The organism is Parasediminibacterium paludis (genome assembly GCF_042651445.1).
Lineage (GTDB): Bacteria > Bacteroidota > Bacteroidia > Chitinophagales > Chitinophagaceae > Parasediminibacterium > Parasediminibacterium paludis.
Window position 1 is genome coordinate 461,703 of sequence record NZ_JBHSDC010000003.1, and the last position, 57,671, is coordinate 519,373.

General features: G+C 35.2%; 44 protein-coding genes (2 of these 44 cut by a window edge). 39 read left to right on the forward strand and 5 right to left on the reverse strand.

All coding sequences use genetic code 11. The features are described from left to right. The 5 genes in view from ACFOW1_RS05640 to ACFOW1_RS05660 are tightly spaced (at most 29 nt apart) and all read left to right on the forward strand, a layout consistent with a single transcriptional unit that may run on beyond the window. Window positions 1-319, forward strand: the 3' end of a protein-coding gene (locus tag ACFOW1_RS05640; protein ID WP_379012781.1) for a phosphoesterase. 2,456 nt of this gene lie to the left of the window's left edge; 319 of the gene's 2,775 nt are visible here — the last part of the coding sequence; its start codon lies off the left edge, out of view; the stop codon is at window positions 317-319. A 10-nt stretch (window positions 320-329) separates the two neighbouring features. Further along, window positions 330-1,010 (forward strand): phosphonatase-like hydrolase, encoded by a 681-nt coding sequence (locus ACFOW1_RS05645; RefSeq protein ID WP_379012783.1) that lies wholly within the window; start codon window positions 330-332, stop codon window positions 1,008-1,010. A 29-nt stretch (window positions 1,011-1,039) separates the two neighbouring features. Continuing rightward, window positions 1,040-1,651: an HDIG domain-containing metalloprotein gene (locus ACFOW1_RS05650; RefSeq protein WP_379012785.1), complete on the forward strand. Its 612-nt coding sequence runs from the start codon at window positions 1,040-1,042 to the stop codon at window positions 1,649-1,651. Between the two features lie 3 nt (window positions 1,652-1,654). Then, window positions 1,655-2,977: a DUF5690 family protein gene (locus ACFOW1_RS05655; RefSeq protein WP_379012787.1), complete on the forward strand. Its 1,323-nt coding sequence runs from the start codon at window positions 1,655-1,657 to the stop codon at window positions 2,975-2,977. Further along, on the forward strand, window positions 2,967-4,100 hold the full coding sequence (locus ACFOW1_RS05660) for a TIGR03364 family FAD-dependent oxidoreductase (protein ID WP_379012788.1): 1,134 nt from the start codon (window positions 2,967-2,969) through the stop codon (window positions 4,098-4,100). Before ACFOW1_RS05655 ends, ACFOW1_RS05660 begins: the two co-directional genes overlap by 11 nt. Before the next feature lie 182 nt (window positions 4,101-4,282). Here the strand turns inward: ACFOW1_RS05660 and ACFOW1_RS05665 are convergent, their stop codons facing one another. Then, window positions 4,283-6,556, reverse strand: a complete 2,274-nt coding sequence (locus ACFOW1_RS05665; RefSeq protein WP_379012789.1) for a polysaccharide lyase 6 family protein — start codon at window positions 6,554-6,556, stop codon at window positions 4,283-4,285. Next, window positions 6,553-7,599: a LacI family DNA-binding transcriptional regulator gene (locus ACFOW1_RS05670; RefSeq protein ID WP_379012790.1), complete on the reverse strand. Its 1,047-nt coding sequence runs from the start codon at window positions 7,597-7,599 to the stop codon at window positions 6,553-6,555. Before ACFOW1_RS05670 ends, ACFOW1_RS05665 begins: the two co-directional genes overlap by 4 nt. A gap of 225 nt (window positions 7,600-7,824) precedes the next feature. Between ACFOW1_RS05670 and ACFOW1_RS05675 the strand changes: the two genes are divergently transcribed. From ACFOW1_RS05675 to ACFOW1_RS05755, 17 genes are all read left to right on the forward strand, one after another. Next, on the forward strand, window positions 7,825-10,020 hold the full coding sequence (locus tag ACFOW1_RS05675) for an alginate lyase family protein (protein ID WP_379012792.1): 2,196 nt from the start codon (window positions 7,825-7,827) through the stop codon (window positions 10,018-10,020). Window positions 10,021-10,045: 25 nt separating this feature from the next. Next, entirely contained in the window at window positions 10,046-10,393 is a 348-nt protein-coding gene (locus tag ACFOW1_RS05680; protein WP_379012793.1) for a cupin domain-containing protein, read from the forward strand. Window positions 10,394-10,456: 63 nt separating this feature from the next. Beyond that, window positions 10,457-13,708 carry a SusC/RagA family TonB-linked outer membrane protein gene (locus ACFOW1_RS05685; protein WP_379012795.1) on the forward strand — a complete coding sequence of 1,084 codons (3,252 nt, stop codon included), beginning with the start codon at window positions 10,457-10,459 and terminating at the stop codon, window positions 13,706-13,708. A gap of 18 nt (window positions 13,709-13,726) precedes the next feature. After that, window positions 13,727-15,283 carry a RagB/SusD family nutrient uptake outer membrane protein gene (locus ACFOW1_RS05690; protein ID WP_379012797.1) on the forward strand — a complete coding sequence of 519 codons (1,557 nt, stop codon included), beginning with the start codon at window positions 13,727-13,729 and terminating at the stop codon, window positions 15,281-15,283. A 9-nt stretch (window positions 15,284-15,292) separates the two neighbouring features. Beyond that, complete coding sequence (locus ACFOW1_RS05695) at window positions 15,293-16,456, forward strand: alginate lyase family protein (protein ID WP_379012799.1); 1,164 nt, start codon at window positions 15,293-15,295, stop codon at window positions 16,454-16,456. 48 nt (window positions 16,457-16,504) lie between these two features. Continuing rightward, on the forward strand, window positions 16,505-16,951 hold the full coding sequence (locus ACFOW1_RS05700; RefSeq protein ID WP_379012800.1) for a RidA family protein: 447 nt from the start codon (window positions 16,505-16,507) through the stop codon (window positions 16,949-16,951). A gap of 23 nt (window positions 16,952-16,974) precedes the next feature. Then, the gene (locus ACFOW1_RS05705) at window positions 16,975-18,195 is read left to right on the forward strand and encodes an alginate lyase family protein (protein ID WP_379012801.1); all 1,221 of its coding nucleotides are present in this window, start codon (window positions 16,975-16,977) and stop codon (window positions 18,193-18,195) included. Window positions 18,196-18,213: 18 nt separating this feature from the next. After that, the gene (kduI, locus tag ACFOW1_RS05710; protein ID WP_379012803.1) at window positions 18,214-19,044 is read left to right on the forward strand and encodes a 5-dehydro-4-deoxy-D-glucuronate isomerase; all 831 of its coding nucleotides are present in this window, start codon (window positions 18,214-18,216) and stop codon (window positions 19,042-19,044) included. Window positions 19,045-19,176: 132 nt separating this feature from the next. After that, complete coding sequence (locus ACFOW1_RS05715) at window positions 19,177-21,147, forward strand: glycoside hydrolase family 88 protein (RefSeq protein WP_379012805.1); 1,971 nt, start codon at window positions 19,177-19,179, stop codon at window positions 21,145-21,147. Window positions 21,148-21,182: 35 nt separating this feature from the next. Further along, window positions 21,183-22,073 (forward strand): alpha/beta hydrolase fold domain-containing protein, encoded by an 891-nt coding sequence (locus ACFOW1_RS05720; protein ID WP_379012807.1) that lies wholly within the window; start codon window positions 21,183-21,185, stop codon window positions 22,071-22,073. Then, the gene (locus ACFOW1_RS05725; protein ID WP_379012808.1) at window positions 22,073-23,464 is read left to right on the forward strand and encodes a T9SS type A sorting domain-containing protein; all 1,392 of its coding nucleotides are present in this window, start codon (window positions 22,073-22,075) and stop codon (window positions 23,462-23,464) included. Before ACFOW1_RS05720 ends, ACFOW1_RS05725 begins: the two co-directional genes overlap by 1 nt. A gap of 2 nt (window positions 23,465-23,466) precedes the next feature. Then, a complete protein-coding gene (locus ACFOW1_RS05730; protein ID WP_379012810.1) occupies window positions 23,467-24,441 on the forward strand; it encodes a hypothetical protein in 975 nt (324 codons plus the stop codon). 48 nt (window positions 24,442-24,489) lie between these two features. Continuing rightward, the gene (locus tag ACFOW1_RS05735) at window positions 24,490-25,788 is read left to right on the forward strand and encodes an MFS transporter (protein ID WP_379012811.1); all 1,299 of its coding nucleotides are present in this window, start codon (window positions 24,490-24,492) and stop codon (window positions 25,786-25,788) included. A 1-nt stretch (window position 25,789) separates the two neighbouring features. Then, the gene (locus ACFOW1_RS05740; protein ID WP_379012813.1) at window positions 25,790-26,542 is read left to right on the forward strand and encodes an SDR family NAD(P)-dependent oxidoreductase; all 753 of its coding nucleotides are present in this window, start codon (window positions 25,790-25,792) and stop codon (window positions 26,540-26,542) included. A 95-nt stretch (window positions 26,543-26,637) separates the two neighbouring features. Next, window positions 26,638-28,086 (forward strand): polysaccharide lyase 6 family protein, encoded by a 1,449-nt coding sequence (locus tag ACFOW1_RS05745; RefSeq protein ID WP_379012815.1) that lies wholly within the window; start codon window positions 26,638-26,640, stop codon window positions 28,084-28,086. A 41-nt stretch (window positions 28,087-28,127) separates the two neighbouring features. After that, window positions 28,128-30,890 (forward strand): beta strand repeat-containing protein, encoded by a 2,763-nt coding sequence (locus tag ACFOW1_RS05750; protein ID WP_379012816.1) that lies wholly within the window; start codon window positions 28,128-28,130, stop codon window positions 30,888-30,890. Window positions 30,891-31,273: 383 nt separating this feature from the next. Then, window positions 31,274-32,698 (forward strand): metallophosphoesterase, encoded by a 1,425-nt coding sequence (locus ACFOW1_RS05755; protein ID WP_379012818.1) that lies wholly within the window; start codon window positions 31,274-31,276, stop codon window positions 32,696-32,698. Between the two features lie 154 nt (window positions 32,699-32,852). Here ACFOW1_RS05755 and ACFOW1_RS05760 read toward each other — a convergent pair whose 3' ends face one another. The 3 genes from ACFOW1_RS05760 to ACFOW1_RS05770 all read right to left on the reverse strand — a co-directional run bounded on the left by ACFOW1_RS05760 (window position 32,853) and on the right by ACFOW1_RS05770 (window position 36,314). Beyond that, a complete protein-coding gene (locus ACFOW1_RS05760) occupies window positions 32,853-33,173 on the reverse strand; it encodes a hypothetical protein (protein ID WP_379012820.1) in 321 nt (106 codons plus the stop codon). Window positions 33,174-33,343: 170 nt separating this feature from the next. Further along, a complete protein-coding gene (locus tag ACFOW1_RS05765; RefSeq protein ID WP_379012822.1) occupies window positions 33,344-35,803 on the reverse strand; it encodes a TonB-dependent receptor domain-containing protein in 2,460 nt (819 codons plus the stop codon). A 103-nt stretch (window positions 35,804-35,906) separates the two neighbouring features. After that, the gene (locus ACFOW1_RS05770) at window positions 35,907-36,314 is read right to left on the reverse strand and encodes a hypothetical protein (RefSeq protein ID WP_379012823.1); all 408 of its coding nucleotides are present in this window, start codon (window positions 36,312-36,314) and stop codon (window positions 35,907-35,909) included. Window positions 36,315-36,997: 683 nt separating this feature from the next. Here ACFOW1_RS05770 and ACFOW1_RS05775 point away from each other — a divergent pair. The 17 genes from ACFOW1_RS05775 to ACFOW1_RS05855 form a co-directional block, all read left to right on the forward strand. After that, the gene (locus tag ACFOW1_RS05775) at window positions 36,998-38,167 is read left to right on the forward strand and encodes a hypothetical protein (protein WP_379012825.1); all 1,170 of its coding nucleotides are present in this window, start codon (window positions 36,998-37,000) and stop codon (window positions 38,165-38,167) included. A gap of 310 nt (window positions 38,168-38,477) precedes the next feature. Further along, window positions 38,478-39,860 carry a chloride channel protein gene (locus ACFOW1_RS05780; protein ID WP_379012827.1) on the forward strand — a complete coding sequence of 461 codons (1,383 nt, stop codon included), beginning with the start codon at window positions 38,478-38,480 and terminating at the stop codon, window positions 39,858-39,860. A 194-nt stretch (window positions 39,861-40,054) separates the two neighbouring features. Next, window positions 40,055-40,675 (forward strand): TetR/AcrR family transcriptional regulator, encoded by a 621-nt coding sequence (locus ACFOW1_RS05785; RefSeq protein WP_379012829.1) that lies wholly within the window; start codon window positions 40,055-40,057, stop codon window positions 40,673-40,675. A gap of 75 nt (window positions 40,676-40,750) precedes the next feature. Next, window positions 40,751-42,340 carry an FAD-dependent monooxygenase gene (locus ACFOW1_RS05790; RefSeq protein WP_379012830.1) on the forward strand — a complete coding sequence of 530 codons (1,590 nt, stop codon included), beginning with the start codon at window positions 40,751-40,753 and terminating at the stop codon, window positions 42,338-42,340. A 243-nt stretch (window positions 42,341-42,583) separates the two neighbouring features. After that, complete coding sequence (locus ACFOW1_RS05795; RefSeq protein ID WP_379012832.1) at window positions 42,584-43,237, forward strand: DUF2461 domain-containing protein; 654 nt, start codon at window positions 42,584-42,586, stop codon at window positions 43,235-43,237. A gap of 15 nt (window positions 43,238-43,252) precedes the next feature. Continuing rightward, complete coding sequence (locus ACFOW1_RS05800) at window positions 43,253-43,831, forward strand: YdeI/OmpD-associated family protein (protein ID WP_379012834.1); 579 nt, start codon at window positions 43,253-43,255, stop codon at window positions 43,829-43,831. Window positions 43,832-44,696: 865 nt separating this feature from the next. Further along, window positions 44,697-46,757, forward strand: a complete 2,061-nt coding sequence (locus ACFOW1_RS05805) for a S9 family peptidase (protein WP_379012836.1) — start codon at window positions 44,697-44,699, stop codon at window positions 46,755-46,757. A gap of 295 nt (window positions 46,758-47,052) precedes the next feature. Further along, entirely contained in the window at window positions 47,053-47,637 is a 585-nt protein-coding gene (locus ACFOW1_RS05810; RefSeq protein ID WP_379012837.1) for a Crp/Fnr family transcriptional regulator, read from the forward strand. 123 nt (window positions 47,638-47,760) lie between these two features. Then, the gene (locus tag ACFOW1_RS05815; RefSeq protein ID WP_379012838.1) at window positions 47,761-48,603 is read left to right on the forward strand and encodes a class I SAM-dependent methyltransferase; all 843 of its coding nucleotides are present in this window, start codon (window positions 47,761-47,763) and stop codon (window positions 48,601-48,603) included. A 6-nt stretch (window positions 48,604-48,609) separates the two neighbouring features. Beyond that, window positions 48,610-49,281, forward strand: coding sequence for a hypothetical protein (locus ACFOW1_RS05820; protein WP_379012840.1), 672 nt, complete (start codon window positions 48,610-48,612; stop codon window positions 49,279-49,281). Window positions 49,282-49,286: 5 nt separating this feature from the next. Further along, window positions 49,287-50,627, forward strand: coding sequence for a TolC family protein (locus tag ACFOW1_RS05825; protein ID WP_379012841.1), 1,341 nt, complete (start codon window positions 49,287-49,289; stop codon window positions 50,625-50,627). Between the two features lie 7 nt (window positions 50,628-50,634). Then, entirely contained in the window at window positions 50,635-51,681 is a 1,047-nt protein-coding gene (locus ACFOW1_RS05830; protein ID WP_379012842.1) for an efflux RND transporter periplasmic adaptor subunit, read from the forward strand. 5 nt (window positions 51,682-51,686) lie between these two features. After that, a complete protein-coding gene (locus ACFOW1_RS05835) occupies window positions 51,687-54,743 on the forward strand; it encodes an efflux RND transporter permease subunit (RefSeq protein WP_379012843.1) in 3,057 nt (1,018 codons plus the stop codon). A 22-nt stretch (window positions 54,744-54,765) separates the two neighbouring features. Further along, complete coding sequence (locus ACFOW1_RS05840; RefSeq protein ID WP_379012845.1) at window positions 54,766-55,188, forward strand: DUF2147 domain-containing protein; 423 nt, start codon at window positions 54,766-54,768, stop codon at window positions 55,186-55,188. 22 nt (window positions 55,189-55,210) lie between these two features. Beyond that, entirely contained in the window at window positions 55,211-55,990 is a 780-nt protein-coding gene (locus ACFOW1_RS05845; protein WP_379012846.1) for an SDR family NAD(P)-dependent oxidoreductase, read from the forward strand. Between the two features lie 707 nt (window positions 55,991-56,697). Then, window positions 56,698-57,291, forward strand: coding sequence for a hypothetical protein (locus tag ACFOW1_RS05850; RefSeq protein ID WP_379012848.1), 594 nt, complete (start codon window positions 56,698-56,700; stop codon window positions 57,289-57,291). Window positions 57,292-57,540: 249 nt separating this feature from the next. Next, on the forward strand, window positions 57,541-57,671 hold the beginning of the coding sequence (locus tag ACFOW1_RS05855; protein WP_379012849.1) for a hypothetical protein. The gene runs 190 nt beyond the window's last position; the window shows 131 of its 321 coding nt (coding positions 1-131); the start codon lies at window positions 57,541-57,543; its stop codon lies off the right edge, out of view.

Below are 57,671 nucleotides of genomic sequence, written 5' to 3' on the forward strand. Positions count from 1 at the left end.
TTTAATGATGGCAGGTCCTTACGTAAAACGCGGTTATGTAAGTCATACACATGCTAATTTTGGTTCGATACTTAAAACCATTTACAATATTTTGGACGTGCCATATGTAAACCAATACGATGTAACTGCTTCTTTATTGCAAGACTTTTTTACCAATAAACCAGATTTTACGCCTTATACGTTAGAACAGCACGACCCAAGAGTTTTTGATGTAGACCTAGCCATGAAGAAATATCACCAACAAATTGATTGGCGTAAAATAATGCAAGGACCTTCGATGGATAAAGTAGAAGATATAAAAAAAGAGTTTAACAAGTAAAATAGCGCACATGATACAAATGGTTGTATTTGATATGGCTGGTACCACGGTTGATGAAGACAATGTGGTATACAAAACATTGCACACCGCCATTAACGAAGCTGGTGTAGATGTTACGTTTGAAGACGTTTTGCTGCATGGCGCAGGTAAAGAAAAATATAAGGCAATAAAAGATATATTGCTATCTTATGGGGTGGTAAGTGTTGAAACCACCGATGATGCTTTCAATTATTTTTTATCGCATCTAGCCAATGCTTATAATACCTTACCAATAAAACCTCAATTTGGTGCAGAAAAACTATTTGCTACCTTACACCAAATGGGGATAAAAGTAGTATTGAATACAGGCTATAATAGAGCAACTGCTGAACTTATTTTACAAAAGCTTGGTTGGCAAATAGGTAAAGACATCGATAGTTTAGTTACCGCTTCAGATGTGCCTAACAACAGGCCGATGCCTGATATGATCAAGCTTGCGATGCAGCAGTTTGGTATAACTGATGCAAAAGAAGTGGTAAAAGTAGGCGACTCCACTATCGATATCGAAGAGGGGCAAAACGCAGGTTGTGGTTTAGCGATTGGCATTACTACAGGCGCTCACAACGTAGCGCAATTACAATCTGCTAAGCCTGATTTTATCATCAATGATTTAATGGCTTTATTGCCATTACTACAATCTGCCAACAACTAATTATTAATACATGCCTTTAAAATTTGTTTATGATGACTTATATGGAACAGCAACAGCACATTCATACAGTTGCTGATGAGATTATTGCACTTTACGAACAATTTGGTAGTGAAGATTATATTGGTGAACCCGTATCGCAAATAGAACACATGTGCCAATGTGCAGAACTGGCCGAGGCGAGTGGCGCCGATAAAGATACCATTTTAGCTGCTTTTTTTCATGATATCGGACATTTATGTGAGTTTGCGCAGCCTGAGGATGGCTTACAACATATGGATAAATTTGGTATTGTAGATCATGAAAAACTAGGTGGTGACTATTTGCGCAGCAAAGGCTTTTCAGAGAATATTGCTAAAATGGTAGCAAGCCATGTAGAAGCCAAGCGTTACCTTACTTTTAAATATCCCGAATATTACAACTTATTATCTGAAGCTAGTAAAAATACGCTGTTGCATCAAGGGGGAATTATGACTGAAAGCGAAGCAATAGCATTTGAAAGCGATCCCTTGTGTGATAAATATGTCGCCTTACGTAGATGGGATGAGCAAGCCAAAGTTGCACATAAGCCATTGCCTGCCTTAGACAAATACAAGCATATGATGATGATGCATTTGCTAGGTACTGCCATTACTAATCAATAATGTTTGACAAAGCATATGCAAGTATCAATATCAAATAGCCAGCCTAATAGTGTGCAACAATGGCTTGCCAAAACGCCATGGGGTGCCGTTTGTTGTATGTCGTTTAGTGCGTTTATTATTTATTCTTGCATGTATGGTTTTAGAAAGCCTTACACAGTAGCTACTTATAACAATCTGTATTTTTTAGGCATATCATACAAAGTGTGTTTAGTGGTGGCACAAGTGATTGGTTATATGCTCAGTAAGTTTATAGGTATTCGGTTTATTTCTACTATGCAGCCTATTAAAAGAGCGTATTTTATTATATTATTTATCGGGTTAGCGTGGCTATCGTTACTTGGCTTTGCCGTTGTTCCAGCGCCATACAATATCTTTTGTATGTTTTTAAACGGTCTGCCGTTGGGTATGGTTTTCGGGTTGGTATTTGGTTTTTTAGAAGGTAGAAAAACAACTGAAATTATGGGGGCTTTTTTAGCCACTAGTTTCATCTTTGCGTCTGGTTTAGCCAAATCGATAGGCAAATGGTTGTTATTGAAATGGCATATTAGCGAATGGTTGATGCCGTTTGTAGCAGGGGGTTTTCTTATATTACCACTGTTGGTTGCAGTGTGGTTTATTCAGCAATCACCGCCACCTTCTGCTGATGATATTGCCCATAGAACGCAGCGCCATCCAATGACAAAGACTGAAAGAATGGCTTTTGTAAAAACCTTTGGATTGGCCATCACGCCTGTTGTAATTGCTTATGGTGTATTTACGATTGTACGAGATTTTTGTGAAGATTTTGCCAACGAATTATGGATTGAAACAGGCTACAAAGACAATGCGAGCATTTTTGCCAATATGAGTACTAATGTATCGCTCATTGTACTAGCTATTGTTGGTGGGTTTTTCCTGATAAAAAACAATTACAAAGCGTTTGTTGCCGCACATTATATTGTCATTTTCGGTGTGTTATTGTCAGCGGCTGCAACATTGTTATATACTGCTAATTATATCTCGCCAATAACTTGGATGTTGCTAGCTACAACTGGTATGTACTTGGCATATTTACCTTTTAACTGCTTGTATTTTGAGCGTATGCTATCTACCTATCAGATGCGCGCAAATGTAGGTTTTGTGATGTATATCGCCGATGCATTTGGCTATTTGGGTACGGTGCTGGTATTGCTTATAAAAGAGTTTATTACCATTAAATACAATTGGGTAAGCTTCTTTTCAGGTTTGTTTTACACAGCTAGTATTATTGGTACTTTATTAATTGCGGTTAGTCTAATTATTCACCACCAATTATTTAAAATCATAACATCACGACATGACAAATAATCAGCCATCAGCCATTGTAGTAGGTGCAGGCATTGTAGGTTTGGCAACTGCAAGAGCGCTTAGTTTAAAAGGGTTTAAGGTGACAATTATAGAAAGAACAGAACAAGCGGTTGGTGCATCTATTAGAAATTTTGGGATGCTTTGGCCTATAGGGCAACCTGATGGCCTCTTGTACAATAGGGCTTTGCGTAGCAAAGCTATTTGGAAAGATATTGCCGATAGTGTTGGTTTATGGTACGATGAAGTGGGGAGTTTACACGTAGCACATCATCAAGATGAATGGCAGGTATTGCAAGAGTTATATGAAGATTTTAAACAAAATGGGCGACCTGTAATACTATTAGACAAAAACAAGATTTTAGAAACATATAGTGGTGTTAATGGTCATGGCTTGATTGGCGGTTTGTACAGTGGTACAGAAATGATTGTTGACCCCCGTGTAGCAATTGCTACAGTAGCCAAATATTTAGAGGAATATTTAGATGTGCAATTTGTATGGGGTAAAGCGGTTACCAATGTGATAAGTGGGAAAGTTTGGATGGGCAACGAAACGCTAGAAGCTGATGTAGTTTGCATTTGTAGCGGGGCAGATTTTGAAACCCTTTATCCACAGCAGTTTCAGCAATTGGCTATTACAAAATGCAAACTGCAGATGATGCGTTTTGCCACCAATACACCAAATAATAGAATGGGTGTGTCGTTGTGCGGTGGCTTATCGCTCATTCATTATAATAGTTTTAAAGTAGCAGCGTCGTTACCACAATTAAAGGCAAGATATGAGGCCGAGATGAGCGATTATTTAAGATGGGGCATCCATGTAATGGTATCACAAAATGATCGGGGTGAATTAACTGTAGGTGATAGCCATGAGTATGGACTCACGTTCGATCCTTTTGATAAAACGTTTATCAACGGGATGGTAATGCATTATTTGAATGAATTTGCGGTAACAGATGATTGGCAACTTATCCAGTCATGGCATGGCATTTACCCAAAAATGACCAATGGTGATACCAATGTTTTTCTTCAGCCCGATAAGGATGTTTATATCATCAATGGTTTAGGCGGTGCCGGTATGACACTTAGTTTTGGCTTTGCAGAGGAATGTGTGAATACCATTTAGATAATTGTAAAATTTACTTCCGTTTCTGTTAATTTAAATAGGAAAATGTTTTTATATTTTAGGCATAACATTGGCAGCATATCGTTTGCTACCAATGTTAATATTACCAAGTTCCAAATGTTATGTTAGTTGCTTCAGTTGTGTATAGCACAAAACAACTGGTACTAACCAAATTCTGAAAGTTACTTAACATTCACAACAAACTTGTTCGTTTCAACACTACCGCTATTCATTAGTTGGTTATTATTTTGTTCATGAAGGGCTCTTACTTTATCAGTATAACTGATGATGGTTTTGTCTTTGTTAGCATTGACAAAGCTATTATTGGTAAAATACGATTGTTGTACACCTGTAAGTTTGATTAATTCGCCATTATTGTTGCAATTGATAATTTTGTTATTGTTGAATGTCAATTTGGGTCCCATTGTACTTTCATCACTACCACCACGATAAAGCGTTAACATACTGCCATTGTTGTTAGTGAATTGGCAATAACTTACATGCATTGTTTCCACGCTATAATATCCTTTGTTATCAGTCTCATTATTAAGGGTAAATAGATTACAACTATTATTGTTAAAATGGCAATTTTGGAAATTAATATTATCTGCTACTACATATTTTGATGCATTAAATATATGGTTGCAACCGTTGTTACTACCAAAATTGCTAAATGTGCAATCGTTTACTCCAAATGTATAATGATTGCTACTACCTGTTGTATCGGTTAAAAATAAGCTATTGGCTTTTACAGCTTTACCATCTATCTTAAGGCTAAATAAAGAAACAACACTTCCTGCTTTAACAATAAAGATAGCTGGCATTTGCGCAGCAGAACTAAATTTAATAAGATGTTTGTGTTGTGAATAAATATAAAATGCACGCGATGTTTCTATGGGTGATGTAAAGTGGTAGTTGTTACCTGTTAGCACAATTGAAATCATTTCTTTATTTACTTTCATGGCTTTGTAAATATCAGCAGTATTAGCACAATTGATAGTTGTGTCATTATGGGGTGGGTAAGCTGTCCATTTACCCATATCCTCTGCTTTATAGCCCTTGCCATTATACGCATCTTTTTGTGTGGCAGTAAAGGCTACCCATCTTGTAAAACCTACGGTTGTTGGTAACCCATAAGCAAGCCTATCTACTGCCATTTGTTTAATGCTATCTAGCTGTGGATTACTTTTTACAGCTATTGAAAAAGGTGTACTTTTTAATACCTCAATACTCACTTCTTGCTTTGTAAAACCTTTTGTTAATAATTGTTTTACTGCTTTATCAGCAATATTATTGTAAAAGTAAATACTGTCGATATTATCAAATACTTCGTACAAAGTGGTATCTTTTTTATTTAAAAATATATTGTTAAAGAAGTACACATTTTTGGGCGATACGGTTCTTTCACTATCGCTGCCTTCACATAAGCTAAATGGGGTACAATTGATAAATGTATTGTTTGCTACAACGGCATCACGTACTGGTAAATATCTAAAAGCGGGCGAGTTGAAAACACCATTCATAATGGCTAGTGGTGAACGAAAATTAACGCCTCTGCATTTGTAAAATAAATTGTTGATAACCCAGTTGCCTTCATTAATGATGCGTACGCCACCTGTACCTTCTTTGCCATTACCCAAGAAAATATTGCCTTCCACAGTGTTGTTGTTGCCATGTCTTAGCGATAAACTCCCTTGGCACTCTTGAAATACATTATTGCGTATAATATTGCCGCATGACTTGATAGAAATAATTTCGGCTTCCCCATCGCAGTAAGCAAATACATTGTCTTTAATTACTGTATTGCTATAAAATGTGCAATGCTGCGAAACGCCAACACGTATTATTTCCCCAGCATTCGATGCCAATGGTATTCTACCTGCAAAATTGTTACTGTCAATACTATGACTGTTTTGCCTGCTTCTATCATCGTCTAATATCACAGCCATCAGTACACCTAGGTTTTTCTTATCGCTAAATGTACAATGGTCTATACGATTATGTTGCCCATATAAAGCCACCCAATAGTTTTCGTCCAAGCGTTTAGGGTTGTTAAAATCTCTTATCACACAATTGGTTACTCTACAATAATTAGCTACGGTTTTGCCAGCCCTCAACTGCCATACATCGCCTTCTGCTGCTTGACCATTAACAAATTCCAGTCCCGAAACAATAATATAATTACCTCCAATATGTAAGTTGCTTTTACCAGTAATCATTACTTTACCTGCTACTTCTGCCTTTATTACAATTGGTTGTATAGCCGAGCCATTACAAGTAAGTAGTAAGTCGCAATCTTTCCATTCGCCATTTTGTAATATTATGGTATCACCAGCAATAGCGCTTTTATTTGCTTCTGCTATTTGTGAATTGGTACTTACTTTAATGGTTTTTGCAAATGTTAATTGGCAAATTACAATGCTTATTGCTACGAGTAAAAAATATTGCTTTATCATACTGTTAAAGTGCTTGATGGTGATTTGTATAATAGTCTTTGAGAAGATTCTCTTACAAAGAGTTTTGGTTTTAATACAATTTCTGTTTCGCTTAAGTCTGTATTGCCGTGCATCATTTCAATAAATAACTTAGCTGTTACTTTACCCATTTCAAAAGCGGGTTGTTCAACACTAGATATCATCGGCGTTACTAGACTTGTAACAGGCTCGTTGTTAAAGCCTACCAAGCCAATGTCGTGTGGCATGCGTAGCTTTTTTTCTTTTATGGCAAGCATTGCACCAATAGCCATTCTATCGCTAATTGTACAGATAGCGTCAGGCCTTTTCTTCATAGCCAATAATTCTTTAGTGGCTACATAAGCATAGTCTTGGTTAAAGTCGCATTGCATGATTAAGTCTTTATCTACTTTAATGTTATTTTCTTTCAAGGCGCGGATATAGCCATCCATTCGTTTATTACTAATATCAAGATTCTTTTGTCCAGCAAGAATAGCAATACGTTTATATCCCTGATCTATTAGATGTTGCGCTGCCAAATAGCCACCAAGTTCATTGTCCAACCTTACTTTTGGTGCGTTTAACTCGGTAATAATTCGATCAAAAACAACAATGGGTTTTTTCTGACTTTGTATTTTTTTAAAATGGTCAACCATATTTGTTTCGCTAGAAACCGATATAATAAAACCATCAACTAAACTGTCCATTAGTCGTCTAGTATTTAAAATTTCCCGACCATAACTTTCATTACTTTGGCATACCATAACTGTATAACCAGCTTCAAGCGCTACTTCATCTATACCTTTAACCATTGCGGCAACCACATAGTCAAGGTTGGGTACAATGACACCAATAGTATGGGTGTGTTTGTTAAGCAGACTTAGCGCCAACTGATTGGGCTGATAATTTAATTCTTCGGCTAATGCCAATACTGCTTTTCGTGTTTCCGGATTCACATCATTGGCATTGCGTAAGGCTCTAGATACTGTAGATGTAGATACCTGCAAGGCTCTTGCGATATCTTTAATTGTGGCTTGTTTTTCCATATAGCATGCTAAAAGTAGTCCCTCTTTGTGATATTGTTTCAAAAAATCCCGGCAGCGTTACCGGGAACGGTGTCGGTTGTATATTTTTGAAATTATTCAAATCTTTTAATTAAAAAGATAGATTTCATATTGATTGAGTATTATAAATTTAGAAATTTTTCTACAAGGTAAAAGTTTCCACACTAATTAATGCTACTAATATTACGTCTTTAAATCAGGATTTTCTTGAAACGATACACGATACTTGCACTAGTTTTTTTTTACACTTCGCTTTTTGCGCAGCATCCTATTGCGTACCTTACTAAAGCAGATGTTGGCGTTGTTAAAACTGGACTAACAAGAGAAGGCTTATTAAAAGCTTCTTTCAGAGATGTAAAACAAAGTGTAGACAAATGGATTGGTAAAGATATAGACGTGCCAATTCCTAAAGATCCTGCAGGCGGTTATACGCATGAACAGCATAAAGCTAATTATATTTTAATGTTTAATAGCAGCTTAATGTATCAGCTCTCAGGTGATACCAAATATGCTTTGCTAGTAAAGAAACTGTTTCTAAAATATGCAGCCTTAAACCCCACCTTGCAAAATCATCCACAAGCTACCAGTAGTTCGCCTGGTCGCATTTTTTGGCAAGCACTTAACGATGCTAATTGGCTTGTGTATACTGGTTTGGCATTTGATTGTATTCATGATTATTTAACGCCTGCCGAGCGACAATTGATAGCGGATGGTGCTTTTAAACCCGAGGTCGATTTTTTTACAATTAATCTAAAAGATTGGTTTAATTTAATTCACAACCATGCTGTGTGGGCTTGTGCAGGTGTAGGCATTGTCGGCATTGCTACAGATAACGCCCATTATTTAGATATGGCACTGCATGGCACTGCGCTTGATGATAAAACAGGTTTCTTAGCCAATATTGATGGTTTGTTTTCGCCAGATGGGTATTACACCGAAGGTCCTTATTATGTGCGTTATGCCATATTGCCATTTTATTTATTTGCCAATGCCTTAAACAATCAGCAGCCAACTTTAAAAGTCTTTCAAAGAAGAAATAATGTATTACAAAAGGCTTTGGTAAATGGCTTGCAACAAACCAATTTAAATGGTGGTTTTTATAGCTACAACGATGCGCTTAAAGAAAAATCGTTCATTAGTAATGAAATTGTAGAAGCATTAAGCATTGCATGGAAAGTGTATGGCGCCGATAGTAGTTTGCTGCCTGTGGCAAAGCAACAAAATCGTGTAACGCTTAGTAAAGGAGGTGCAGATGTGGCTTTGGCACTGGCTATGTCTAAAAATATTGCTGCTTTTTATCCTTATAAACCTATCAGTTTTACAGACGGGGCAAAAGGTAACGAAGGGGGTGTAAGCATTTTACGAACTGGTGGTAGTGAACAATTAACGTCCTTAATTTTCAAATACTCAGCACATGGTTTATCGCATGGGCATTATGATAAATTAAATATTATTTTATATGATGGTGGCAATGAAATTTTACAAGATTATGGTGCGGCCAGGTTTATAGGTATAGAGCAAAAATATGGTGGTAGATATTTGCCAGAGAGTAAAAATTATGCTGCACAAACCATCGCACACAATACAGTAGTGGTAGATGAAACAAGCCATTACAATGGTAAAGAAGACCTGAGTCAAAAATATCATCCAGAGAAATTATTTAGTAATAGCAGCAATGGAAAAGTACAAGTAATAAGTGCGATAGATGACAAAGCTTATGGCGATGTAACCTTACATAGAACTGTGTGGATGTTGCAATTGCCTGATGCTTCAAAACCCTTAACAGTTGACTTTTTTAGATTATTATCAAGTAAACAACATCAGTACGATTTGCCTTTTCAATATTTGGGTACAGTTATTAATACATCGTTCAAATACCAAGCATTTACCAATAGTCAAACAACGCTTGGGGCTAAGAGTGGCTACCAATTTTTATGGAAGGAGGCAAGTGCTAAAGCGAGTAATGCCTTAACACAGTTTACATTTTTAAATAATAAAACGTACTATACTATTTCATCGTACACAGACGATAGTACCAATTTATTTTTTACCAGACTAGGTGCTAATGATCCAAACTTTAACTTAAGAAGAGATCCTGCCTATGTCATTAGAAAAAAAGGCGCAAATCAAACTTTTGTAAATGTCGTGGAGATTCATGGGAGTTACGATACCAACAATGAAGTATCTGTGAATGCTTATTCCAAAGTAGAAAATATTACAATATTGCGTGATGATGAAGCTTATTTAATTGCTCAAATAAGTATTAACAAGAAACTATTAGTAGTAGCCCAATCTAATAAAAATGTAGCTGCCAATACTAAACATACCGTAAAAATAAATGGTACTGATGCGCATTGGGTTGGGCCTTATACCGTCATTTATGACCATCAAATCTTACAATGATTAATAAAAGAAAACAAGATAAATTATGAAAACGCAAGCAACAATGAATGTATTTATTGAGAATGATGATATAGAATGGGAGGTGGTAGATAAAGGCGTGAAACGCAAAATTATGGCTTATGATGAGCAATTGATGATCGTGAAAGTAGATTTTGAAACAGGCGCTATTGGTACGCTTCACAATCATCACCACACACAAATAACGCATATCGAAAGTGGTGTATTTGAGGTAGAAATTGATGGTAATAAAAAAGTATTGAAAGCAAATGATGCCTTTTTTGTTCCTACCAATTTAATACATGGTGTTGTATGTTTAGAAGCCGGTGTATTAATTGATGTATTTAGCCCAATGAGAGAAGATTTTATAAAATAAGACTTACAGTTTATTGCTGTATAGTGCCATTATATATTTTAACATTTAACGAAAACTGCCATTATGAAACAATTACGATGCTTGCTGCTGTTGCTGCCCTTGATTTTAATTACAGGTTTGTTATCAGCACAAAAAAAAGTGATTACCGGTAAGGTAATTGATGCAAAAACAGGCGAACCACTAGGTGGCGCCAGTGTACTATTAGAAAAATCGAAAAGTGGTATTTCTACCAAAGCCGACGGTACTTTTACCATTGCTTTAACCACAGAAAAAAATACGTTGGTTTTTTCTTTTATTGGGTATACTACACAAGTTGTTGCCATTGGTGACAAAACGAATATTGACGTTGCCTTGCAACCAGTGGTTGCTACAGAAGCTGAAGTTGTAGTAATTGGCTACGGTACACAAAAGCGCACAAGCGTTACTGGTGCTGTTTCAAAATATCAAAATGAAAAACTAGACCAATCGCCTGTTTCTCGATTAGACCAAGCATTACAAGGAAAAATTGCTGGTGTACAAATACAAAATATTGCCTCTGAAGCTGGATCAGATCCTAAGGTGCAAGTACGTGGTATTAGTTCTATCAATGCCGGACAAAGCCCATTGGTTGTAGTTGATGGTCAGCCAGTACCTGACGGATTGTCGTTTGTAAACATGAGCGATGTACTGTCTATAGAAGTATTAAAAGACGCAGCTTCTGCAGCTATATATGGTTCTAGAGGTGCAAGCGGAGTAATACTAATTACTACTAAAAGTGGTAAAGCTGAAAAAGCAAGTTATAATTTAAAAATATCATCTGGGTATAAAAGTGCCTATAGTTTGTATCCAATTATAACGACTACTGATTATACCAATATGCTTTATAAAGAAGCCGCATTGCGCTATGCTGATTCAGCTGCCTATACACAGGGTTTTACTAGTGCCCAATTATCTACATTCAGTAAAAATAAAGGCAACTTAATTACAACGGCCGAAAAAGGAGCTTACATTCTAGAAAATCAGTTTTTTGGCGGATCATCTGTTGATTGGCAAAGAGCAGCAATACGCACTGCAAATGTTAAAAATGCCGATTTAAGTGTTTCTGGCGGAAGTAAAGATGTGAAATATTATATAGCAGGGTCGTTTCAAGATGATCCAGGAAATATGATTCATAGTGAATATAAACGTTATAATGTAAGAAGTAAAATTAATGTCAATTTGAGTGATAAGGTAAAACTGACGTTTAACTTAAATCCTTCTTATATCTATCGCGAAAAGCCCGCAACTACCTTTACAGATTTTACACGTATTGCATCTTATTTGCCTACTACAATTGATGCAAAAACTGCAGCTTTTGTAAATATGTTGCCGACCAATAATTACAGTGCAGGTGATTTTGGTCAACCTCGTATGTTTAACGACTTGGCTTACAATGGCATAATGCCCGATGGCAGTACTTTTATCAATGCATTGGGCACACCTTTAGCTTTGAGTTCTAGTGCTAATACCTCTCCTTACGCGCAATTACAATTAGAAAAAATTACTACAAATGATTATAGATTACAAACTTCGGCCGATTTAACCTATCAGATTACTAAGAGTTTAAGCTTTAAAACACAGTTAAGTGCTTATGTAAAATCATCAGTAGGGTTAGATTTTACAAAGACAAACGCTAAAGCAATTGGTAATCCAAATTCTGGGGTTTATACTAATAGTTTGTATGTTGATTTATTAAATGAGAACACATTTACTTTCAGTAAACAAATTAATAATCATTCTATCAATGTAATAGCTGGTTTTACGGCAAATAAAATTAAAAGTGATTACCAGCAAATTACTGCCTCCAATTTTATTAGTGATAATATTACAACTATTAATACAGCTGGTGTTATTTCACAGGATAATACGCAAACTTATAGCACCACAGTCCCCGTTGGTCTATTGTCTTACCTAGGTCGTGTTAATTATGGGTTTAAAGATAAATATTTATTATCTGCAAGCTTTAGAGCCGATGGTAGTAGCAAATTTGCACCTGATCGTAAATGGGGGTATTTCCCATCAGTGTCGGCTGGTTGGGTAGTTACTAAAGAGAAATTTTTACAAGATGTTAAATGGATTAGTAGTTTAAAATTAAGAGCTAGTTATGGTGCTGTAGGTAATAATAATATTACCGACTTTTTATACTTAGATAAATTATATGCCGCCAATTATCCTACAGGTAGCGGTACAGGTATCACTACACAAGGTTTTGTACCATCAGCATCTATACTGTCAAACCCTTATATCACTTGGGAAACCACGTATTCTTTTAACACTGGTTTAGATGTGAGTTTATTTAAAAATAAGTTGACACTCGGTATTGATGTGTATCAATCTAAAACCGATAAACTATTATTACAGCAAGAAGCAATGGGTATTACAGGAGTTTCTCAAGTAATTAACAATATTGGTAAGCTTCAAAACAATGGTATAGAACTAGAAATTTCATCCAACAACATACGTAATAAAAATTTCACTTGGACTACAGCTGGTAATATTTCGCATACCCAAAACAAACTTTTACAATTAGGTAACGAAACCCAATTGTTAAATACGGGAGAGAGACAAGATGTATATATGAACAAAGTGGGTGGCCCCTTGATTCAATATTACAATTATAAAACAGATGGGCTATGGAACTCTACCGCCGATATATTAGCTGCGCAAGCCAAAGGGTTAACTTCTGCCTTACCTAGCTATTTCTCTCAAGGGGCTTTGAAGTTTAAAGATGTTAATGGCGACAATGTTATTGATGCTAATGATAGAACTGTATTAGGTAACCCCTATCCTGACTTTACTTGGGGCATCATTAACAATTTTACATTTAAAGGTTTTGATATTGGTATTACTTTCCAAGGTGTCCAAGGCGGTAAATTGTTAAATGGTGATGCTTATTACAATGAGGCTAGAAAAATTAATAAAAACTATACTACCAATAGATGGATTAGCCCTAATAACCCTGGCGATGGTAAAACACCATATTATACCAATGGTTATAGTAGTGCTTGGACACAAAGTGATTATATCATCCAAGATGCTTCATACTATGCTTTGCGAGAGGTGTTGGTAGGTTATTCTATTCCAACTAAAATTATTAATAGATTCAAATTAGGCTCGCTTCGTTTATATATGTCTGGCCAAAACCTATTTTTTCATGCATCTAGTAGCTATAAAGGTTTAAATATTGAAGCAAGAAATAATACGCTACAATATGCTTCTCCTTTAATAGATGGCTATCAAAGAGGCGCATTTCCTTTAAACAGAACCATCATCTTCGGTTTAGATATTAAATTTTAAACGCATTAATTGTATAATATGAAACACATAAATTATTTAATACTACTCCTTTTTATAGGATTATATTCTTGTAATAAAGTAATTGATTTGGTGCCGCAATCAAACCTTACAACTGGTAACTTTTATAGCAACGCTAGTGAAATAAATACAGGTTTACTAGGTGCCTACAATGGATTGCAAAGTCCTATGTATTATGAATGGATGTTAACTGAATTGAGAACTGATAATGCAGATATGGGTGCTCCTACTAGCTCTAATACATTAAATGCTGATCTTACCGCTTTAGATGAATTTATTCCTACTACTGGACAGGATGCAATTTTTCAATATTGGATCAAAACTTATGATAATATAAGAAATGCCAATGTTATTTTACAGAATCTAGGAGTTAATTATGATAGTACAGCTGGTGCTATCTCACTTGGTACAATTGGTATTTCTATATCCGATTCTTTACGCAAACAATATGCTGGTGAAGCCATGGTACTAAGGGCAAATGCTTATTTCAATCTTGTTCGTTTGTATGGCGGTGTGTTTTTAACAACAACACCGTTGGCTGCTGAAGACGCTAAAAAGCTCAACCGAACATCTGTGGCAAGTATTTATAAGTTAATTCAAGCAGATTTATCTACAGCAAGTAGCTATTTATCGTCTGCTAAATACAGCGCCTCATCTGCATCAGTAGGAAGAGTAAACGCTTGGACTGCAAAAGGATTATTAGCCAAAGTGTATTTAACAAGGGGTGATAAAGCATCGGCCATTACTCTGTTGCAAGATGTTATTGCCAATAGTGGTTACGCATTACAAAGTACTTATGCCAGTGTTTTTTCTATTGCTAATGAAGTAAACAGCGAAATATTATTCACAGTGCGTTACAAAGCAGGCAACCTTGGATTAGGCTCAAGTTTTGGTAACGATTTCGCACCGCTTGGTTCTAATAGTGGTGTTATTACGGCAGGTGTTGCTTTTACTGGTAAAGGGTATAATTATCCTACCAATGATATGGATTCTGCTTTTGGCATTATGACACCTGATCCGAGAAAGGCAACGAATATGGGGTCATTTGGTACTAGTAAAATATTGTATGTAAAAAAATATTTAAATCCTGTACTTACGCTCAACGACGGCGAAAGCGATTGGCCAATTTTGCGGTATGCAGATATTCTTTTAATGTTGGCTGAAGCACAAGGCAGTACAACATCAAGTTTGGCTTTAATTAACCAAATTAGAGCAAGGGCTGGCGTAGCAGCTTTACCAGCTACGGTGCTTAATTCTGTAGCTACTTTTGAGCAAGCTTTATCTAATGAAAGAAGGTTAGAATTTGCGTTTGAAAACCATCGTTTTTTCGACTTAGTGCGGTATAACACAACACTTACAACCATTACAGCTGAGCAAACCATTAAGAATCATTTTGCAAAAGAATTTAATAGTCATTATTCTTTATATCCAGCACCACAAGCGACATTGGCCCAGCTACAGTCTTACGTAACTACGCAAAAACTACTGTTACCAATACCGCAACATGAAATTGATACCAATACACAATTAGTAATTGCACAAAACCCAGGCTATTAATCATAAGCTATGCTAAAACCATTTTTAACAGCGCTGTTTTTATTTGCCAGTTTTATTGCCAAGTGTACTAATGGTAAATATGATTCTTTGAAGATCGTTTTAGCGAAGACGATACTTACAAAAGCGAATGCGTATTTAAAAGAAAAACCCATCACTATTACCGCCGACCATGCAACAAGGTCGGAAGGTAATGTACATGATTTTTATTCAGAAGGCGATTATTGGTGGCCTAATCCTAATGATTTAAATAGCGCATATATCCAAAAAGATGGCCTTACGAATCCCAACAATTTTATAGCGCATAGAAAAGCTATGATACGATTTAGCGATATCGTTGGTACACTTGCTTCGGCTTATATTATTACCAAAAATGAACGCTATGTAACACAAGCTTTCAAGCATTTAAACGCTTGGTTTGTTGATACGACAACACTAATGAATCCATCGCTTTTGTATGCACAAGCCATAAAAGGAAAAGCCACAGGAAGAAGTATTGGTGTTATTGACATGATTCAAATGATGGAAGTTGCACAAGGTGTAAGGGTTATGGAACGCGCAAAATCGGTTCATAAAAAAGATGTCCAAATAATAAAAAACTGGTTTTCACAATATTTGAAATGGGTAACCACACATGCGTACGGGGTGGAAGAAAGAGCAGCAAAAAATAATCATGGAACTTGTTGGGTGATGCAAGTTGCGGTTTTTGCCAAACTTGTAGGTAATGATTCGTTATTAAATGATTGCAGTAATCGATTTAAAGATGAGTTATTACCTAATCAAATGGCGGTTGATGGTAGTTTTCCATTAGAGTTGAAACGAACAAAACCTTATGGGTATTCTCTGTTTAACGTAGATGCTATGGCAACTATTTGCCAAGTATTATCAACGCCTCAAAACGATTTATGGTGCTACAAACTAAGTAATGGTAAATGCATGCAAGATGCAATCAACTTCATGTACCAATACGTTGCTAATAAAGAAGCTTGGCCATATCCAAAAGATGTTATGTATTGGGGAGAGTGGCCAATTGCGCAACCATTTTTGGTATTTGGTGCTTACCATTTTAACAATAATCAATGGTTTAAAGTATGGCAAGGTTTAAATCATTTTCCGGATAATGAAGAAGTAATAAGAAATGTGCCTATTAGAAATCCATTGTTATGGGTGCAGTAAAATAAAAAAATTTGATTTTCTCTTTTTTAAAGATATAAGGCTAACAAAATGAAAAAGTTTGCTATCGTACTGATTGGATGGACAATCATGAGTTCCTGTAACCATAAAGTGGTTATGGCGGTTAGTAAAACATTTATTCATCCTGGGTCAGGCTATTCTAAAGCCGTGGTAGTAATATCAAATGATGTTAAAACAATTTATATAGCAGGGCTAACTGGTGATGGTAACGATTTAGAAGCGCAAACAAAGGCAACATTTGCTAATATAAAAATAGAGCTAGAAGCTGCTGGTGCAGGCTTAAAAGACATTGTAAAAATGAATACTTATATCGTTAATTATCAGTCTGATGACATAGAAATTTTTAGAAAAATACGTAAAGAAATACTAGGTGAATCAAACATGCCAGCTAGTACGGTTGTAGGTGTGCAGGCTTTAGCTGCTAAAGGTAAACTGATAGAAATAGATGCCATCGCGGTTATAAATATTAATAAATAATTAGTAAACAAATAAAAGGGAAAATGATAATAAAAATACTAAAGTTGGGTGCTATTGTTTTAGCTAGTTGCGTTGCTATAACTACAACCCTTGCACAGGATAAGCAGGTTAAACTTTCTAACACAGATATCATAAAGCTCGATTTTAAATCATTGGCTAAAAAGAAAGCACAATTAAAAGTAAATGATGCTGCCTTACTGCCTGCTTATGATGCACTAATAAAAATTGCGGATGAATTGTTGCAATACAAGCCTGTAAGTGTAATGGATAAAACAGACTTACCGCCTAGTGGTAATAAGCACGATTACATGAGCATTGGCCCTTATTGGTGGCCAAACCCAAATACACCAAACGGGCTACCTTATATTAGAAAAGATGGTGAGGTAAACCCTGAAGTGCGTAATTACCCAGATAAAGAAAATATGCCTAAACTATGTGAGGCTGTTTATAATTTGTCATTAGCCTATTATTTTTCTGATAACGAAAAATATGCACAACATGCTACCAAATTATTGGAAGTATGGTTTTTAGATACAGCTACACAAATGCATCCAAATTTAAATTATGGACAAGCAATTAAAGGCGTTATTGAAGGCAGGGCAGAAGGTGTTATCGATACTAGGCAATTCATTTTTGCATTAGACGGTGTGACGCTTTTAAAAGGTTCTAAAGCTTGGACGAATGAAAAAGATGTAGCACTGAAGCAATGGTTTTCGCTGTTTTTAAATTGGTTAAATTCCAGCAAAATAGGCAAAGATGAAATGGATGCAAAGAACAATCATGGTGTATGGTTTGATGCACAAACACTAGCCATTGCTTTGTACGTGGGTAATAACGCTGAGGCTAATGAAATAGTAACTAGAGCAGCAAAAAGACTAGATATACAAGCCAATAAAGATGGGCTTTTCCCTTACGAACTAGAGCGGACTACATCGCTGCATTACTCGGTTTTTATCATGAATGCTTTTAATGTTATTGCAAAATTATCAGAACAAACCAACACTAATTTTTGGGCTATAGAAACGCCATCTGGTAAATCATTTAAAAAATGTGTTGAAACCATAGTGCCATTTATTACCAAACAAAAGATATGGACCTATCCAGAAATAAGGCCTTTTCAAGTAACAGATGCCTACCCTTTATTGCTACATGCTGGTAACAAATATGAACATCCAGAGTACCTAGATTTTATTAAAACAACCGCTAAAGGCAATTACAATAAACTACTATTAAATCTTTTCTAAACAATAAAAAATAATTTTATGCAAGTACGATTTCAAAATAGTCCAAAAGAAACTAGCTCTATGAATACGCAGCAACTGCGTGACAATTTTTTGGTGCAAAACTTAATGCAACCTGGTAAAATTGAGTTGGTGTATTCTCATTTTGATAGGGTAATTGTTGGGGGTGTAGTACCTACTAGCGCCACTATTAATTTGCCAAATGAAGAGGAGTTAAAAGCTAATTTTTTTCTAGAAAGAAGGGAAATTGGTATTATCAATATTGGCGGTAAAGGCACTGTAACTGCTGATGGGGTTGCCTTTCCCATTGAAAAGCTTGAATGTGTGTACTTAGGTAAAGGTACTCAAGATGTCACTTTTACCAGTACCAATTCAGATGAACCTGCCATGTTTTACTTACTGTCTGTACCTGCACACCAAAGTTATCCAAACAGAAGCATGACCAAGGCCGAAGCGGCACCTGTGCACTTAGGGGATATTACCACGTCTAATAAACGTACCATTTACAAATACATTCACAACGATGGTATACAAAGCTGCCAATTGGTAATGGGTTTAACCGCTTTAGAACCAGGTAGTGTATGGAATTCTGTACCACCACACACACATACTCGTAGAATGGAAGTTTACTTCTATTTTGATGTACACCCAGACCATAGAGTCATGCATTTTATGGGCGAACCTCAAGAAACAAGACACTTGATAATGGCCACCAATGAAGCTGTGATATCTGCACCATGGAGTATGCATTTTGGTGTAGGTACTGCAAGTTATGGTTTTATATGGGCAATGGCAGGTGAAAACAAAGCATTTACAGATATGGATCCGCAGCCAATAGCAACATTGAAGTAATCATTTTACTAAAAACACTTTGGCTTGCCTATATTTCTTAAAAGGCAAATATACATAATGAAAATAAATCTTATGACAAGATGCTTGTTGTTTATGACGAGACTTAAAAAGGTAAAATGCATACTTATTTGTATGATTGTTCCTTTTTTATTATGTCAAATAACCAACGCACAAAAAAGATACCAAGAGATTTTATTTTCAAAAATCGATACTACGAGCAATATACTATATGGCTCAGCTATAAACATAAAGGGACAAAATGAAAGCTTACATCTCGATATATTTAAACCGCCTCTTGGGGATAAGGAACGCTACAGACCTTTAGTAATTTTTATACATGGTGATGATTTTGTAAGCAAAATAAAATCTACAGACTTTGGTACTTCACTATGCACTGCCTTTGCAAAAAGGGGGTATGTATCTGCAACTATTGATTATAGGTTAGGTATTGAGCTGCCAAAATGCAACAGGGCATATTTTGAAGCTATGTATCGAGCCCAACAAGATGCAAAAGCTGCTATAAGATTTTTCAAAAAAAATGCTGAGGAATTTGGTATTGATGCTACTCAAATTTATGTAGTAGGTGTTTCTTCAGGAGCTATTACGGCACTTGCTGTGGCGTATATGAATAATAAAGAAATACCTACAGAAATAGACACAAAAAAATGGGGCGATTTAGATGGAAATAGCGGTAATGCAGGTGTTTCATCAAGTGTAGAAGGTGTTATTAATTGTTGGGGGGGCTTACCAAGTAAGCATTGGATACAAAAGGGTGATGTACCACTTTTAAATATTGATGGTACAGCTAATCAAACCCTCTTAAACGATAGTGTTGTTGAAGAATATGGGTTTAAGGATGGGCCGAAAATCTTACATGAGTATTGTAAACAAATAAAGGTAAGCTCGTCACTTCAAACATTTTTAAAAGATGAACATAGGTTAAGCTACAATAATATAAGAGCAGATAGTTGTATTCAATTAATGATAGATTGGTTGTATCAACAAATGTTTACCAATAACAATAAACCACAACAAGCACTATTTAAAAACTTACATACAGTCAACATTTTTGAACCCAATATTATATTGTCTACTATGGAGAAAGTAGCCAATTGGCAAATCGGGCAATGGGATACTAAAGGCTATAAATATCCCAAATGGCATTGGGCTAATGCAGCGGGCTATACAGGGTTTACCGAATTGGCAGCAATAAGCAAAGACACATTGTATCATAGCCGATTAATGAAAATATGTAGCGATATTAATTGGAATACAGGACCCAACCGCTTTTTTGCTGATGATTATTGTATTGCGCAAACCTTTGTAAGCTTATACATGCAAAAGCATGATGAATCTATGATTGCTAAATTTCGCTTGCAAGCCGATAGCATATTAGCACAAGCTCATACCGAATCGCTTGAGTGGAAAGACAGTATCAACTATAGAGAGTGGGCTTGGTGCGATGCCTTATTTATGGGGCCTGGCTCATTGGCCTATTTAACGACAGCCACAAATGAGAAAAAATATTTGGATTTAGCAGTAAAGTTGTGGCATAAATCACATGCTTATTTGTACGATAGCTCAGAGCACTTGTACTTCAGAGATCAACGCTACTTTACACAAAAAGAAAAAAATGGGGCTAAAGTCTTTTGGTCAAGAGGTAATGGCTGGGTATTGGCTGGGCTTGTAAGGCTGTTAAACAATATGCCAAATAATAATATAGACAAAGCTGGATTTATTAAAATATATCTACAAATGGCAGCAAAAATTGCTTCCATACAACAATCTGACGGTAGCTGGCACACTTCTTTACTAGATCCAAGTAGTTATTCTAAACCTGAAATCAGTGGTACAGGATTTTACACTTATGCGCTATTATGGGGGTTAAACAAAGGTATTTTAGATAAAAAAACTTATTGGCCTGTAGTTGCTAAAAGCTGGAAAATGATGGTTAGCCACATAGGAGAGAATGGTAAAATTGGCTATATCCAGCCAATTGGTTCTTCGCCAGAAACCATAGATGAAAATAGCTCGGAAATTTATGGAATTGGTGCTTTTTTACTCGCTGGTTCTCAAATGTATACTTACATGTCTAAGAAGTGAAACATCAATATTTAACACTGAATTAAAAAATACTTATGAGAAATATCATGGCTGCGGTTGTTGCGCTTTTATTTACCGCCACTTTACTTGCACAAACTGATACAAGTACAGCAAAAAGAGTAGTGTACCCGAAAGGGTATGAAGAGAAGATAGATGCTGTATATAGCGAAATCGGCGACTGGAAAGGTAGGGAAGATATCTATTACAACCCAACATCAGCCAAGCCTACACCTATCATTTTTAATATTCATGGTGGCGGCTGGAACCACGGTGTAAAAGAAGGGCAAAGCGGTTTTGCGGCCTTTTTTAAAATGGGTTTTGCGGTAGCAAATATTGAATATCGCTTAACGGGGCAAGCCAAAGCGCCTGCCGCAATTGAAGACGTCAGAGCTGCTATTTTGTATGTTGTACAGCATGCAAAATCACTACACATTGATCCCAACAAAATAGTAGTAATGGGTGGTAGTGCTGGTGGTCACCTAGCATTAATGGCTGGCTTATTACAAAACGATACTCAATTTGATGGTGTATATAAACGAGTAAATGGTTACACAATTATTGCTATTATAGATAAGTATGGTATTACTGATGTTTGGGATTGGGCTTATGGACCAAATATTAGAAGTAAAAGCGCTACTAACTGGCTTGGCGACAAAGCAAAAGATGAGGCATTTGCTAAATCTGTATCTCCCATTTATTATGTAAAAAAAACTAGTCCACCCACCTTTATTGTGCATGGTGATGCCGATCCTACCGTGCCCTATCAACAATCTGTAGACTTAAAAAAGAAATACGATGAAGTAGGTTGTAAAAGTGAGTTTATGACGATAGCTGGCGGTAAGCATGGTGGCTTTGAAAAAGACAAGAATACTGAAATGACTAATGCTATAGTGGCTTTTATAAAAAATTTAGACGCTTTTAAATAATGAAAAAAAAATGTAAGTTATCGTTCGTAAGCATTCTGCTGACACTAATATTTGTCTGCAAGTTACAAGCACAAACAGTATTAGAAGCAGATGCATCAGGTAATGCCTATACCGTCATTAATAGTGTATTAGCGCCAGGAGGAACTGCTGTAGAAACGCCAGATCAAACAACTGGTGGCTCGGCTGCAGGCAGTCATCCAAGCTTTGGCAAGCATATCCAAATGGTTTATGATACTGAATTAGGTATATATGTTTTTCAGTTTTTGATTCATGTAAATAGTGTACTGGATAATGATGTGGCAACAGGCGATTTAGATAGGCAACGTGTAGAAATGAAAACTTATGCAGCTTCTCCCGCTAATTTAATAGGTACTATTGGCGAGAATATTACTTACAAATGGAGCTTCAGGCTACCAGTTGGTTTTCAGCCGTCTAGTAATTTTACACATATACATCAAATAAAAGCCGTTAATGGCGATGAAAGTACTCCCTTATTTACGCTTACCCCACGATACAGCACAAGTGGTAATACATTGCAATTAATTTATTCAAAAGATAGTGCGAGTAGTACTATCACCTGTAAATCTATACCACTTTCTAGTGTTTTAGGGGTTTGGGTAGAAGTAACAGAGCAGTTAACTGTTGGGGCAAACGGTACGTATTCTATTAGTATAAAACGTGTGAGTGATGCGGTTGAGTTATTAACTTATAGTAACTCAAATATTCAAACGATTAGACCAAGCAATAGCTTTATTAGACCCAAATGGGGTATTTATAGAAGCATTACAAGTGCGTCATTATTAAGAGACGATTCTTTACGTATAGCGAGTGTGTCTATCACTGAAAATCAACCACTCCCAGTAACCATCAAAAGCTTTGCGGCAAAGCCTTTTCGCACAAATAATGTTTTACTTAATTGGCAAGTAAGTAATGAAGTTAACCTTAATACATATATCGTTGAACGAAGTAATAATGGCAGTTCATTTTTAGAAATTACCTCAGTTAATGCTATCAATGTGGCAGGTTATAATTATACTGATGGTCATCCTTTACTTGGTAAAAATTATTATCGATTAAAGCTGTTAAATCAAGATGGATCGTTTAGTTATTCATCTGTAGAACTCGTTGATATTGCCAATCAATCTTCGATGCAATTATTTCCAAACCCTGCGAAAGACTTACTAGAAGTGCGGTTTACTAAACTGACTGCTGATATAGCCACTTTGCGCTTACTAAATTATACTGGTCAAGCAGTTAAAACGGTGATTGCTGGCAACGTTAACCAAGCTAATATTTCTTTATCCTTAGAAGGATTAGCTTCTGGCTTGTATTCGCTTCAATTGCTTAATAATGGACAACAAATTAGTACACAAAAAATAATGAAGCTATAACCATGATAAGCCAATTCATACTATCGTTGATGTTGTTATTTGTATCAGGCAATACTCGTAAAATAATTACGGCAATCTCTGATAATCAGTTGCAGCAGGCCTTACAGATAGCTAAACCAGATGATGAGATTGTGGTAAAAGCGGGTATTTATTTTGGTAATTTCACTATCCCTGCTACTGCAAATGGTACAGCTAGCCAACCAATTGCTTTACGTGGGGAAGGCAAAGTAGTGTTAAATGGGGGTACAATTGCAAAAGGTTATGTACTACATCTTACAGCCAATTATTGGGTAATAAAAAATATAGAACTTACTAATGGTTTAAAGGGTGTAATGTGCGATAATGCCAATTATAATCTCATAGATAGTATTTCTGTAAATAATATTGGCGAAGAAGGTATTCACTTCAGACATTTTTCTACACACAATATTTTACAAAATAGCACCACCACCAATACTGGTTTAAAAACACCCGATTATGGCGAAGGTGTGTATATCGGTACTGCCGTAAGTAATTGGCAAAAAATAACAGCGGGTAAAGAATATACAAGCGATTCTAATAAAGTCATCAATAATCATATAGGTTCGGGTATTACTGCCGAATGTATTGATATAAAAGAAGGTAGTACAGGTGGTTTTATTAGTGGTAACTATTTTAATGCAACAGGTATTACACGTGCTAATAGTGGCGATAGTTGGATAGATGTAAAAGGCAACGGTTTTGTAATAGATAATAATTATGGTTTTAAACCTGAAGGCTCCATGTTAAAGGATGGGTTTCAAGTGCATTGTGCGGTAGATGGCTGTGGTAATAACAATGTGTTTAAAAATAACCAGTGCGAAGTAAATGCTGATGGCTATGCTATCAATGTAACGTTAACAAGCAGCAAGGGTAAGGTTTCTGGTACAAAAGTATATAACAACAATACTGTAAAAGGCGCTACTAAAGGCCTTTGCAATATTGAGGTGCTTAACTAAGCGTGTAAATATTTTAAAAAATTTTTTCATTGTAATTATACTGAATCAGTGGTAAAAATTAAAGGCTTACGTTGGTGGATTATTACCTTGATTGGGCTTTCTACGGTTATTAATTATATCGATAGAAGCGCTATTAATATAATGTGGCCATACATCTATAAAGAGTTTGGTATTGCTGATATTGACAATAAAAATGCTTTGGCTTATATCACCACTTTTTTTATGATAGCCTATGCTTTGGGGCAAACCTTAACTGGCAAAATGATGGATGCAATAGGTACTCGTTTGGGTATGGCTGTGTCTATTGTTGGATGGAGTGTTTCTATTTCAATGCATGCTTTTGCAAGAGGCTTGTCGTCGTTTGGCATTTTTAGATTTTTACTAGGCTTAAGCGAAGCGGGCAACTGGCCTGGTGCTACCAAAAGCAATGCAGAATGGTTTCCTGCAAAAGAGCGTGGTATTGCTCAGGGTATTTTTGGTGCAGGGGCCTCTTTGGGTTCCGTTGTGGCAGCGCCTTTTATAGCAGGCTTGTACATCGCTTTTGGCTGGCGGGCTACTTTTGTAGGTATAGCCGCATTGGGTATTTTATGGTTAATACCTTGGTTGTTCATTAATAAAGCTACACCCGATAAACACCCATGGATAACAGAAGCTGAGCAAGTCTATATTTTGAATGATGTTACGCTTAATCCTACAACACAACAATCGCAAGCTTATACTTGGAAGCAACTATTACGCTTTAAAAATACTTGGGGAATTTTATCGTCTCGCTTTTTTATAGATCCTGTTTGGTGGTTGTTTGTAACTTGGTTACCTACATTTTTAAAAGAGCAATTTCATTTTGATATTAAGCAAGTTGGTGCTTTTGCTTGGGTACCTTATATGTTTGCAGCTATTGGTGGTTTATTAGGTGGTTATTTCGCTTCGCAAAAAATTAAGCATGGTACCGCTGCTGCTACTGCTCGTAAGCAAGCCTTCACAATTGGCTGTGTTATTATGCTTGCATCGCTTGCTACCACTGCTTTTTATCTTGAATCGCTAAAAGAACATATCAATTTAGCAATAGGTCTTATTAGCGCGACACTGTTTGGGTTTCAATTTTTAATAGGTAATGTACAAACCTTGGCATCAGATTATTTCAGCGGTAAAAATGTAGGCACTGTGTCAGGTATGGGCGGTACAGCAGCTGTTGTAGGAACTTTATTTACCACATTATCAGTACCAGTAATTACCAAAACAGGTTATGTGTCTTTTTTCATTCTAGGGAGTGTACTAGTGCCATTGGCATGGCTAAGCATCATGTTTATTACTTCAAAAAAACAAACAATCACTTTATCAAATTTATAATATGAAGCTGAATAATAAAGTAGTAATAGTTACTGGAGGCGCAAGAGATATTGGAAGAGCTGTGTCTTTAAAACTGGCAAATGAAGGCGCTAAAGTTGTTGTGAATTATTTAAGTAGTACATCGTTAGCCAATGAAACAATTGCTTTAATAAAAGCTGCTGGTGGCCAAGCAATTGCTGTAAAAGCAGATGTTACCAAAGCGACTGATGTGGCATATTTAGTAGCAGAAACACAAAAAGCTTTTGGTACAAATATTCATGTATTGGTAAATGTTACTGGTGGTCTTGTAGCAAGGAAATTATTAGCGGATATGGATGAAGACTTTTGGGATTTTGTGATGCAAGTAAATGTAAAGTCAGCTTTTTTAACTACTAAATATGTAGTGCCATACATGCCTGCTGGCGGTGCTATTGTTAACTTTTCATCGCAGGCGAGCCGCGACGGAGGGGGTTTTGGCGCTTCTGCTTATGCAACGGGTAAAGGTGCCGTGGCCACATTTACAAGAGCAATGGCGAAAGAACTCGGGCCTCAAGGTATTCGTGTGAATGCGGTTGATCCAGGTATGATTGCCACTACTTTTCACGACACTTTTACTAAGCCAGAAGTGAGAACGGCCGTGGCTAATAGCACACCATTACGTAGGCAAGGCGATGCTAAAGAAGTAGCTGACTTGGTGGCTTATTTGGTAAGCGATGACAGCAGTTTTATTACAGGTACTAATATCGATATCAATGGTGGTACCTATTTTTCTTAATGCAATATTGATGTTAAAAGCATTTGGCAAAAGCCAATATGTATAGGCGATGAACATTTGCACTGTTTCAATTTTTTCAGCAAATACAATTCAAAATGAAATATTTTATTATCCTTCTTCTATTACCAATCACAATTATTACAAAAGCTGCACAATTTACCGTTAGCAGTCCTAATGAATTAAAAAATGTACTTGTAAAAGCAGTTGCAGGTGATGTGATCATCTGGAAAAATGGTATCTATAAAGATGTGGTAGTAAGCTTTCGTACTACTCTAAATGGCACTACTAATCAACCTATTATTTTAAAGGCTGAAACGGCTGGTAAAGCAGTTTTTACGGGTAGTTCTCAATTAGTAGTCAATGGTAATTACTTGCAAGTAGAAGGCTTTTTATTTGAAGGCACTTCTACCTTAGCAAAGGGTGATGTACTAATATTTGCTACTGATGCCAATCATTGTAGGATAACTAATTGTGCGGTTATTAATTATACACCTACAGATGTAATGGTGAATAATAACTGGGTTAATTTACAAGGTACTTATAACGAACTTGACCATTGCTATTTTACAGGTAAAACCAATCAAGGGCCATACTTAGTAGTACGTTACAAAAAAGAGGTTGGCTATGTAGATGGAAGTGACAATGCACCTTCTAGTTATCATCATATTCACCACAACTATTTTGGTTACAGAACATTACCAACCGATAATGGTGGTGAGGATATGCGTATTGGCGATAGTTTTACCTCATATACACATGGTTTTAATATTATTGAATACAACTATTTTGAATACCATCGTTTAGAAGCTGAGGTAATTAGCAATAAAAGCTGGAACAATATTTATCGCTTCAACACATTTGTAAACAACGATGGCCAAATGGTTTTGCGACATGGGCAACAATGCTTTGTATACGGCAATTATTTTGACGGTAGAACAGGTAGAGGTACAAGTGGTGGTATTAGAATTATTAATGCTAATCAAACAGTCTTCAACAATTATATTACCAATGTAGAAGCTAGTAAAAAAGATGTATCCAAGTCGGGTATTGTTATTATGTGCGGATTATTAGGGTCGCCATTAAATGGTTATTACCCCGCAGATAATGCTTTGGTAGCTTATAATACCATTGTCAATGCCGCTATGCCAGCTATGAAATTAGGTTATGGCAATAAAACCAAAGGCTTACCATTGGTACCGCCTAATCATCTCACAGTTGCATCTAACGTGATAATAGATGCAACGTCAAATGGCAGAGATATAGCAGAACAGTTAGAGCCTGTTACTTATGCAGCTTGCAGCGAAAATGCTTACACCAATGGTGCTACAATTTTAAAAGGATTTGAATCTATTAAACGTAAATCAATTAAGGAAACTTCTGGCTTTTTGTACTTGGTACAAATACCCAATACGGCTATCATTGATAGTATAAACAAACGATTAGCTATACATAATATTCAATTATCTGCAGAAGATATCATGCATTTTAATCCCACATGGAAACTTACCAAAAATGATGTTGGCGTTACATGGATGCATCAATAAAACACAGCACATTGCTTTTTAAAATAAAAAAACAGACCATTATGAAAAAGTTCATTTTTACATGTCTTCTTTTAGGATTCATCCACTTGGGTTACTCACAGGGTACCTATTATTGGGTTGGCGGCGCTACTGGTACATCTAGTTTTAGCTTTGCAAGTAATTGGAATACAGCGCTAGATGGTAGTGGTACGCAGCGGGTTACAGCCAATAATGCCGACGTACTAATATTTGATGGTACTAACATTGGGGGTAGTACGCCTACTGCAGGTACGGTAACACCAATAGGTATTGCAACGCATACCATTTCACAATTAATTTTGCAAAATGGCGCCAACGTTGTGATTCAAAGGGGAACTTCAAGTGGTACAGGTACTATTACCATTACAGGAGACGGTGGTCCTTCTGATGATTTGCAAATTGATGCAACAAGCTCTTTAAAAATTACTTCTATTGCAGCTGCGTATAATGAATATATTAAATTGTCTAAAACTCAGCAAGCAACTGGTACAATTTACGGTACTGTTACTATTACTGATGCTGGGTTAGGTGCTGCAAAATTAATAGACAGCTCCGCTGTTGGTTCTTTAGTGTTTGCAGCTGGTTCCAAATGTTTTATCAACAATACTACTACCGCTGGTTATCCTTTTGGAAATAGCGCCACTACTGTTAGTACCTCTAGCTATTTGGCAAGTGGTATTTTATTTAAGGCTGGTTCAACTTTATTTTATAATGGAGGTTTTTCACCATTTACACAAACAACCACAACAGCACCTGCAATGACGTTCGAAGCTGGTAGTAATTTTGTTATTAATGCACCATTAGGTACATACACTAATATTTTTAATAAGCATTATTTTTCAAATGTTGCTATTGCTTCTGGAATAACTGCTAATGCAGATGCTGCTTGGTATAATGTAGATACACTTACTGTAAATACTGGCACAACATTTAATTTAAGTGCAACAGGTGGCTATCCAATTTCGGGTAATATTGTCAATAATGGCACTATTGGGTGTGCCTCCAATTATAAAAGCGCACAATTTGTAATGATCAGTAATACAGTACCGCAATCTGTAGGTGGTACAGGTACATTTAATGGTATGTCTGGCTTTAGTGTTGGTACTGATGCTAATGTAACATTGAACGCGGATTTGAAAATAGGATCAGACACTATTATTTATCCAACATCTTATATTTCTGGAAAATTAAATTTACAAGGTAAAACATTGAATAGTACAGGGCTTTTATCTGCAGGTAATATTGCCGTAAAAGCTGCTGCTACGGTAACTACAAGTGGTACTCTTTCTGGTAACGTAGTAACCTTAGATGTCACCAAGTATTCTAAAACAGTAAATACTGCAAATGTAGCACTTGGAAGTTTGGTAACTGGTACCAATATACTTCCAAATACCTATATTATATCTCTGCTTAGTGACTCATCGTTTATAACTTTATCAAAGTTGCCAAGTGGGGCTTGTACGTCATTCACTATTAGTAATGGTACTGCCGTAATCACAACCTCAAATACAAACGGTATCGATGGTTCTTTTGCTACAAGCGGAACTAAATCGTTTGATGCTGGTGTAAACTATGTGTTTAATGCAGCAACAACATCACCATTTGCTGCGAGCAATAATAATGCACTTGGTAATGTTACATTTAATGCTGCTATCACGACCAATAAATCGCAAAATATTGGTGGTATTTTAACACTGGTAAATGGTAACCTGACTATTAACAATACCGATACACTTAGACTGCTAAGTACAGCAAGTATCAGTGGCGCAAGTCAGAGCCAATATATTGTTACTAAAGTAAGTGGTGCAACCGTTGGTACTTTACAAACAGATGGTTTTTCTGCATCAAAAATTTTCCCTGTAGGCTCTCCAAATAATTATTTGCCCGTAACAATAACCCCTTCTGCTACCGATACGTTTAATGTGAGTGTGTTTGAAGGGCTTACTAGCAATGGTTTGCCAAATGGTATTGCACTTAATGCGTCTCAAAAAGCAAGTGCTATTGATGCCGTGTGGGTTATTAATCCAAAAACGAATATTGGTCAAACTGCTGCTATTAATCTAAGCTGGACAAATGCTTTAACTGGCTCACGATTTTTCACTTTTACAAATGCACAAATTGGTGTGGGTAGAAACGACGGTACCAATTGGCTTTCGAATATTGCTGCAACAGCCAACAATATTCAACGAAACGTAACAGCTTCTTATACTGCTTATGGTAGCTTTGGTATAGGTGAAGCCAATAACTTGTTACCTGTGCAATTAATTAGTTTTACAGCCACGGCTATCAATAGTGGTGCAAAATTATCATGGTCGGCTGCCAATGAAATTGCTATCGCCAATTATGTTGTAGAGAAAAGTGTTAATGGTACCTCTTTTGAAACGATAGGTTCTGTTAATGCATTAAACAACGCAAGTACCACCATGCAATATAGTTTTTTTGATGATAAATATGCCGCTGCTACAAGTTATTATAGACTTAAAATAGTAAGTGCAAATGGCTCAATTAGTTATTCTAACACCATTATACTTAAAAGTACGATTGATATAAAATTGGCTGCTTATCCTAATCCATTCGTAAACGCATTAACTGTAACTGGATTAAAAGGTGGCGAAACCATAGACGTATATGATAATGCTGGTAAACTTATCTTAACAAAAGTGGTTGCCCTATCAGTAAATGCAGCAAGTATTAATACTGCATCACTAAACAGTGGTTTTTATACAGTTAAAATAGTCAATCAAAATATGATGACTACTGCACTTCAAGTATTTAAAAATAAGTAGTTAGTAAGTATTTTTTTAATATACCCCTACTGTTCCCAGCAACCCTGCTGGGAACTTTTTTATTACCTAAAGCCATGTTTATAATTACATAACACATTTTTCGACGGGCCGGCTATTTATAAATAATATTTGATGGTTGATTGATACCAGCGCTATCATTATGAATTGTGTAATGCTGTTTAAAAACTGAAGTTTTTGTTACAGAATTATTATTTGATAGCTACCAAATTGTCATCTAATTCTTACCATTTTGTTAATGGTAGTTTCTTCTGATTACTAAGAACATATTTGCTCCTTGATTCAATTGTGTATTGATAGCTGCTTTGTGTGGTGTTTATGCTTGCGAACGCCACTTTTTAAATTTATTCAAAAAAATGAACAGTATGAACAATAAAACAGTCGCTTTATTACTGCTACTAATCTGTAGCCGTGTAATAGGACAAACGAGTAATGATGCCTTCGTGGTAACCCCTTATTTGCAAATAGGTACCAATCCTACAGCTCAAAGCCTAGTTTTACTTTGGCAGGCAAACAATGCTACTGCTAATTGGTCGGTAGAACTTCAAACTAATGGCCAATGGGTAACCACGGCAGCGCCAACGGCTACATCCATTGCTGTAGCCAATGCGCCAGCGCATGTCGTTTACAGAGCGGCGTTAACAGGTTTAGTAAGTGGTAGCACATTTAAGTATCGGGTATTAAAAAATGGTAAGGAAGTATTTATTTCTCAGGCGCAAGCGCCTAAAGCTCCAAATCAAGCCCAGCGTTTTGTTGTATTTGGCGACATTGGTGCAGGTACAAAAGCAGCAAAAGAAATAGCCAATGGTGTGTACAACGCCAAAGCAGATATTATTTTAGTACCAGGCGATATTGTTTATGATAATGGTACCATTGCAGATTATAAAACTAAGTTTTGGCCAATATATAATGCCATCAACAGAGATTCTGTTGGTGTGCCATTAATGCGTTCTATTCCATTTGTAGGGGCGGTTGGCAATCATGACGCAGATAGCCGCGATTTGGATAAACAGCCTGATGCTTTAGCATATTATCACTATTGGGATCAACCTTTAAATGGGCCAATCAGTAAAGAGGGTAGTGCTATCACACCTTTGTTGAAAGGTAGCGATGCTAATAAAAAAGCCTTTTATGAAGGTGCGAGTAATAGATACCCCACAATGGCTAATTTCTCTTTTAATTATGGTAATGCTCACTGGACTGTATTAGATGCCGATACCTATGTAGATTGGACAGATACTGTATTAGTAAATTGGGTAAAACAAGATTTAGCTAATTCAAAAGAGATGCCTTGGCATTTTGTACTATATCACCATCCGGGTTTTAATTCTTCGTTAGAGCATTTTGAACAACAGCAAATGCGTTTGCTAGCTCCTGTTTTTGAACAAGGTAAAGTAGATGTGGTGTTTAATGGTCATGTACATAATTACCAACGCAGTTACCCAATGTTTTTTAAACCTATGAGAAATGGGGTGTTAATAGTAGGTGGTAAAGATAATAAAACGGTGCGCGGAAGAGTCGTAGTGGGTAAATGGACGCTGGATAAAACCTTTGATGGTAAAACCAATACACATCCAAAAGGTGTGATTTATATTGTTACAGGTGCAGGTGGGCAAGATTTGTACGACCCAGAACAAGAAAATGATAGTGATAGCTGGCAGAAATTTACCAATAAATTTATATCCACTAGACACACGTTTACTGTTGCAGATTTAAAAGGCAATACACTTACCATTCAGCAATTAGATGCCAACGGAAAGCCTGTAGACAGCTTTGTAATTACGAAATAGTTTTCTCCCCTAAACCTAACTAAATGCTAAAAAAGCTACACATCATTGTGTGGCTTTTTTGTTTGTTTATTAGGATTAATCGGGGGAATAAAAATGCTTTACAAGCTGTATAAAGTGCAAAGTATGTTGTACAAATTGCTGTAAAATGGTCTCGTTATTTGCCAAATAATTGCGACTTTTCAAAGGCTGCTGATTTTTTTTCGAAAGGAATGGTTGAGATGAGTACTTCATTGTGGTGCAAACTAAATTGGTACTTGCCTTCGGGTATATGGCTTAGGCGCAATTGTACCATTTGGCCTCTAAAATTGCCTTTACGAATAGCTTGTTGATGGTGGTCGACAATAGCATAACTAAATGTGCTCAATATATCTGCATGATTCACTTCAATCATCATAAAATCAAACACCTGTTGGGTGATAGTAACAGTAGGGCTTTTAGGCAACATGGCAATATTGGTTTTGGGGGTATTCGCCATGAGAATACTCAATTATTTTGAACTAATTGTTAATTTTTCGGTGAAAGCTATATTTAATGCCTTTTTTAGTTAAAAATAATATTGAGGTAACCCGCGAGGCTAGCATATAGCAAACACAGTAGTTTCAGCTATTATTTGATACTTGTCATTTGTACACTAACGACGCTTTTTTAGTTTTCAGAAGGTGGTGCATAGTTGAAGTTTTCAGGCTCTTTTACTTTACTAATTTTTACCTTGCCAAACTTATACGTAAACGTTATGCCGAAAGAACGGTAAGGTACATTTCTATAAATATTGGATGTAAAATCTTGTGTTAACTGCTGGCTTTTTTGATAGATATAATGGTTGAATGGATTTACTGCAATAAAACCAAAGCTAGCTTTGTTGTTGTTAAATTGTTTGCGAAACGCGAAGGTATAGGCATATACATCTGCCTGTTTACCTTGCCATTTCATGCCTAAATTATAATTACCAAATACTTCGGCTACTAAGGTTTTTGAATATTGATAACTTAAGTTAAGATTGACTCTAAATCCAAAAGCATCGGTAATATTAGGAACCGCATAAGGGTTATTTAAGTGCCTGTTAAACAACTGTATATTAGGACGTATAGTGGCTTTAGAACTGATAGGTAAGGAACCTGAAATATTAACCCCAGCTCGAACCTCTGCACTAATAGTAGTACGAGTAGTAAGCGTAACATCGTTGTAGGTAGAATCTCCCACTTTATAGGTGGCATAATAGGTGGTAAAAGGTTTAATATCTGGGCTATTACGTTGGTAGTAAGCCACCATATTGAGGTTGCCACCGTTTTCATAATTTTTATTGTAAGAGAGTTGTACTTGATTGCCTACTTCTGGCTGTAAATTAGGATTGCCAGTAGTGATGTTGTGTGGGTCTGCTAAATTAATAAATGGATTTAAATCTCTAAAATCAGGTCGCTCGATTCTGTATGAATAAGCAAGTTTAATACTTTGTTGATTCGGTAATTTATAACCAATCATTAAGGAAGGTGCAAGATTGGCATAATTGGGGATAGCAACATTATGGGCAGTTGAATAATCTGCTTTACTAATCGTGTATTCATATCTAGCGCCTGCTTTTACTTCTATATTATCCGACAGTGAAAAATTTGCTGAAGCATAGCCAGCGTAAATGGTACGTCGATAATTAGACGCATACGACTGCAAATTATCTTTAGAAAAAGTGCCAGTATTCGCATTTAATGTAAACACATCTGCATTGCTAATTATGGATTGAAAAGTTGTTCTAAAACCTGTTTCTAAAACCGTGCTTTTAGTAATCGGATGCGTATAATTCAGTTCAAGGTTAACCTCATTTTCTTTACCAGGATTGGTACTGTAAGCACCAGCAAATGCGCTACTAATACCAGTGTAAAATTGTTGTTGGTTATAGGCAGTGGTGTTTTTTCCAAAAGTGCCGTCGTAAGCAATTTCTAGTTCCTGCCCTTCTTTTTTAAATTGTTTTCTAAAAGCCATACTGTTTTCAAAGTCCGTAACACTTAAGCTATTGTCTGCGTTTCTATTACTTGCTGTATTAGACAATTCATTGCCGTTAGCATCGTATACAATACTATGCTGATTGGTAGTACCATGGTTCTTAAATCCAAAATGATTAAAACCCATCGCTGCAGTCATGCTTGTGGTTTTGTTGAAAGCCCAATCTATGCTTAAACCTGTTTTATACCCATTACGGTTTACATCGGTTGTACTTTCTTGCAATAAGCGTTGGGTATTGGTGCTTGTTAGTCTATCTAAACCGTTGGGCGAGCTAGCGGTAAGTTGCGCATTGCCACTGAAATAGGCATTGATACCAAAATTGCCTTTTTTATAACTTGTATTAAGACTAGCATTTTCTAATCTAGTGCCTGCCGCCATACTAAGATTACCATTAAAGCCTTCAATTTTACTTTTCTTAAGGATAATATTAATAATGCCGCCCGTACCTGAAGCGTCGTATTTGGCCGAAGGGCTTGTAATCACTTCAATACTTTGTATTTGACTATTGGGTATGCTTTGTAGCGCATCGGCTACACTATTACCAAAAATAGCTGAGGGCTTACCGTCAATTAAAAACTTCACACTCGGGTTGCCTAATAGTTCTACATTACCATCTATGTCTACAGTTACGCCAGGTATTTTCTTCAACGCGTCGGTAGCCACTCCACCTTGCGAGCTAATATCTTTTTCTACGTTGAAAACGGTTTTGTCGAGTTTGTTTTCAATCGCGAGTCGTTTTGATGTCACTGTTACCGCATTTAAGTCGGTTGATTTGCTGCGCAATTCAATAATAGCCAAGTTGAGTGCATTATTTTGTATAACTACTTGTTGAGTAGCATCTACATAGCCTAGAGATTGTATTAATAGGGTATAAGTGCCATTGGATATTTTTGCTAATACAAATTCCCCTTTTTTATTGGTAATAGTACCGTTTATTACTTTTTTATTGCTGTTTAAAAGTGATATGGTAACATATTCCAATGCCTGTTTTGTGGCGGCGTCAAGTATTTTACTTGAAAGTTGGTACGTAGTGGTATTTGCAGGCTGTTGCTGGCAAAAAGAGGTAGTAATAATTGATAATAATAGGATTGGTAATAGCAATAATCTCACTGTAAAATCGGGGTGTTTATAAATTAAAATTGTAAAATAACCAATTAATTCTGCTTGCTTTTTGAAGTTTGCTTATTGTAAGGCTTTTTTAGAAAGACAAGATTTACATTGGTATCCAAATAATGGTACCCGCGTTGAGTACATAATCGTCGTGGTTGTCTTTTATGGTGAGCTTGTTTTTTTTAGCAATTAGGTCTATCCATTGTGGCACTTCCTTTATCGCTATTTTCTTTTTATCTGCTACTTGCCATAAGCCTTCGCCTTCTAACATGACATATTTTTTGTACTTAATTTTAACAGGTTTCTTTTTAACTTGGCGCGGGTTTACAGCGGTGGTTTTGGGTGGCTTGGGCTTAATGATTTTCCCAAAAATTGACTCAAAAAATGAAGGTTTTTTAGGCGGCTGCGGCTGATAAATAGTTATTTTTTCTGATGGTTTTGCCAATACAATATTGGTGTCACTTTGCGTAAAATGACTATAACAAACAAATATTAACACATAATTTCGCATCGTTAGTAGTAGTTACTGCATCATATACCTAAAAACTTTAGTACTATTATAATCGTTTTTTCTAGCATATTATTGTGTAAACTTTTTATTTCTTACAACTAAATTAGAAAATCCTACCTGTGTCTTTTTGTGAAAAATTGCCAATATTTAGAAAGATGTGGGACTTTAACATACCATTTATGAAGCAATATTCAGAATCAAAATATAAGCTTTAAAAATACTAATACCAATTATTTTTAAAGCATGGATTAAGTTGTATTGGTTTATTTTGTGCCGCTTAAGAAGCCGTTGGTCATATATTTTAGTAATAAACGTGCAAATATTATTTTGTTTGTACTAATATTCCTAAGACAGAAGGTCCATCTACTAATGACGTTAATATAACTTCAATAGCAAAATAATTGTGTGAACCATTGATAGAACAAGAAATTCAAAAGACCATAAGTAAACTAAACCTACCAATGGCTAGTCTTGAATAAGGTTACTGTAAATTAATCTAATATACACCTGCAAGCGTAGTGGATGTCTAAGGATTCAACCCAACGCAGGGGTTTTCAACCGCTAACCAAATATTAGGGTATGAATAGAACCATTATTCATACGTGAGCAAGTATACTCAATAGTATTTTGACTCAATATTTGTGTAAAATGTTGTTCATTTTTTAATATCTAAATTTAGTTAAATGAAAAAATTTATCGTCTTACTTTTATTATTACCTTCTCTTAGCTACGCAAAATGCCTTCCAGATACAAATATTGTAAACAATAATGATTCATTATTAAAGGCTTTTCAACGAAAACTAGATAGTCTACAAGACGTAGTAAAATCTATTTCTAATGTAGCAACTCAGAATACAAGTGCCAGTTATGAAAAAAGTTACAAAAATTCTCAAATCGCAATTGAACTATTAGATATACTAGACAATACCGTTTATTCCATATTAGCGGATAGAAATGATGCTTTAAAATATACCATCATCAACCAGATTAATAATCCCACAAGTAACCAATTGGGGTTTACTTTTTCTGAGAGAATTACGGCATTTTCAGAGCAAGTAATTAACGCAACGAACATCAAGGAGGTACAAAAAAGCAGACTAAAAAGCACAATTGGAAATATTATAGAAGGCCTAAAAGGCTCTTTTCCGCCTCTAAATATTGTCACCTCGGTTATTTCTACGTTTGCATCTTTTAATAGTCCATATATTGACAAAATATCTTCTACACTGCGAAGAGGGGACAGTTTGACTGTTAAAGTTCAAACCCCTGTATCGCAAAGAATGTTAAAGCAATTTTCGGACTCAATCATGCCTTTTTTAGATTTTTATCAGAATTTAAATAATATCTCATTACAATTTTCAAACGACTTAAAAAACCACAAGGTTTCATATATCGACTACTATCCTTCCATCCAAAGTTTAAAAAACAGATATTATACAGAACTACAAATTGATATATCGGGAAATACTTCTAGTTATAGAGTCGTTTTGGATAATTTATTTGAGCAAGCCACCCAAAATCGTAATGCACAATTTTACACACGTATTAACACCAAATCGGATGTCCAGAAATTAAACGATTTTTCATTACAGGTGCTTTCCTTATCAAAAGAATTTAAGCAGTTTTACAATGAATATTATAAAATACTCATTAAAAATTTCGATGATAATTTGCTGATGTTAAACGATGCGAAAAAGCTGAGTGGTAGTGACACTGTTCAAATTGACAAAGTCATTGAACAATTGAAAGTGCTTAGAACAGGAACAGATGAAAATCAACCAGGGTTTGAACTGAAATTCAAAAAAAATCTAGAAAAGATTGTTTCAAGAATTATTCAAATATTTCCATCTTAATTCCAATTTGATAAAACACACTGTCGACAATATTTGGTATTATTGAAGACATTTATTTCTTAATAGTTGATTTTATTTGAAGTTCGGTATGCTTCGCTTACATCTTGCTGTTTGAGCTATTTGTTTATTCCATCACTATAAATGGCAGGATGATAGTTATGTATTGGATAAATTGAATATAATTTAGTCCCTAACGCATCGCTCTTTTTGTTACGATATCTGCATTTTGGGTATATCAGAAAAGCAATGGTATTTTTTAATTAAACGCATGTAGACCAGAAAACTTGCGAAAAAGCCCCAACATTTTACGATGACTATATTGAAAAAGATTAGACAAGCATTAAAATTAAAATTTGACTTAATTGATAACGAAAAATTAAAAATAAATCTTCTAAATGCACTGCCCTTTTGGATAGGCGCTTTTATTTCGGGTACCGTCGCGGTTTTGTATGCTAAACTCTTTGCTTTGGCGGAGACGGGCACGCATCTCATTTACGAAAAAACAAGTTGGGCGTTTTTCATCATTACCCCAATTAGCTTTGTTGCAGCTTGGTGGCTTGTGTCTAAATATGCACCATATGCAAAAGGTAGTGGTATTCCACAGGTCAGTGCCGCTATTGAATTGTCTAACCCAAAGCATAATTATAAAGTAAATGCATTACTTAGCTTAAGAATAATATTCATAAAAATATTATCTAGCTTAATAATGGTTTTTGGAGGCGGTGTAATTGGTAGAGAAGGGCCAACCATTCAAATTTCAGCTTCTATTTTCAAAAAAATAAACGACCTCTTGCCAGCTTGGTATCCTAAAATATCTAAGCGAAATATGATTGTTACGGGTGCCGCAGCAGGCCTTGCAGCCGCATTCAATACACCATTGGGCGGAATTGTGTTTGCTATAGAGGAACTAACGAAAACACATTTTAGTTTTTTCAAATCCGCCTTGTTAACTGGCGTTATTATTGCTGGTTTAACTGCATTAAATTTTTTAGGGCCTTATTTGTATTTGGGCTACCCACAATTAGACGGTATTACTGCTTGGGTAATCATTATCATTATTCCCTTGGCAATTATAACAGGAGTTGCAGGTAGCGGAATGGGGCAGGTAATTTTATATGTTTTGCGTAAAAAAAGTGTGTTAAAAAAGGATTATCAAACAATAATTTTTGTAGCATTTTGTGGACTTATCGTGGCTACGCTAGCCGTTGTAATTGACGGTAAAACATTAGGTTCGGGAAAAGAAATTATGGTGTCTACTTTATTTACCAATCAAAAGCATTTGGATTGGTATGTACCTATTTTGCGTGTTGTTGGTCCAATAGTGTCATTTTCAACTGGATCATCTGGTGGAATTTTTGCACCCTCTTTAAGTGCTGGCGCTAGTATTGGGGCTGTTTTTGCAGGTTGGTTCCATTTGTCAAGCGCTGAAACTAATCTTATCATTTTGTGTGGTATGACAGGTTTTTTGACAAGTATCACAAGAAGTCCTTTCACTTCATCAATTTTAGTTTCAGAAATGACCAATAGTCACAATGTAATTTTTTATATTATGTTGACTGCATTGTTTGCTAATTTAGTTGCAACATTGATTGGTCGACATTCATTTTACGATCATTTGAAAGACCAATATATTAACGACATTCATAAAACTGAAATTCAACAAACTGATTCAGAAATGCTAAATACAGAATAGAAGTTACTATTAATGTGAAATTATGTCACAAAATACTAGCTACCATAGCAACTGGGATATCTTAAAATTTGTGAAACTATTCTTAAACAAATCTATCTAGTTACAAGACATTTTAGGGTATAACCCTTACTTATTGACCACCACATATTTTATCTTTACAGTTTGAATAAATCTAATTTTATCCAAAATCTAACATGGAAATTAAAGGTCGAAAACTGAAAGAAAAACAAGAGCGCTACAATGCCATATTAGAAGCATCTGAAAAAATTATGCAAGCAGACGGTTTGTATGGTTTAAATATGGACTTGGTAGCAAAAGAAACACAACTAGCCAAAGGCACTTTATATCTATATTTTAAAAATAAAGAGGAAATTTTAGCGGCATTAAGTCTAAAATCTCGAAACCTTTTATTTGAAGCATTTGCAAAGTCAATAAAAAAAAGTAAAACACCAATCGAACAATTAAAAGCAATTATCCTTGCCAACTATCAATTTTTTAAAAAATATCCACTCTATTTTGAGTTGGTTTCTCTCTACGAAATCAATAATAAACTCACCGAAACAGAAGAGCTACAGCAATCAAGTTATAAAATATCCCAAATGGTTGTAGAAATTGCGCAAAAAGCAAAAGACAATAAAACACTAAACCCCAATATAGATCCTGTAAATTTTTCTATTTGCTTGTGGGGGATGACGGTTGGCATGATACAACTTATAAAAGTTAGAGGGGCTATCATAAAACAATATCAGGGAATTTCTGAAAAGGAAATACTATCCAGTTTTGTAGCTATCGTAGAAAATGGTATACGAGATTAAATTAAAAACAACAAAATGACTGTTAGTCATAAAATGACTAGCCGTTTATTATATTTGCCACCTAAACTATTTTAAATGGCAAATGAAATGTACAATACAGATGTTCTAATTGTTGGCGCAGGACCAACTGGCTTAATCCTAGCAGCAGCTTTGCAAAGTTTAGGCGTAAGCATAAAAATCATCGAACTAAAGCCAAAACTTTCAGATACTACAAAAGCAACCAATTTAATGCAGGGTACACAAGAGCAGCTTGCAATCTATAATCTTATCCAGCCAATGTTTGATATAAGTGGCAAAATGAGCCGCATGGTTATGGAAGGTTATGGAACTAATTTGGGTGCAAGAACGATGCACTTAACCGAAAGCCCTTTTAACGATGTGCTTTTATTAGGGCAAGACAATATCGAAAAATCATTAGCAAATTCATTAAGCAATCTAGGTGTCCAAATTCATTTTGATACAAAATTGACAAGCCTAATACAAAATGAAAATGGCGTTGTGACTACTTTACAAAGCGTCACTAATATTACTACCGAAAACTATAAGTATGTCATTGGCTGCGACGGCCCTTGGGGTATAACCAGAACGTTTACAAAATGTGATTTTAAACCTGTAAAAACAGACAGAACAATAAGACAAGTAGATGCAAAATTGAAATGGAAACGTCTTAATTCAATGAAACAAATGTGGCTGTTTTATTTTGCCGATGGCTTTGCAGTTGTAGTGCCATTGCTTGATGGTTATTACAGAATTCTAACTATTGAACCATCTGAAAACATACCCAACAGAAACCCAACTCTAGAAGAAATGAAAAGTAAACTCATTGAGGTTACTAAAGACAATTCAATAGAAATGTTAGAGCCAAAATGGTTTAGCTATGCCAATTTGACGATGGGAATTGCACCACAAATTATTGACAACAAAGTTATTCTAGCAGGAGATGCAGGGAATCCAATATTGCCAAATGGCGGACAAGGCTTAAATACAGGTATACAAGATAGTCTTAACCTAGCTTGGAAATTGGCCGATGTGATTAAAAACAATGCAAAAACCGAACTCTTAACCACTTATCAAACTGAAAGATTAGCCTTGCGCATCGCATTGGAAAAAATACAATTCAACTCGTTAAAATATACCACCAAAGCACCCAAGTTTATGCAGTGGGTTGTTGGCAAATTAGGGAATTGGATGTTAGATAAAGGTGGCGAAAAAGGGATGGCAAAAACATTTAGCCAGTTAAACATAAATTACAAAAAAAGCCCTTTGACAGTTGATAAAATCAAGAAAGGATCTGTAAAAGCCGGTAACAGAATCTTAGACGGGGATATCATTCAGGCATCAACTTTACAAGAAGTTTCATTGTTCCAGCAACTTTCGAAACCAGTATGGAAACTGTTAGTTTTTGACAACAAAAAACAGTTGAACCACTTGCAACAAATTGACAAAATCAAAGGCGGACTTTTACCTTTAATAATCACTGCTTCTACTATTACCACCTATGAAACAGCCTATCTTTATTACGATATTGACGAGTTAGTACACAAAATTTATGGCATTCATCAGCCCACAATTTTGTTAGTTAGACCAGACAATTATGTTGCATTAAGCGCTAAGGCCGATAATTTAAAAGCAGTAGAAAACTATTTCGCAAATTGGTATAACTAATTTGTATGGTTTATGTTTTTAGAGCTTCAGTTAAATGACAATATCAAGATAGAAGAATTAATACAGAATGCGCTAAAAAAGCGATTGGTAAATAGAACTTTAACCTAACAGATGGTGTTACTATGCAGCGAGTTGGGTGTGGAGAACTTGAAACTGAAATGACTTGTCTGCTACTTTATTTAATTGATTTTTTCTGTTCCAAACTATGATAATTTGGTAGAACTGATATAAAAATTAATAATCATGATACAAAAAGAGACACTTAATTTCTTCAAAGACTTAGAGCAGAATAATAATAAACCCTGGTTTGAAGCAAACAAATCAAGATACGAGGCAGCTAAAGAAAACTATTTACAGTTCATAGAAGCGTTATTACCCCACATTAGAAAAATAGAATCCATCTTTGAAAAGGATTTAAAAAAGTATGCAAGCCGAGTTTACAGAGATATTCGTTTTAGTAAAGATAAAAGCCCATACAAAAATAATATTAGTGGTTTGATTGAACGCGCACCTGATAATAAGAAATGCCCATTCTACATAAATGTACAATTGGGCGAAACCTTTATTGGCGGTGGTGTATGGCAGCCAGATGCTGAATTGTTAAATAAAGTGCGGCAAGAAATTGATTATAATGGTTCAGAATTCAACAATATAATCAATAAAAAATCCTTCATTGATACTTTTGGTAAACTATCAGGCGAGGCATTGGTTCGGCCGCCAAAAGGCTATGATGCAGATAATCCAAATATTGAATTATTGAAACTAAAACAGTACATTATCCACAAAAAATTTGAAGATGATGTAGTATGCTCAAACGATTTTATCAAAGAAATCGTTATATGTTATAAAGAAGCCTTGCCATTTTTCCATTTTTTTGATGCCGTCAAAGCCGATTAAATCAGTATAAACAGTATGGTAAAAACTGAAAACTTCGAGCAAATTGAAATTACTACTGCCAATGAATTAAGAGATTGGTTGGCACAAAACCATGCCCAAAAAGAAAGTATTTGGGTAATAACTCATAAAAAAGAACTAAAAGAAAAATACGTTTCAAAACAAGACATATTAGATGAGTTGCTATGCTTTGGATGGATTGATGGTATAGGGCGAAAATTGGATGAAAGTAGAACCATGCTGCTTATTTCACAACGAAGGGCGCAGCATTGGTCAAAGTCGTATAAAGACAGGTTTGCAAAACTAGAAAAGCAGGGACGTATAACCGAAGCAGGTAGGCAGGCAGTTCTAGTATCAAAAGAAAAAGGGCTATGGAATTTTATGGACGATGTAGATGCACTCATAAAACCCCAAGACTTTATTGAATCCTTGGAACAGCTCTATCCTGCTATGAATAATTTTGATGCGATTGGCGCATCAAGCAAACGCTTTATGCTACGCTATATTAAAATTGCCAAGACAGCCGAAACAAGAGCACAGCGAATTGCTGAAATTACTATATTAGCGAAAGAAGGAAGAAAACTAAAAGGTAGTTAACCTATTTTATGATATGGTTCTAAATGAGCGTGTCTACAATACCAGTTCCACACTTTTGTTATCACTCATTTTAGGACGTAGCAACCTTCAGAATATTGTTTTATTGTACTAATTTTTTCCAAAAGATTATTTTATCCTCACCGGTATTATAAAATTCTCTGATGGTAGCTTCATGGCTATATTGCTGATAGTATTTTTAAATATCAGCAAAATACCAGTCTTATACAAGCGCAGGAAGCGGATTGTTATTTTCTTTTTAAAGAAGGGGTTTCATTGTTGAATAAGAACCTTGATTTTAATGACTATACTGATACCACAAGAGTAAGTTATATACTAGGAGACGAAAATGTTTTTTTCATACACTTTAATAATACAAAAGGCTTAAATGTTCCGAATGATAAGCAAATTTTAAAAAATCTTTTCAGTACAACAGGTTGTTTAGCAGTTGCAAATTTGGCTTATCTCACTTTGTTAAAAGACCAATTGGAATATAATAAACATTTAACAGCATTATTAAAAAGGGAATACAATTTATCGCAAGAGTAAGGAAGAAAAGCAGGAAAGTCTGCAAGACGGAAAGACCGAAAGAAAGTCTAAATGAGAGCGAGACTGGAAGTTCGAAATTGCGGGGTGACTTTATTACCAATGATTTGTTACCTTCAACTGAGAAATACCAACCGAAGAACTAGCAATCATTTTTATTAGCATTGGTAGCTATTTCTACTTTAAAGTATCACCACAATACAATCTATAGCATTGGACCACCAAAAAATTAGTCGAAACAAGCCATGCCATTAGGCTTTCTGAAGTCAAAAAACTATTGAGGAATTGGAATCTTAATTATATTCATGTTTAATACTTTATTATGAAATCAATTATCATTTTTTATTGTGTTACATTAATTAGCATTTCTGCATTTTCACAAAATCCATCAACTTCATTTGAAGAATGGATTAGTTTAAAACAAGTAAGCAGTCCTGTTATTTCTCCAGACGGAAAATTAGTGGTATATACCGTAACGTCAACTGATTGGGGTGCAAATAGATTAGATGCTGAATTATGGGTTTCAGAAACAACTGCACGAAACAGTGGTTTTCAACTAACGAGAACTAATAAAGCTAGTAGCACAAATGCTCAGTTTTCACCAAATGGCGAATGGATAAGTTTTTTGGCTGATAGAGGCGATAAAAGTCAAATCTTTATTATTTCCCCAAAAGGTGGCGAAGCAATTCAAGTTACGAAAGACGAAGACGGTATTGATGCATATAAATGGAGTGCTGATGGAAAGCAGATTGCGTTTATAAAAACCAATGCAGAAAATAAAAATCAAAAATCAACAAACGAACGTTATGGAGGATTTGAAATAGAAGATGAGGGCTTTAAACAAAACAGTTTATGGTTTATGAATTTTGATATAGATAGTATTAATACCGCTGGCTATTTGCCTTGTTATCAGAAATTGAATAGTAAAGATGATACACATACTCCTTGTTATGCTATGCCAAAAGCTTCACTGTTGGTAAATGCGAACTATTATATTTCAAATTTTGAGTGGAGTCCTGATAGTAAAATGATTGCATTTACTTTTCAACCAGATGCAAGGGTAAAAAGTTCTGGCCGTTCTGATATTGCATTGGTAGATATGGCTTCAAAAAAGGTTCAAGTAGTTATTAATAATACCTCTACTGATAATTTTCAGATTTGGAGTAAGGATAGCAAACAGTTTGTTTACAGTAGTTTTTTTGATGATACAATTTCCAATTTTTATAAAAACAATCATTTGGTTGTGTATGATTTAACTAATAAAAATAGTAAAGAAATATTAAATGGTTTTGACGAAGTTAAAAATGCTATTGAATGGAATGAGGATGGTATTTATTTTTCTGCATTAGATAAAATGAAATCTAGTTTGTATCTCTATCATCCCTCAAAAAACAATTATAATAAAGTCGCAATTGACTTAGATGTAATTACTAGTGCAAGTTTTTCTTCACAAAACAACACAATTGCAATAAACGGAAGAAATTTTAGTTCGCTGAATGACATATATGTATTTAACCAACAGAGACTTACAAAACTTTCTGACGCTTCCGCACAAATAGAAAAATGGAATACACCTACCAATGAAATTGTACAATGGAAAAGCAAAGATGGTGAAATGATTGAAGGTGTTTTATTAAAACCTAAAAATTTTGATTCACATAAAAAATATCCTTTGCTAGTAATCATTCACGGTGGACCCACTGGCGTAGATAGGCCAGAACCTACGCCAACTTATGTATATCCGATGATGCAATGTTGTGAAAAAGGTGCTATTGTTTTAAGAGTTAATTATAGGGGTAGTGCAGGATATGGAGAAAAATTTCGTTCACTTAATGTTAATAATTTAGGGGTTGGTGATATGTGGGATGTTGTAAGCGGTGTAGATCATTTAATTGCAAAGGGATTTGTAGATACAGCAAAAATGGGTTGCATGGGCTGGAGCCAAGGCGGTTATATTTCTGCATTTTTAACTACCAATACAAACATTTTTAAAGCAATTAGTGTTGGTGCTGGCATTTCCGATTGGATGACATATTATGTAAGTACAGATATTACACCATTTACCAAACAATATCTTAATTCAACACCGTGGTCTAACCCTGCTATTTACCAAAAAACATCCCCTATTACAAATATTACAAAAGCAAAAACTCCAACATTAATTCAGCATGGAGAATTGGATAAACGTGTTCCAATTTCTGATGCTTATGAACTATATAGGGGTCTGTTAGATAATAATGTTATTGCCAAATTAGTTGTTTACAAAGGATTTGGTCATGGTATTACTAAACCCAAAGAAAGATTAGCGGCTATTTGGCATAACTGGGTTTGGTTTAATCATTATGTTTTTGGCGATAAAATGGAATCTTTACCTTTAGAATGATATTGATTTTTTGACGAATGAATTAATAATGATAGGTTATTTTTAAAACTTATCGTTTAAAGAAAGCCAAGAAAATCATTGAGAAATTGGCAAAAAAGAAAGAAGTATAAATTTGTAAAACCTTATAGGCCAATAGAATGCATACTAAATTATACTCTGCCAAATAATTGATAGACGAGTACGGTCCGATTCTTATTTTTAGATACTTATTTCCTTAAAATTTCTAGCGGATTAGTATTATCATATTCAGATCTCGTGTTTTTATAAATTTGTGGAAACCACTACTAGCAACTGTATGAAATCTTTCTTTTTCAATTTTATTAAATCATCTATCCCGCATTTTCACATAAACGATGACGAATTAAACCTTATCGCAGAAAACTTTGAAGAAATGGAATTAGAGAAAGGGGAATATTTTCTAAAGCAGGGAAAGATTAGCGGTAGCCTGATTTTAACAGAGGGGCATCTTAGAGCATACACTTTTAATGAAAATGGTGATGAGGTAACAACAGCTTTTTACGCACCTCCTCGATTAATTTTTGACGTTGCGTCCTTCTTTCAGCAAAAACCTTCAGTAGAAAATATCATTGCCATAACTAAAGTGAAAGGATATTATTCTAATTATAAAACAGTAGATAAACTTTTTCATGAACATGCATTATGGCGTGAATTTGGCAGGGCTATGTTAGCAAAAGAATACATTCTTTTTAAGGACAGAACGATGCGTTTAATCAACCTAACAGCAGAGGAACGCTATGCTCACTTAATGGAAACAAATTCTGAAATTTTTCAAATAGCCCAGCTAAGGCATATTGCTTCATACCTAAATATTACTGATACTTCTTTAAGTAGAATACGTCGAGAATTTACTTTAAGATAAAATCTTCACTTGCCATAAGACAAGTTTTTTCTTGCCATAAAGCAATCCACTTCTTGCCACAAGTAAACCATAATCTTTAGGCTAGTTTCTTCCTTTGTGTTATCAATTTAAAGTGATAATACAATGGAAACAATTACAAATAAACCTAAACAAAGTGAAGAACCTAAACTTGCTTTTGCAGGCAAAATACCAGATGTTTATGAATCCGTTCTAGGCAATTTCATCTTTGAACCCTTTGCTAAAGATTTAGCAGCACGAATAGTTCACCGGAAAGGAGGCGTTCGTGTTCTTGAACTAGCAGCAGGAACGGGTCGTTTAACGCATTATTTAACTGAACTGCTTTCAAATGACTCTACAATAATAGCTACCGACCTCAGTATAGAAATGATTGAAGTAGGCAAGCAACAGGTACAGTCTGATAATCTACGATGGCAACAAGTAGATATTGCTGATATTCCCTTTGCGGATAACAGTTTTGACTTAATCGTTTGCCAATTCGGTATCATGTTTTTACAAGATAAGGTTAGAGGCTTTTCTGAAATAAAAAGAGTCTTAAAACCTCAAGGTCAATTCCTTTTCAATGTTTGGGGGGCTTTAGAAGAAAATAGAATTTGGCAAATAACCAACCAAGTGTTAATGCAGTTCACTGGTGAGTTTCCCCCGCTTCAACATAAAGTTGGTCCTTTTTCTTGTAGTTATATTCCCTTCGTACAACAGCAATTGCAGGATGCAGGCTTTCTAAATAGTACGATTGAAATCGTTAAGCAATCTAATTCTATCCAATCTGCTGCGATAGCAGCTAAAGGGTTCATACACGGTCTGCCAACAAAAACAATAATTCTAAAATCACATCCCAATAAGCTGATTGATATCGAGAAATCACTGGTGTATGAGTTTGCTGCTCAACTAGGCGATTATCCTTTAACCACTTCTTTCACAGCCTTAATTTTTAACCTTTTTAAATAATAATATATGGATCAGTTACCTTTTTATGTATATGCCACTTTTATTTCTACGGTGGTAATCGCTTACTATCTCATTGTGAAAGCTTCGGGGTTTAAAAAGCCTTTTCTGATTGTAATGGCAATTTGGATAGTACTTCAAAGCATCATTTCCATCTCTGGCTTTTATACCAATTTCAAAGCAGCATCCCCTCGGTTTCCGCTGCTGGTTGTGCCGCCTTTACTGTTCCTCATGTACAATTTATTAACTAAAAAAGGGGATGCCTTTTTATTGGCATTTAACATCAAGACACTCACCATTTTTCACATCATCAGGATACCTGTAGAAATCGTTTTGTATTGGTTATTTGTTCATAAAGCCATCCCAAGCTTAATGACTTTTGAAGGTAGAAACTTCGATATACTGTCTGGCTTATCTGCACCAGTCATGTATTATCTAGCTTTCGTTAAAAAAAGAGTAGGTAATACACCGCTCATTATATGGAATATCATCTGCTTGTTATTGGTGATTAACGTAGTCATTAATTCTATACTTGCTTCGCCAACACCTTTCCAGCAGTTTGCTTTTGAGCAGCCCAATATTGGCATATTGTATTTCCCATTTACATTATTGCCTTCTTTTTTAGTGCCAATGGTCATTCTATCGCATGTAAGTGCTATTAAACAACTTTTAAAAAAATAGAATTTATGAATAAGTATCTCATCTTTCTCTTTTTGCTATCGATTGGCTTCAATAGTAAAGCCCAATCTAATATAGATAAATACATATCACTTGGATTAAATAACAATCAAAGTATTCAGCAGCAGAACTTTGAATTATCAAAAGCCATGTATGCTTTAAAAGAAGCTAGAACGCTTTACTATCCTAATGTGGCTTTTAACACTACTTATACCTTGTCACAAGGTGGAAGAGTGATTGGGCTTCCCTTAGGCGACCTGCTGAATAGTGCTTATGCCACTTTAAATCAGCTAACGGCAAGTAACAATTTTCCCAAGTTACAAAACCAAAATATTCAACTAAATCCTAACAATTTTTATGATGTAAAACTGAGAACTACGTATCCCATTTTTAATCCTGACATCAAATACAATTATCGCATTAAAGATGAACAGGTAAATCTGCAACAATTAGAAGTAACGCTTTACAAAAGAGAACTTGTTAAAGAAATAAAAACCGCCTTTTATCAATACATACAATCCCTAAAAGGAGTGGCTATTTACAAAAATGCCAATGAATTAGTAAAAGAAAATCTACGCATCAATAACGCTTTATTTAATAATCAAAAGGTTAATAGAAATGTGGTTTTAAGAAGTGAGTATGAGGTAAGGAAAATAGAAAGTGCATGGATAGATGCCAATAAGAATAGCCAGAATGCAAAAGCGTATTTTAATTTTTTAATCAATCGGCCATTAAGCGACAGCATTATTACTGATGAATTTACGAATATTCCATCGCTTGAAAATGAATCTAGCCAAGACATCTCAAAAAGAGAAGAATTAGGTAAGCTAAGTATTGTAAAGGAAATTAATGCTAATCTTATTCATTTAAGCAATACCTACCGTTTGCCAAAAGTGAGTGCAATGTTAGATGCTGGTGCTCAAAACTTTGATTTCAAGATAAATAATCATACACCTTATTTTCTATTCGGTCTATCTGTTGATTGGAATTTATTCGCTGCTGGAAAAAACAAGTATAAAGTAAAAGAAGCAGAAGCGGCTTTGAATAGTACCATAAAGCAAACGGATTATGTTAAAAGTCAAATAGAAGTACAATTAAGTACGGCTATTAATACTTACAAGGCTTCTTTAAAAGTGTATGACAATACGTTGTTTCAAGAAAAAGCTGCCCTACGCAATTACAACGATTTATTAAAACTATACAAGGAAGGTCAGGCTTTATACATTGAACTTTTAGACGCTCAAAATCAATACATCACCGCTCAGTTACAAAGCAGTATTGCGCTTATGGACACTTGGGCAAAATATGCAGAAGTAGAAAGAGCCAATTCATCTTATCCTTTAAATTAAATAAATCATGAAAAAATTAATCATCATTGCTATAGTGAGTAGTACAGTAGTTATTACTTCTTGCCACCCAAAAACAACAGATACAGCATTATTTGCTAATCAAGCTATCCCTGTTAAAGTTATTTCTATTCAGCAGCAGCAAAGCAGCCATCAAATCATTGCTACTGGTTTATTATCCACCGACCAAGATGCGAAATATGCTTTTAAAATTGGTGGTGTCATTGAAAATGTATTAATCGAAGAAGGGCAATACTTTAAAAAAGGTCAACTGTTAGCGACGCTCAAAACCACAGAAATAGAATCGCAATTGCAACAAGCAAAATTAGCAACCGAAAAAGCAGAGCGAGACTATAACAGAGCAAAAAACTTGTACCAAGATAGCGTAGCTACTTTAGAGCAATATCAAAATGCAAAAACTGGTTTAGAAGTAACTAAACGCACTGTTGACCTTGTACAATTTAATAAACAATACACAGCTATCTATGCACAAGCAGATGGTTTTGTTACTAAAAAATTAGCCAACAAAGGTGAAGTCATAGCAGCTGGCTTTCCCGTATTTGCAATCAATGAAACCAATGTTCAAAATGGGTGGGTAGTAAAAATTGGTATTACTGATGCCGAGTGGGCAGCCATTGCAGAAGGCAACCAAGCTAGCATTCATCTTGATGCTTATCCAAATGAAATACTGCAAGGAACGGTCAGTAAAAAATACCTAGCTGCAGACCTAGCAAGTGGAACGTTTGTAGTGGAAATAAAATTAAATAATACCAATAAAAAACTGGCATTAGGAATGTATGCACAAGTTAGTGTTGCAACTAATGGTACTAGTTCAAATGCCATCATACCTTACGACGCATTGGTTGAGGCTAATGGCGATGATGCTTTTGTGTTCACACCAATTGAGGGCAATAAAATAAAACGAGTACCTATAAAAATTGCAGCTTTTAATCAGCAATATGTTACAGTAAAATCGGGCTTAGAAAATGTATCATCCATTGTAGTTGCCAATACGGCTTTCTTAAATGAAAATACCATCATCAATATTCAAAAATAACAGTCATGAACCTTACTAATTTCTCAGTAAAAAACTATCAGTTTACCCTGATAATGTTTGTAATGGTTGCCTTAGTAGGTGCTGTTACACTCTTTACCATGCCAAGGGCAGAAGACCCTCAAATCAATCCACCACAATTTCCAATAGTCATCATCTATCCTGGTACAAGTCCTAAAGATTTGGAAGAATTGGTAGTTAAACCAGTAGAGAACAAAATGTTTGAACTAGATAACATTGATAAAATTACTTCAGACATTCAAGATGGCTATTGCATAATAAAAGTAGAATTCAAATACGGTCAAAGTATTGATAATAAGTATCAAGAAGTTATCCGAGAGATGAATGCTTTAAAAAGCACCTTGCCTAAAGACATTGCCAATATTGATGTTCGCAAGGTTGACCCGTCGGATGTAAGTGTATTGCAAATAGCTCTTGTCTCTGAAACAGCTTCTTTCAAAACAATGAAGGATAAAGCAGACGATTTAAAAGAAGCATTAGAAAAAATTACTGATCTCAAGAAAGTAAAAGTAGCAGGGCTGCCAGAACAAATTGTTCGGGTTGATTTGAACCTGCAAAAAATTGCTCAATTCAATATTCCATTGAATGTAGTGTTAGGCAGTATTCAAAGTGAAGATGCCAACATACCTGGTGGTAGTTTGAATGCTGGTACAAAAACCTTCAATGTAAAAACGAGTGGCAAATACACGAGTATCGATGATATAGCCAATACAGTTATATTTAACGGTAATGGAAAGATTGTGCATTTGAAAGATGTAGCATCTATTGTATTTCGTAACGATGAAGAACATCATATCACTCGCTTGAATGGGCATAGAGCAGTTTTAGTAACGGCAGCACAAAAAGTTGGCGCCAATATTGCCAACACCCAAAAAGCCTACATACCCGTTTTAGCGTCTTTTGAAAAAGATTTACCTACTAACATTAAAATGGTTACCCACTTCGACCAAGGGGAAAATGTAAGCAGAAGGTTATCCGGTTTAAGTGAAGATTTTATGATTGCCATAGGCTTAGTATTATTAACCTTACTGCCACTAGGTTTCAGGGCATCCCTCATTGTGATGATTGCCATTCCATTATCCTTGGCTTTGGGTTTGGTGGGTTTAAATGCTTTTGGTATTTCATTAAATCAGTTAAGTATTGTTGGTTTAGTAGTGGCATTGGGCTTGTTGGTAGATGATAGCATTGTAGTAGTAGAAAATATTGAACGATGGCTACGTGAAGGGCATTCAAAAATGGATGCAGCCATTAAGGCTACTAAACAAATCAGTATGGCGGTGTTGGGTACCACAGCTACCTTAGCTATTGCTTTTATGCCTTTGGTGTTTTTGCCTGGTGGTCCTGGTGAGTTTATTCGCGGGTTACCTTTAGCTGTTATTAGCAGTGTGGTGGCTTCTATGTTGGTATCATTAACAGTTGTGCCATTTTTAAGTAGCCGTATGTTAAAGGAACACCATAATCCTGATGGTAATTTTCTACTTCGTGCTATCAAAAAAGGTATCAATGGCACGTATGCCAAATTAATGCACAAAGCTTTAGCGTTTCCTAAAACAACTTTAGTAGTTGCAGGGATATTGTTTGCTGGCGCAGTATTGATTTTTCCAAAACTGGGCTTCAAATTATTTCCTGCATCTGAAAAGCCCATTTTTATGGTAAATGTGCGTTACCCATTACAAACCAGTTTGCAGGAGAATAATCGCATCACCAGAATGATTGAAGATTCTTTAGCCAACAATAAAACTATTGAATACTTTACTACTAATGTTGGAAAAGGTAATCCACAAGTATACTACAACGTAATACAGCAAGAAGAAAGAAACGATTTTACACAGTTTTTTATTCAGTTAAACAATGATACAAAACCAAATGACAAAAAGAAAATCATTGAACAAGTAAGAACACAGTTTCAAAACTTCCCTTATGCTATTGTAGAAGTAAAAGACTTTGAACAAGGCCCCCCTATTGAAGCACCCATTTCAATCCGGGTATTTGGTAACAACTTAGATACGCTCAGAAAATTATCGTATGATGTTGAAAAAATCATTCGCAGCAGCAAAGAGGTTTTGTATGTAAACAATGAAACCAATCTTTTAAAAACAGATATCAAGGTAAACATCAATCAGGAAAAAGCGAGAACATTAGGCATATTAACTGTTGATATTGACCGTACTGTTCGCATGGCTGTTGCAGGCTTGCAAATGGGTACTTATACCGATGATGATGGCGATGGGTATAAGATTACGGTGGATGTACCTAAAGAACAATATGCCGATTTAAAAGTGTTGGAAAACTTATACATCAACAATGCTGTGGGTACGGCCATTCCATTAAACCAAGTAGCACAAATCACTTTTGAAACTTCACCAACCTCTATTAATCATTTCAATAAAACAAGGTTTGTTAAAGTAACTGCTTCAACACAGCAAAATGTATTAGCCAACAATGTATTAAAGCAAATAGTACCCAAGCTGAATGAAATAAAAATGCCAAAAGGATACTATTACAAGTTATCAGGCGAAGCAGAGAGCGAAGGTGATGCTTTTGGTGGAAGTTTTATTACGGTGATATTGTTAACGGTATTTCTCTTTACAGCCGTTTTAATTCTGCAATTCAAAACATTTAAAGGCCTGCTCATCATTCTATCAGTTATTCCCTTAGGGGTTGTAGGTGGTGTAGCCATGTTATGGCTCACAGGTAATCCCATGTCATTTGTTGCCATTATTGGCTTTATTGGTCTGGCGGGCATAGAAGTGAAGAACTCTATTTTATTGGTTGATTTTACCAATCAATTAAGAGCTCAAGGTGTGGCATTGAATGATGCAATAGAACAAGCAGGTGAAACAAGATTTTTACCAGTGATACTTACGTCCTTAACAGCCATTGGTGGTTTAATTCCTATTGCCATCAATCCAAATCCCCTCATTTCGCCGTTAGCATTGGTATTAATTGGTGGGTTAATCAGTTCTACAATCCTATCCAGAATTGTAACACCAGTTATGTATAAACTTATTCCACCTAAAGTAGAAACTGAAAATATTAATTAAATAAAAGTTTAAATACATTAAAATGAAAATAAAATTCTTTTTTCTATGGCTTTTATGCATGCCATTTGTCACATTAACTCAAGCACAAATAAATGAATCCCAAATTTTGGGTGAATGGACATCACCCAAAAAAGATAGCAGGGTATTGATTTACAAATCAAATAATTTGTATTATGGAAAAATTATTTGGGGTTCAGGGTCTGAAACAAAAGACAAAAAAAATCCAAACATAACATTGAGAAATAGAGATTTAATAGGCTTAGTAATTCTCAGCAATTTTAAATATGATGGCCATGGTGAGTTTATGGATGGTTCAATTTACGATCCAAGGGTGGGTAAAACATATACTTGTAAAATGACATTAAAATCCGAGACACAACTTTCTATCAGAGGATACATAGGTATTTCTCTTTTTGGAAGATCGGAAGTATGGACAAAAAATTAATTAATAAACAAAATATAAAAAAATGGAACCTTTTGTAATTATTACAGGTGCTAGTAGTGGGCTAGGCAAAGAATTAGCTATTCAATTAGCAGCAAAACAACACAATATAATATTGGTTGCTAGAAATGAAAAATCACTTTTAGAAGTTAAGATGTTAATAGAAGAACAATACAAAGTAAATGTGATTGTTCTACCAATAGATCTATCAATTGCAGAGAATGCGTTGAAACTTTACGATCAAGTAATATCGCTAAATGTTGCCATTTCTTCACTTATTAATAATGCAGGCGTTGGGTTGTATGGCGAGTTTAAAGAAACAAGTTTGGAGGAAGAATTAAAAATGATTGAATTGAACATATCTTCTTTAGTAGCATTAACTAAAGTTTTTATTCAATATTTTTTAAAAAATGGTGGCGGTAAGATTATGAATATTGCATCACTCTTATCTTTCTTACCGTTTCCATATTTTTCTGTTTATTCAGCAACCAAATCATTTGTGTTATCATTTACAGAAACAGTAGCAGCAGAATTAGAGGGTACGAATGTGGCTGTTTTAGCACTATGTCCTGGAACAATTGATACACCTTTTCATTCAGATAAAATGTGGAACACCAACGCCTATCAAACAAATAAACCAATGCCAGTAGAAAAAGTAGCAATAGCAGGTGTCAAACTTTTAGAAAAAGGTAAGGGCAAAACAATTGTTGGCTTTAACAATTGGTTTATATCCAATTTACCCAGACTAACACCCGACTTTATTATGATTAAAATAAAAAAATATTTGGCATCGCAAAAGAAATAATTAGTAAAATACTATAATTAGAAGAAAAGCCTAATTATTTTGGCTACGGCAAACAGGCTATGCAGCGGTAAATAGGTTATTAAAAGAAGAACATAATTGCGTGGCTTGTCTAGCAATAGGTTGACTAATAGCTTAACCTAATATGGTCATTATAGCGAGTATTTTTACTGAATATTTAGCACATTGTCTAACACGAATTATGTAAAAACCAAATAAAACAGGCAAATTTTTTTGAGTAATTATCGTTGTACAAAGTGCCAGATTTTATGACTGTAAAAACCTTTTTTCGCAGGATTAAATAGCGCATTAATTAAAGCCCTAGCTACCGAGCCAGGGCTTTTATTGTGGGTTGGCAAAATGCCCCTTAGAAGGGCAAGATGCTAACGAGGCGGCAACCAAGGGGAAACGTCACACTCATTTGAGTTTTGCGGTTTCGATGGCATTAAAGGCGCTTGTAAAGCGCTGGTATAAATAACTTGGCAAGAGGTGTGGTGACCGTGGCCAAGAATGGTAAAGCCCCTTTTTAGGGGCTTTTTTAGTATCTGTTAATAAACAGTTGATAAGATAATTTAGTATATGTGGAAGGATTTTGTATTTTTAAGAAATAATTATAAAGACCAAATCGGTAAATAGGTATTCTATCTGCAATATGAAATGTCCTAAAGCATTTTAAGACAAACAATGAGATAACAATTAAACTTTAACTAATGTCAGGAATTTTAATACTTTTTAGGTTTAAACGAATATTTTACATATGTCTAGCATTTAGTTATATGTTGACTATTTTCTCATGTGAGAATCAGCAAGTGAAAATAGAGAAACCACCTTATGAAGAAATCTCTAAAAACGAAATTGAAATTAGAGAAATGATAAAACACTATGATGCTATAATTCTTGATGATACTATCGAGCAATATACATTTAGGCTTCAAGATATTTTTATAAAACAAAATAAATTACTATCTGTACGTGCAGAGATTTTTGATGCATATCAAAACGGGAATTTATTTACTTTGAAGATAATGCCTCGTGATATTATAGACGAAAAAATAAAAGTTTTAGAAGTAATAGTTGATTCAACGCAACAAGAAGGATTAAAAAAAAAGTTAGAATATAACAAAGTAACACACCAATCTGGTTGTTTTATTATAAAAGTGTCAAATGTTATATCTTTAGGACCAGAGATAGAATACAAAATTGATAATGAAGATCAAAGTAACCCATACATTTCATCTGAAGAAGAAAATAAGCGGCTCTTATCTATAAAAGGACGACTCATTGATTACAAGTTAGAAAAATAATGATGTATTGAATAGTTACTACATGATTAAATTTATAGTTACAATTAACTTTTTATTTATTTAATTGCAGAGGATCTTAAGATTGTCTAAGCCTCCTATTTTTTTTATTATTAAATAATTTTTTTCTGTTAAACTTTGGATCTAACAAGGTATTTTGAGCTCTAAAATGTTATTGTTTCTATGTCCTACTAGGGAATATTTATTAAAAAAAATCAAGTAAAAATAGTATGTACTTTTTAATCTAAAATCATGAAAAGTAATCCTCAAATTTTAAATTTCCCCAGTTCAATTAATGAATTTCCATACCATTTTACATTATTGGATATTGATGAAATAATGGTTTCAAATCATGCTGGCATTTATTTGTTTGTTAAAAAAAT

Excerpts from the sequence above, each read along its gene's own strand:
- ACFOW1_RS05645 (WP_379012783.1), top strand. The coding sequence starts at position 330 with ATGATACAAATGGTTGTATTTGATATGGCTGGTACCACGGTTGATGAA.
- ACFOW1_RS05650 (WP_379012785.1), top strand. The coding sequence starts at position 1,040 with ATGATGACTTATATGGAACAGCAACAGCACATTCATACAGTTGCTGAT.
- ACFOW1_RS05660 (WP_379012788.1), top strand. The coding sequence starts at position 2,967 with ATGACAAATAATCAGCCATCAGCCATTGTAGTAGGTGCAGGCATTGTA.
- ACFOW1_RS05665 (WP_379012789.1), bottom strand. The coding sequence starts at position 6,556 with ATGATAAAGCAATATTTTTTACTCGTAGCAATAAGCATTGTAATTTGC.
- ACFOW1_RS05670 (WP_379012790.1), bottom strand. The coding sequence starts at position 7,599 with ATGGAAAAACAAGCCACAATTAAAGATATCGCAAGAGCCTTGCAGGTA.
- ACFOW1_RS05680 (WP_379012793.1), top strand. The coding sequence starts at position 10,046 with ATGAAAACGCAAGCAACAATGAATGTATTTATTGAGAATGATGATATA.
- ACFOW1_RS05685 (WP_379012795.1), top strand. The coding sequence starts at position 10,457 with ATGAAACAATTACGATGCTTGCTGCTGTTGCTGCCCTTGATTTTAATT.
- ACFOW1_RS05690 (WP_379012797.1), top strand. The coding sequence starts at position 13,727 with ATGAAACACATAAATTATTTAATACTACTCCTTTTTATAGGATTATAT.
- ACFOW1_RS05695 (WP_379012799.1), top strand. The coding sequence starts at position 15,293 with ATGCTAAAACCATTTTTAACAGCGCTGTTTTTATTTGCCAGTTTTATT.
- ACFOW1_RS05700 (WP_379012800.1), top strand. The coding sequence starts at position 16,505 with ATGAAAAAGTTTGCTATCGTACTGATTGGATGGACAATCATGAGTTCC.
- ACFOW1_RS05705 (WP_379012801.1), top strand. The coding sequence starts at position 16,975 with ATGATAATAAAAATACTAAAGTTGGGTGCTATTGTTTTAGCTAGTTGC.
- kduI (WP_379012803.1), top strand. The coding sequence starts at position 18,214 with ATGCAAGTACGATTTCAAAATAGTCCAAAAGAAACTAGCTCTATGAAT.
- ACFOW1_RS05715 (WP_379012805.1), top strand. The coding sequence starts at position 19,177 with ATGATTGTTCCTTTTTTATTATGTCAAATAACCAACGCACAAAAAAGA.
- ACFOW1_RS05720 (WP_379012807.1), top strand. The coding sequence starts at position 21,183 with ATGAGAAATATCATGGCTGCGGTTGTTGCGCTTTTATTTACCGCCACT.
- ACFOW1_RS05725 (WP_379012808.1), top strand. The coding sequence starts at position 22,073 with ATGAAAAAAAAATGTAAGTTATCGTTCGTAAGCATTCTGCTGACACTA.
- ACFOW1_RS05730 (WP_379012810.1), top strand. The coding sequence starts at position 23,467 with ATGATAAGCCAATTCATACTATCGTTGATGTTGTTATTTGTATCAGGC.
- ACFOW1_RS05740 (WP_379012813.1), top strand. The coding sequence starts at position 25,790 with ATGAAGCTGAATAATAAAGTAGTAATAGTTACTGGAGGCGCAAGAGAT.
- ACFOW1_RS05745 (WP_379012815.1), top strand. The coding sequence starts at position 26,638 with ATGAAATATTTTATTATCCTTCTTCTATTACCAATCACAATTATTACA.
- ACFOW1_RS05750 (WP_379012816.1), top strand. The coding sequence starts at position 28,128 with ATGAAAAAGTTCATTTTTACATGTCTTCTTTTAGGATTCATCCACTTG.
- ACFOW1_RS05755 (WP_379012818.1), top strand. The coding sequence starts at position 31,274 with ATGAACAATAAAACAGTCGCTTTATTACTGCTACTAATCTGTAGCCGT.
- ACFOW1_RS05760 (WP_379012820.1), bottom strand. The coding sequence starts at position 33,173 with ATGGCGAATACCCCCAAAACCAATATTGCCATGTTGCCTAAAAGCCCT.
- ACFOW1_RS05770 (WP_379012823.1), bottom strand. The coding sequence starts at position 36,314 with ATGCGAAATTATGTGTTAATATTTGTTTGTTATAGTCATTTTACGCAA.
- ACFOW1_RS05775 (WP_379012825.1), top strand. The coding sequence starts at position 36,998 with ATGAAAAAATTTATCGTCTTACTTTTATTATTACCTTCTCTTAGCTAC.
- ACFOW1_RS05780 (WP_379012827.1), top strand. The coding sequence starts at position 38,478 with ATGACTATATTGAAAAAGATTAGACAAGCATTAAAATTAAAATTTGAC.
- ACFOW1_RS05785 (WP_379012829.1), top strand. The coding sequence starts at position 40,055 with ATGGAAATTAAAGGTCGAAAACTGAAAGAAAAACAAGAGCGCTACAAT.
- ACFOW1_RS05790 (WP_379012830.1), top strand. The coding sequence starts at position 40,751 with ATGGCAAATGAAATGTACAATACAGATGTTCTAATTGTTGGCGCAGGA.
- ACFOW1_RS05795 (WP_379012832.1), top strand. The coding sequence starts at position 42,584 with ATGATACAAAAAGAGACACTTAATTTCTTCAAAGACTTAGAGCAGAAT.
- ACFOW1_RS05800 (WP_379012834.1), top strand. The coding sequence starts at position 43,253 with ATGGTAAAAACTGAAAACTTCGAGCAAATTGAAATTACTACTGCCAAT.
- ACFOW1_RS05805 (WP_379012836.1), top strand. The coding sequence starts at position 44,697 with ATGAAATCAATTATCATTTTTTATTGTGTTACATTAATTAGCATTTCT.
- ACFOW1_RS05810 (WP_379012837.1), top strand. The coding sequence starts at position 47,053 with ATGAAATCTTTCTTTTTCAATTTTATTAAATCATCTATCCCGCATTTT.
- ACFOW1_RS05815 (WP_379012838.1), top strand. The coding sequence starts at position 47,761 with ATGGAAACAATTACAAATAAACCTAAACAAAGTGAAGAACCTAAACTT.
- ACFOW1_RS05820 (WP_379012840.1), top strand. The coding sequence starts at position 48,610 with ATGGATCAGTTACCTTTTTATGTATATGCCACTTTTATTTCTACGGTG.
- ACFOW1_RS05825 (WP_379012841.1), top strand. The coding sequence starts at position 49,287 with ATGAATAAGTATCTCATCTTTCTCTTTTTGCTATCGATTGGCTTCAAT.
- ACFOW1_RS05830 (WP_379012842.1), top strand. The coding sequence starts at position 50,635 with ATGAAAAAATTAATCATCATTGCTATAGTGAGTAGTACAGTAGTTATT.
- ACFOW1_RS05835 (WP_379012843.1), top strand. The coding sequence starts at position 51,687 with ATGAACCTTACTAATTTCTCAGTAAAAAACTATCAGTTTACCCTGATA.
- ACFOW1_RS05840 (WP_379012845.1), top strand. The coding sequence starts at position 54,766 with ATGAAAATAAAATTCTTTTTTCTATGGCTTTTATGCATGCCATTTGTC.
- ACFOW1_RS05845 (WP_379012846.1), top strand. The coding sequence starts at position 55,211 with ATGGAACCTTTTGTAATTATTACAGGTGCTAGTAGTGGGCTAGGCAAA.
- ACFOW1_RS05850 (WP_379012848.1), top strand. The coding sequence starts at position 56,698 with ATGTCAGGAATTTTAATACTTTTTAGGTTTAAACGAATATTTTACATA.